Source organism: Rhodopseudomonas sp. NSM, assembly GCF_052445935.1.
Classification (GTDB): Bacteria; Pseudomonadota; Alphaproteobacteria; order Rhizobiales; family Xanthobacteraceae; genus Rhodopseudomonas.
The window spans coordinates 1-55,516 of the sequence record NZ_JBQTCH010000014.1 but is presented as its reverse complement, the minus strand read 5'-3'; the positions used below and the strand labels follow the sequence as shown (position 1 = coordinate 55,516).

Here is a 55,516-nt window from a genome sequence, read left to right as displayed (position 1 = left end):
CCCCCCCCCCCGGGGGGGGGGGGGGGGGGGGCGGCCCCCCACGCCGGCATTGAGTCCGCGTGCGCGGAGAGTCAGCTTCCCCCACCCGGATCGCTGCGCGATCCGACCTCCCCCGCAAGCGGGAGAGGTTGCGCCGTGCCGGTTGGGGCGCCTCGCGCGAACATGGACACTCCAGAAGAGCAACAAAAAAAAGCCGGCACGATTGCTCGCGCCGGCTTTTGAATTTGGAGTGAGAAGCGCGCTCAGTTGAGCTTGCTGCGGACTTCCTGGATGCCCTTGCCGAGCAGGTCGTCGGCGACCTGGCCCTTGACCGACTGCGACAGGATCGTCGCGGCGGCGGACACGGCGGCCTCGGCCGCTGCGGCCCGCACGTCGGCGACGGCCTGGGCCTCCGCCAGCGCGATCTTGTTCTCCGCGGTCTTGGTGCGGCGGACGACGAAGTCTTCCAGCTTGGCCTTGGATTCCGCCGCGATCCGTTCGGCGTCGGCCTTGGCGCTGGCGACGATCGCCTCGGCCTCGCGTTCCGCCTGCGCGCGCCGCGCGCGATAGTCGGCGAGCAGCTTGGCGGCCTCGTCCTTGAGCTTGCGGGCCTCGTCGAGCTCGGCCTTGATCCGGTCGCGACGATTGTCGAGGGCCTTCAGCACGGTGCGGTGGACACCGAGATAGGCGAAGATGCCCATCAGGATCACGAACGCGATCGCGACCCAGGTTTCTGCCTCAGCGAAGATTTCCATCGGCCTCAGCCCTTTATCGAAGCGTTGACCGCGCTTTCCAGCGCCTTGCTGTCCGGCTGCACGCCGGCCAACTGCTGAACGATCGCAGCGGCCGCCTCGGAGGCGATGCCGCGAACATTGCCCATGGCGGCGGTGCGGGTCGCTGCGATGGTTTTTTCGGCGTCGGCGAGCTTCGCCGACAGCCGCTCTTCCAGCGTCTTGCGCTCGGCTTCCGCCGCCGCATTCAGCTTCTCGCGGGTCTCGGCGCCGATCGCCTGGGCCCGGGTGCGGGCCGCAGCGAGCTCGGCCTCATAGGCCTTCAGCGCGTCGTCCGATTCGCCCTTCAGCTTCTGGGCCGCCGCCAGATCGCCGTCGATCGTCTTCTGGCGCTCCTCGAGCACGCCGCCGACGCGCGGCAGTGCGAACTTGGAAACGATCAGATAGAGCGCGACGAAGGCGATCGTCAGCGACACCAATTGCGAGGCAAAGGTTTCCTTCTGGAACGGCGGAAAAGGGGCCTTGTGGCCCCCGTCGGCCGCCGTGTGGGCGGTTGCGCCCTTCGCATCGCCTTGACCTACAGCCACGGGCTTCTCCTGTTCGGCCGGTCACGACCACAGCGTCGCGACCGGATTGGACCTTAGAGGGCGAACAGCAGCAGCAGCGCGATCAGCAGCGAGAAGATGCCGAGCGCTTCCGTCACCGCGAAGCCGAAAATCAGGTTGCCGAACTGGCCCTGAGCAGCCGAAGGATTGCGCACCGCGGCGGCAAGATAGTTGCCGAAGATGATGCCCACGCCGGCGCCCGCGCCGCCCATGCCAATGCAGGCAATACCAGCGCCAATGTACTTCGCGGCAATCGGATCCATGTAACGAACTCCTGTTGGGGTTTGGTTGAAGAGTGGTCGGTGACCGGGCCTCAGTGGCCCGGGTGAATCGCATCGTTGAGATAGATGCAAGTCAGGATGGCGAACACATAGGCCTGCAGGAACGCGACCAGCAGTTCGAGTGCGGTCAGGGCGACGGTCAGGCCGAGCGGCAGCACCGCGCCGAACCAGCCGACGACGCCGAGCGCGCCCAGCATCGCGATGAAGCTCGCAAACACTTTCAGCGCGATGTGGCCCGCCAGCATGTTGGCGAACAGACGCACCGAATGCGACACCGGCTTGAGGAAGAACGAGATCACCTCGATGAACACGACCAGCGGCAGGATGTAGATCGGCACGCCGGACGGCACGAACAGCTTGAAGAACTTCAGACCGTTCTTGGCCAGGCCGTAGATCAGCACGGTGAGGAACACCAGCATCGCCAGCGTGACCGTGACGATCAGGTGGCTCGACACCGTGAAGGTGTAGGGGATGATGCCGACCAGATTGGAGACCGCGATGAACATGAACAGCGAGAACACCAGCGGGAAGAACTTCAGCCCTTCCTTGCCGGCGGTCGATCGGATCATGTTCGCGACGAATTCGTAGGACAGCTCGGCGATCGACTGGAACCGGCCCGGCACCAGCTGGCGGCCCGGCGCCAGCATCAGCACCGCGATGATCGCCACCGAGGCGAACATGTAGGCCGACGAATTGGTGAAGGCGATTTCCTGTCCGCCAATGTGACCAAGGGAAAACAGCTTGGTGATCTGGAACTGATGAATTGGATCGGCGGCCATTGTTTCTCAGTCTACCGGTTTCGCGAGCTTGCGCTTGTGTCGATGGTCGATTGCACTTCGGAACCCGTCAGAGCCGCTCGGATTGTTTCGCCATCACACCCGCGGCCCTCATCACATTGATCACGCCGGCGGTAAAGCCCAGCAGCGCAAACACGATCAGGCCCCAGGGAGAAATCGACAGCAAACGATCGAGACCCCAGCCGAGCGCCGCTCCGCCAAGGACACCGGCCACCAGCTCCGAGGACATGCGAAGCCCCACAGCCATGGCGGATGCCTTGGCCTGGGCCTCGTCCTGCTGGTCTCCGGACCCGTCAGTCCCGATGTTTCGGCCGCCCCCAATTTTGGACAACCGGCGATCCAGACTTCCGAGCCTTGCGGAAAGCGCAGCTTCATCGGGCGTATTGCCGCGACTTCCATCAGCCTGTTTGCCGCCCTCGTGCGTGTCGTCCGCCATATCGTGGAGACCCGAAACGGTGCCGCAGATGATGAAAATAACGCCCCGTGACCCTCAAAAGCCGCGCGGACCATACTGACGGCATAGAGGCAAGTCAAGATTCGCTCGCAGCCCTTCAGGGCCTTGTTTTGGCTGGTTTTATTGAGGAATTGCGACTCGCTGCGGTAACTTGTCCGCAGTGCGATAGCAGCATCGCGCGCCGACGTTCGGCTTGCACCGGCTGATAGGCTCTGATCGGATGCGTCCGATTTCAGCGACTCGTTCGCATCGAGCGTTCCGATATTCCATCAGCCGGAGACCGCATGCCACGTCCGATCGACTACTATTTCTCGTTCCAGTCGCCTTGGGCCTATATCGGTCACAAGGCGTTCCGACAGCTCGTCGAAGCGCACGACCTCGCGGTCAACTACAAGCCGGTTCTGCTGGCCGGGCTGTTCTCGGAAACCGGCGGCCTGCCGCTGGCCAAGCGGCACCCGGCGCGGCAGCGCTATCGGCTGGTCGAACTGCAGCGCTGGCGCGACAAGCGCGGGCTCGATTTCAAATTGTGGCCGAAGCACTGGCCGTTCGACGCCCGTCTCGCCGACGGCGTGGTGCTCGCCGCGCTGGCGGCCGGGCTCGATCCGGAACCCTATCTGCAAAAGGCCTATCCGGCGGTGTGGGAGCAGGAGCTCGATCTCACGGATGTTGCTGTCCTGACGCGGCTCGCCAATGAGGCCGGCCTGCCGGGCGAAAAGCTGGTGGCGCAGGCCGCGTCGGATCAGATCCGCGCCGCCTATGAGCAGAACCGCCAGGACGCGATGGCCGCGGACGTGTTCGGTTCGCCGGCCTATGTGCTGGATGGCGAGGTGTTCTGGGGCCAGGACCGGATCGAACTGCTGGCCGACGCGTTGAAATCGGGCCGCGGCCCGTATCGTCCGCCGGCCTGACACCCCATATGGATCGGGGTCTTTCTCTGTCAGGCGGAGCGCTCCGATGACCCTACTCACGACTCTTGCCACGACCGAAGCCATCTCCATCCGCCCGGCGCCGCGCCGGATGCGGTCCGCTGCGCTGTCGGTGGTGTTCGCCCTGTGCGGCGGCGGCGCCGTCGCCCAGTCGCTGCCGGACAGCGAGAACGGCCGCTACACCTTCACCCCGAGCGCCGACGGCGTGGTGCGGCTCGATACCCGCACCGGCAAGGCCTCGACCTGCAGCGACAAGGGCAATGGCTGGGCCTGCTATGCGATCGCCGACGAGCGTTCGGCGTTCGATGCCGAGATCGGCCGGCTGCAGGGCGACAACGATCGCCTGAAAAAAGAGGTCGACGCGCTCAGGGTCGAGAACGACAGCCTCAAGGCGCAGCTCGCGCAGCGCGGGCCGACCGTCTCCGGCAAGATCGACGAGTCGATGCCGAAGAGCGACAAGATGGCGACGCCGGAAGTCACCACCAAGGACGGCCAGCGACGGCTGGAGATCCCGCTGCCGAGCGATCAGGACGTCGACCGGGTGATGGGATTCATCGAGCGCGCCTGGCGGCGGCTGATCGAGATGGCCAACCGGATCCAGCGGGAAACCATCGGCGACGGCAAGACGTGAGCGGTCTGTTCTCAACGAGGATCGCATGAATTCATCCCGCACGCTGAGCCGCGCCCCGATCGCGGCGGCCGCGATCACCCAGGTCGCCTCGTCGCTGCTCACCGTGCAGACCGGCGGCGCGGGCTTCGTCGATATCACCGGCGAGGCGGCGAAGTTCGTGGCGGAGGCGAACGCGCAGGACGGCGCGTTGACGCTGTTCGTGCGCCACACCTCGGCGTCGCTGACGATCCAGGAGAACGCCGACCCCACGGTGCTGATCGATCTCACCACGGTGCTGAACCGGCTCGCGCCGGAGAATGCCGGCTGGGCGCACGACACCGAGGGGCCCGACGACATGCCGGCGCATGTCAAGTCGATGCTGACCGCGACCTCGCTGCAGATCCCGGTGCTGCAGGGCCGGCTCGCGCTCGGCACCTGGCAGGGCATCTATCTGATCGAACACCGCCGCAGGCCGCATCGCCGCGACGTGGTGCTGCAGTTCCTGGGTTCGACGGGCTGATCCCATGCGCATTCGAGTCGCAGCGTCATCCTGAGGTGCTCGCCGCGCAGCGGCGAGCCTCGAAGGATGAGCAACGACACTGTGGCCCATCCTTCGAGGCACCTCCTGTCGCGCTGATGCGCGTCAGGAGGTGCACCTCAGGATGACGCTTTGCTTGTGAAGATGATCAATCAACCGCTGAGCACTCCCTCTCCCGCTTGCGAGAGAGGGTTGGGGTGAGGGCGACGCGGGCGCGACGCTTGCTTCAAACAAAACGGCCGCGGATTGCTCCGCGGCCGAAATGCTTTGTCGGATGGTCCGGCGCGAGGCGCCGGACCGATGACGATCAGTTTCTGCTGATATCGACGTTCTTGGTCTCGGGCAGGAAGATCAGGCCGATCACCACGGTGATCGACGCGAAGATGATCGGATACCAGAGGCCGGCGTAGATATCGCCGGTCGACGCCACGATCGCGAAGGCGGTCGCCGGCAGCAGGCCGCCGAACCAGCCGTTGCCGATGTGGTAGGGCAGCGACATCGAGGTGTAGCGGATGCGGGTCGGGAACAGTTCGACCAGCATCGCGGCGATCGGCCCGTAGACCATGGTGACGAACAGCACCAGCACGAACAGCAGTCCGATCACCGCCGCCGGCGCCGGCCTGAAGACGTCGAACGGATGCGCCATCTTCACGATCTCGGCGTCGCCGGCCTTCGGATAGCCCGCCGCCTGGATCGCCGCCAGCACCGCCGGGTTGGAGGTCTTGGCGTCGGTGTAGGGCACCTCGGTGTCGTTCACCATCACCTTGACGCCCGAGCCCGCCGGGCCCTTCGCGGTGGAGTACTTCACCGACGACTGCGACAGGAAGGCGCGCGCGGTGTCGCAAGGCTGCGTGAACACGCGGGTGCCGACCGGGTTGAACAGGTCGCCGCACAGCGCGGGATCCGACACCACCTCGACCTTGATGGTCTCGATGGCCCGCTCCAGCGCCGGGTTGGCGTTGGAGGTGATCGCCTTGAAGATCGGGAAGAACGACAGCGCCGCGATCGCGCAGCCGGTGAGGATGATCGGCTTGCGGCCGATCTTGTCGGACAGCCAGCCGAAGAAGATGAAGAAGAACGTGCCGAGCAGCAGCGACCAGGCGATCAGCAGGTTCGACGTGTAGCCGTCGACCTTGAGGATCGATTGCAGGAAGAACAGCGCGTAGAACTGGCCGGTGTACCAGACCACGCCCTGACCCATCACGCCGCCGAACAGCGCGATCAGCACGATCTTGGCGTTGCCCCAGTTGGCGAAGGCTTCGGTCAGGGGCGCTTTCGAGCTCTTGCCCTCCTCCTTCATTTTCTGGAACACGGGCGATTCGTTCAGCCGCAGCCGGATCCAGACCGAGACGCCGAGCAGCACGACCGATACCAGGAACGGAATCCGCCAGCCCCAATCCGCGAAGGCTGGTTCGCCCAGCACCGTGCGGGTGACCAGGATCACGATCAGCGACAGGAATAGTCCGAGCGTGGCGGTGGTCTGAATGAACGACGTGTAGTAGCCGCGTTTGCCGGGTGGCGCGTGTTCGGCCACATAGGTCGCCGCGCCGCCGTACTCGCCGCCGAGCGCGAGGCCCTGCAGCAGGCGCAGACAGATCAGGATGATCGGCGCCGCGATGCCGATCGTCGCCGCATTGGGCAGCAGGCCGACGATGAAGGTCGACAGGCCCATGATCAGAATGGTGACGAGGAAGGTGTATTTGCGGCCGACGATGTCGCCGATGCGGCCGAACACGATGGCGCCGAACGGGCGCACCAGGAAGCCGGCGGCGAACGCCAGAAGGGCGAAAATGTCGCGCGTCGCCGGCGGATAGGCGCTGAAGAACTGCGCGCCGATGATCGCGGCGAGCGACCCGTACAGATAAAAGTCGTACCATTCGAAAACGGTACCGAGCGACGATGCGACAATGACGAAACGTTCGTCCTTGGTCATCCCGCCGGACCGCCGCTGCGTTGCGGCATAACTGGACATAAGCGATTACCTCCCCTTGAAAAGCCGATGGAATTTTTTGCCGCGTCACGGAATTAAAGTCGGGCGCGGTGAGTTGCATGAAAGGTAACATCGCCGCGGGTGTGCGGCATTACGACTTTCGGCCTGCGTTCCTGTTGCGTTCTTGCGCTTGCTCAATGTTTTTCATGTTCGGAAGGCGCAAGGTGGTACGCCAAGGCAGCCGAACACGCCTTGCCAGCCGTCGACCTTAGGGCGACACTTCAATCCGACCTGCCAACCGCGGGCCTGAATGCGACCGTTCGGTTCCAGCTTGCGCACAAGGGACATCCATGAGCACGCCCGCCAGTACGCATTTGATCATTGCCGATGACCATCCGCTGTTCCGCGACGCCCTGCGGCTGGCGGTCTCCAGCGTCGTTCCCGGTGCGAAGATCGGCGAAGTCGGTTCGTTCGAGGACCTGACCGCGCTGCTCGAGCGGGACGGCGATGTCGATCTCGTTCTGCTCGACCTGAAGATGCCGGGCATCAGCGGATTTTCCGGTCTGATCTATCTGCGCGCGCAGTACCCGGCGATTCCGGTCGTCGTGGTCTCGGCCAGCGACGATGTCGAGACGATCCGCCGCTCGCTGGATTTCGGTGCGTCCGGCTTCGTGCCGAAGCGGTTCGGGGTCGAGAAGCTCGGCGAAGCGATCCTGCAGGTGCTGGACGGCGACGTCTGGGTGCCGCCGGATGTCGATTTGTCGGCCGCCGCCGATCCCGAGACCAGCAAGCTGCGCGACCGGCTGGTGACGCTGACGCCGCAGCAGGTGCGGGTGCTGATGATGCTGTCCGAAGGGCTGCTCAACAAGCAGATCGCCTACGAGCTCGGCGTCTCGGAAGCCACCATCAAGGCGCACGTCTCGGCGATCCTGCAGAAGCTCGGCGTCGAAAGCCGCACCCAGGCGGTGATCGCCGCGGCGAAGATCTCCGGCAACCAGTGGCGCCACGACGAGCCGGTGGCGTAGCCGCCGAATCCGTTCACTTCCCGAATACCGAATATTCGTCATGGCCGGGCTCGTCCCGGCCATCCACGCCTTTCTTGCGGCTTCCGCTGCAAGACGTGGATGCCCGGCACAAGGCCGGGCACGACGCGTTGAAACGAAAATGCCCGATCTTGATGGCCCCATTCCCGCCGGGCTCCTCGAGGAGGAGGGGCGTCCGGCGTGGTTGCGGTTCGCTACTCCGCCGCCGCGATCGATTGCTGCGCGTGCCATTGGCTGAGCAGCGCGCGCAGTGAGGCGGCTTTCACCGGCTTGTTCAGCACCGCGATCTCCTCCTGCCGCGCCGCGGCGCGGACGCCGGGGCTGCGGTCGGCGGTGATCAGGATCGCCGGGATGGTGACGCCGAAACGCTGGCGGATGTCGCGGATCGCCGCGATGCCGTTGCCGCGATCGAGGTGATAATCGACCAGCAGCCCGGTGATGCGGCGGCCGGCGGCCTCGATGGCCTTGATCGCCGCGTCCGGATCGGGCACCGCGATCACGCTGGCGTCCCAGGTCGTCAGCAGTGTCTTCATGCCGTCGAGGATCGCCGGATCGTTCTCGATGCACACCACCAGGCTGCCGCTCATCGAGGCGCGCGACAGCGGCGTCGCGCTGGTCACCGCGGTGGTGTGGTTGACGACGGCGGCGACCGGCACGGTGACGGCAAAGCACGAGCCGCCGCTGCGATTGGAATCCAGCGCGATGCCATGGTTCAGCACCCGCGCCAGCCGCTCCACGATCGACAGCCCGAGGCCGAGGCCGCGGGCGATCCGCGCGCCCTGCTCGAGCCGGTGGAATTCCTTGAAGATTTCGCCGCGCTTCAGGATCGGCACGCCGACGCCGGTGTCGTAGATGCCGATTCTCAGCGACGCGCCGTGGCGGCGGCAGCCGACCAGCACACGGCCCTGCGGGGTGTATTTGATCGCGTTGGAGATCAGGTTCTGCATCAGCCGGCGCAGCATCAGCCGGTCCGACTGCACCGGCAGCGAGCACGGCACGAAGGTGAGGCGCAGCCCCTTGGCGCGCGCGGTCGGCGAGAATTCGATCTCCAGCGACCGCATCAGGTCGCCGATCACGAAACTGGACAGCGACGGCGTCATCGCGCCGGCGTCGAGCCGTGAGATATCGAGCAGCGCGCCGATGATCTCCTCGATCGCCTCGAGCGATTCGTCGATGTTCTCCACCAGCCGCGAATCCTCGCCGCCGTTCTGGCGTTCGACCAGGCTGGTGGCGTAGAGCCGCGCCGCGTTGAGCGGCTGCAGAATGTCGTGGCTCGCCGCCGCGAGGAAGCGGGTCTTGGAGATGTTGGCTTCCTCGGCGGTGCTCTTGGCCAAAGCGAGCTGCGAATTCAGCCGCGTCAGTTCCTCGGTGCGTTCGCGCACCCGCCGCTCCAGCGTGGCGTTGGCGCGCTCCAGCGCCTCGGCCGCCTCGAAGCTCGGGGTGACGTCCGAGAAGGTGATCACCAGCCCGCCGTCGGGCATCCGGTTGGCGCGCACCTCAATCACCAGATGGCGGTCGTGCAGCCGTTCCAGAAACGGCTCGCCCTCGGTGGTGTAGGAGGCGAGCCGCATCTGGGTCTGCGCCTCGGCGTCAGCCGGGCCGGCGCTGGCGCTCGACAGGAATTCGAGGATCTCGATCAGCGGGATGCCGATCTGGATGATGTGCGGCGGCAGTCCGAGGATCTCGCCGAACTGCCGGTTGGAGCAGATCAGTTGAAGCTCGGGGTTGAACACCGCGATGCCCTGGCGGACGTGGTTGAGCGCGGTCTGCAGGATCTCGCGGTTGAAATGCAGCGCGGCGTGCGAATCGTCGAGCAGCTTCAGCGCGGCTTCCGCCGACACCGTGCGCTTGCGCAGCAGCAGCGACAGCACCAGCCGCGACGACGCCGCCCCGATCGAGGACGCGATCAGGTGCTCGGCGTGTTTCAGCAGCTCGAAATCCGCCGGCGCCGCCGGGTCGAGCGTCAGCCGGCGGCTGACCGCGAACGACCGAAACGATTCCCGCGCCCGATCCGGGCCGAGATATTGCCCGACGGCGCCGAGGATATCCTGCACGGTGACGGTGGTGCGCCAGCGCCGGAACGCCGGCGTCATCGGCGTCAGCGCGTCGGGCACGAACACTTCGGCCTGCAGCCGCTCGATCGACGACGGCCGGCTCAGCAGCGACAGCGCGATGTAGGCGAACAGATTGAGCGACAGGCTCCACACCACGCCGTGTACCAGCGGCGGCAGGTCGGCGCCGAACAGCGCCTGCGGCCGCAACGACTCGATCCCCCACGGGCCGTGCTGCAACAGCATCAGTCCGGCGGTGCTGTTCTCCATGAAGCTCGGGATGAACAGCGTATAGGCCCAGGCCGCGAAGCCGATCACCATGCCGCCGATCGCGCCCTGCGCGGTGGCGCGGCGCCAGGCCAGGCCGCCGAAAAACGCCGGCGCAAATTGCGCGATCGCGGCGAACGACAACAGGCCGATGGCGGCGAGCTGGGTGTTGCCGAGCGCGCGGTAGTACAGATAGGCCAGGATCAGGATGGCGAAGATCGCGACCCGCCGCACCGTCAGCAGAAAGCCGCCGAAGCTGCGCTGATCATTGCGCGGCGCGCCGTGCCGCTTCAGCACCAGCGGCATCACCAGATCGTTCGACACCATCACGGCCAGCGCCACGCATTCGACGATCACCATCGCGGTCGCCGCCGACAGGCCGCCGATGAACACCATGAAGCTGAGCAGCGGCGCATTGGCCTCGATCGGCAGCGCCAGCACGAACATGTCGCTGTCGACCGCGCCGAACGGGAATTTCACCAGCCCCGCCAGCGCGATCGGGATCACGAACAGATTGATCGCGATCAGATACAGCGGGAACATCCAGCGGGCGCGGCTGACCTCGGCGTCGTTGGTGTTCTCGACGACGCCGACATAGAACTGCCGCGGCAGCATCAGGAAGGCGCAGAACGACAGCACCGTCATGGTCAGGAAGGTGGTCGGCGACGGTGTCGCCTCGAGCGCCCGCACCGCTTCCGGCATCTTCATGGCGCGCTCGATCAGGTCGGACGGGCTGAACATCCAGAACGTGACGAAGATTCCGGCGGCGAGGAACGCCACCAGCTTGACGATCGATTCGGTCGCGATCGCCAGCATCAGGCCGTGCTGATGCTCGGTGGCGCTGGCCTGGCGGGCGCCGAACAGCACCGCGAACAGCGCCATCAGCATCGCCACGACCAGCGCCATGTCGCCGACGATCGGGATCTCGGCGATGTTGTGGTCGTCGCCGAGGATGGTCTGCAGCGACGACGCCACCGCCTTGAGCTGCAGCGCGATATAGGGCACCGAGCCGATGATGGCGATGATCGCCACCGTGGCGGCGACCTTCTGGCTCTTGCCGTAGCGGGCGGCGATGAAGTCGGCGATGGAGGTGATGTTCTGCGATTTCGCCAGCCGGATGACGCGGCGCAGCAGCGGCGTGAACACCGCGATCAGCAGGATCGGGCCGACATAGATCGCGAGGAAGTCTGTGCTGGTCCGGCTGGCGAAGCCGACCGAGCCGAAGAACGTCCAGGAGGTGCAGTAGATCGCCAGGGATAGCGGGTAGATCAGCCCGCCGGCCCGCTCGCGCTGACGCTGCGACAGCCGGTCGCCGTAGCTCGCGACGCCGAACAGCAGGCCGATATAGGCGAGCGCGGCTGCGATCACGCCCCAATCGTGCAGCATCGCGGTGGTGCTCCTCGCGCGTCATGCGCCGACCGGATTTTTAGCGGGTGAGACCGCCACACGCGACAGGGATTTTCCCTGCCGCGCGGCCGCCTCCGCCGAAAATCGTTAGCCGGCCGCGGCGCGCGGGCTATTCCGCTGCGATCGCCTTGGCGCCGAGCGGCAGGTCGAGCTGGCCCCAGACCTGGACCAGCGCCTCGGCCAGCGCGTCGATCAGCTTGTCGTCGTGATACGGCGACGGCGTGATCCGCAGCCGCTCGAGGCCGCGGGCGACGGTCGGATAGTTGATCGGCTGGATGTAGATGCCGTGCTGCTCGAGCAGCAGATCGGACGCCTTCTTGCATTTTTCGGCATCGCCGACGAACACCGGCACGATGTGGGTGTCGGTCGGCATCACCGGAATGCCGGCATTGTTGAGCACGGCCTTGACCCGCGCGGCACGGTCCTGGTGGCGCTCACGCTCCCATGACGATGTCTTGAGATGGCGGATCGCGGCGGTCGCGGCGGCGCAGATCGGCGGCGGCAGCGACGTGGTGAAGATGAAGCCCGGCGCGTAGGAGCGCACCGCGTCGATCACATCGGCCTTGCCGGCGATGTAGCCGCCGAGGCAGCCGAACGCCTTGGCCAGCGTCGCTTCGATGATGTCGATGCGCGCCATCACGCCGTCGCGCTCGGCGACGCCGGCGCCGCGCGGCCCGTACATGCCGACCGCGTGGACCTCGTCGCAATAGGTCATCGCGTTGTACTTCTCGGCGAGATCGCAGATCTTCGCCAGCGGCGCGGTGTCGCCGTCCATCGAATACAGGCTCTCGAACGCGATCAGCTTCGGCCGGTCGGGGCCGGCGGCGATCAGCAGCTCTTCGAGATGGGCGGTGTCGTTGTGGCGCCAGACCACGCGCTCGCAGCCGGACTGCCGGATGCCTTCGATCATCGAATTATGGTTGAGCGCGTCCGACAGGATCAGGCAGTTCGGAATCAGCTTGCCGAGCGTCGACAGGCCGGTCTGGTTCGACACGTAGCCCGAGGTGAACAGCAATGCTGCTTCCTTGCCGTGCAGGTCGGCGATTTCTCGCTCGAGCTGCACCAGCGGATGATGCGTGCCGGCGATGTTGCGGGTGCCGCCGGCGCCGGTGCCGATCCGGGTCGTGGTCTCGACCATCGCGCCGATCACCTTCGGGTGCTGACCCATGCCGAGGTAATCGTTCGAACACCAGATCACGACATCGCGAGGACCTGTCGGCGAATGCCACACGGCCTGCGGAAACCTGCCGGCGATCCGCTCGAGATCGGCGAACACGCGATAGCGGCGCTCGTCGTGCAGGCGGGTGAGAGCGTCCTCGAAGAATTTGCTGTACTGCATTGCGATGACCTGGAAGGGACGGAAAACATCGAACAGCCGCAACAGGCGACCTCGGTATTAGAACCCTTCCAGCCCGGATGTCGAGGCGCAATTGGTCCTATTGGCTGCGTCGCAAGCGTAGCTCGCTGCTCCCCTACGCAGGTCAAAGCTTGATAAAGATCAATGCATTGGCCGAGGCGACCGTCTTGCCGACGGCAGCGATCAGGCGGCCCTGAAGCGCAGGATGCCGTCGGCCTCGTCGACGATCGTCAGGCGGTTCTGCGCCAGCATGTAGTTCACATGCGCGATCAGTTCGCCGGCGGCGAAACCGGTCTGGTGCGCGTCCAGCACGTGTTTGTGGAACACCACCGGCACGAGCTCGGCGGAACTCATCGCCCGGTCGCGGCAGGCCTCGGCGATCACGCCGCAGCGCTCCTCGTGGTGATCGGCGAGCTGCTTGATGCGGGTGTGGACGCCGTAGAACGGCAGGCCGTGGCCGGGCAGCACCAGCACATCCTCGGGCAGCAGCGTGGTCAGCTCCGCGAGCGATTTCAGATAGGAGCCGAGCGCGTCCTCGTCCGGCTCGTGCGCCCAGACGCTGACATTGGGCGAGATCTTGCTCAGCACCTGATCGGCCGACAGAAACAGCTTGTCGGCGGCGCAGTACAACATCACCTGATCGGGCGAGTGACCGGCGCCGGTGATGATGCGAAACGTCCGCGCGCCGATCCGGATGTCGTCGCCCTTGGTCAGCCGGCGATACGCCGCCGGCAGCGGCACCGCGCGCTTCAGATAGTCCTGACCGCGGCCGAGCAATTGCGCGGTGATGGAGTTGTCCATGCCGTGGCGGTGGAAGAACTCGCGCGAATTGACGAGACGCTCTTCGCTGCGGCGGTTCTGGTGATAGACGCCTTGCAGATATTCGATCTGCGACATGTAGAACGGGCAGCGGAAACGCTGCACGATCCAGCCGGCCTGGCCGAAATGGTCGGGGTGGGCGTGGGTCACGATCACGCGGCTGATGGCGAAGCCTTTGAGCGCGCCGTCGAACAGCGTTTCCCATGCGGCGATCGTGGTGTCGTTGCCGAAGCCGGTGTCGATCATCGCCCATCCGTCGCCGTCGGCGAGCAGATAGATGTTCACATGGTTGAGTCGGAACGGCAGCTTCAGCCGCAGCCACAGCACGCCCGGCGCGATCTCGACCACTTGGTCCGGTCCGGGATGGCTCTCCAGCGGAAACCGCAGATCGTCATGGGGGGTGTCGAGGGCGTCGGTTTTCTTATGCATTTTGCGCAGGCTCCCGCCATCGACTTAGCGGGACCGGGCCGGCTGCGCCAGCCGAAAAACCACGCGAGCCGCCTCCGCGGGGGGCAGGCGAGGCATCGGGCCCTGCAGAAAACGCAGGGCAGGGCATCAAAAAGCCGGCGGCGCGGACGCCGCCGGCTGAAATCGCGGATTGAGATCAGGCCGCGCGGATATTCGACAGGAACTCGTCGATTTCGCTGCGCAGCAGGTCGGCCTCCTGGCGCAGCGCGCCGGACGCCGCCAGCACCTCGGATGCCGCCGAACCCGCCTGGGTCGAGGCGGCGCTGACGCCGACGATATTGCCCGACACTTCGGTGGTGCCGCCGGCGGCCTGCTGAATGTTGCGGGCAATCTCCCGGGTGGCGGCGCCCTGTTCCTCCACCGCGGCGGTGATCGCAGTGGTCACTTCGTTGATCGAGGTGATCGTCTGGCTGATGTTGCGGATCGCGCCGACTGCCGAGCTGGTGACGCCCTGCATCGCGACGATCTGGGCGCGGATGTCCTCGGTTGCCTTGGCGGTCTGGCTGGCGAGGCTCTTGACCTCGGAGGCGACCACGGCGAAGCCGCGGCCTGCGTCGCCGGCGCGAGCCGCCTCGATGGTGGCGTTGAGCGCCAGCAGGTTGGTCTGCGAGGCGATGCTCTGGATCAGGTCGATCACCGCGCTGATGCGCTCGGCGTTGTCGGCCAGGCCCTGCATCGTGGAATCGGTGGCGCCGGCTTCCTGCACCGCCTTGTTGGCGATCTCGGCCGACGCCGTCACCTGCCGGCTGATCTCGTTGATCGACGATGCGAGCTGATCCGTGCCCGACGCCACCGTCTGCACGTTCACCGAGGTCTCTTCCGCGGCGGAGGCGACGGCGGTGACCAGCGAGCTCGAACGCTCGGCCGTCGTCGCCATGCTCTGCGCCGTCTCCTGCATTGTATTCGTCGACGCCTGCAGCTTCTCCATCGCGGCGCGCACCGTCGCCTCGAAATCGGCGATCCGGGCCTCGATCCGTCTCGTCCGATCGGCCTTGGCGGCGCGATCCTTGTCCTGCTCCTCGGTCAGCGCGCGGGTCTGGATCATGTTGTCGCGGAACACTTCGAGCGATTCGGCCATCACGGCGATCTCGTCGCGGCGGCTGCCGCGATCGATCTCGGTGTCGAGGTTGCCGGCGGACAGCGACTGCATCGAGCGCTGCAGTCCGCCGATCCGGCGCAGGATGCTGCGGCCGACATAGAGCCAGACGAACAGCGCCGAGCCGACCAGCGTCAGCGCGCCGAGGCCGATCATCACCTGGGTTGCGAGCGAAATCTGCTGCTGCGCCTCCGTCGCCGCTGCGGCGGTCTCACTGCGGACGCTGTCGACGAGCTGCTTGACGCTGATGCCGAGTCCGACATTGAGCTTGCGGGTCTCGTCCAGGATCAGGTCGCTGTAGTCGCTGGCGTCGAGTTCCTTCTGGCGCATCTTGAAGATGCCGGTCTTGCCTTCGCCGAGCGCAAGCAGCTTCTGCGCCGCCGCCCTGATCGCCGCGGTGGTTTCGCCCTCGGGCATGCCGTCGAGGTTGGAGGCGACCTGCTGGCGCGCTTCCTTGAACGATGTTTCGACCGGCTCCAGCGCGTCCGAACTGCTCGCGGACAGCGCCGCCATCAGATTCGAAGCGGCCAGATTGCTGAGCGCGATCACGTTGCCCAGCTGTTCGATCCGTCGTCCTGCCTCGATCGCGTCGTCCTGCGAGAGGTTCGCCGAGGCCAGCACCGCGTTCATCTGCGCTTGAGCGTTCAGCATCGCCGGGTTCGCAACCGCGATGAAGGCCTCATGCGAACTGCGCAGCTCGTCATAGACCTTGTCGTGCTGGCGGGCGAGATCGAGCCGCTCCTGCGCCGCGGCGCCGAGGCTGCGAATCGTGTCCTCGATATTCCGCAGCGTTTCGGACATCGCCGCGATCACGGATTTGTCGGCGCCGTACCGGGTGATATCGGCCAATTGCTGGGTCGCAAGCGTCTGCGCCTGCTTCATCCGCGCGGAGCGCTCGCTGAGCTGGTCGGGCGTGGCCGAGACCAGAAGCATCGGCGCCAGGCTGGCCAGGCGCTCGCTTTCGGTGGCCAATTGCAGGCTGGCGGCGAGTTTGGGGATATCGCGACCGCTCAATCCCGTCATCGTCGTGCCGAGTTCGCGCAGGCTGACGCCCGCCCCGGCACTGATCAGAATGGCCATGCCGGCAATGACGGCAAACGCCGCGAACAGGCTGCCACGGATTCCGAATTGCGGCATGCGTATGCGCGGCCGCGCGACTTTCAGTCGTCCAAACATTCCCGCCCCCAGAGTGCTTCCTCTGCCCTGTCCTGATGATGACCGGACAGTGTGCACTATTGGGCTAGGGGGTTAACATTTGTGCGATTTTCGGCCTGTCTTTTTGAACAATTGCGTCGCGCGGATGCGACGGGAGGCCTTTTGGTAAACGAATTTCGCAGCCGTCCGTTTGGAGGCTGGTCTCAGAGTCTGGTTCAGGTGGAGCGCTTCGGGCAGAACCACAACAAAAAAGGGCCGGCATGAAGCCGGCCCTTCTCAGCCCCCGAAGGGAATTTGTCAGTACAGATCAGTACTTGGCGACAACCGGGCCACCCCAGTTGAAGCGGTAGTTCAGGCCGGCCTTGACGACGTGCTGGTCGTTCTTGGCGGTGAAGCCAGCGCCCAGATCGACGTTGCCGAAGTCGTAGTACTGATATTCGATCTTGCCCGACCAGTTCTGGGCGAACAGATACTCGAGACCGCCGCCGACGGTGTAACCGTCCATGCTGCTGGTGTTCGAGACGCCAACGCTGGCGCCGCCGGGGGCAGTGAAGGTCAGGCTGGTCTTGTAGTCGGCGTAGGCCCAACCACCCTTGACGTAGAGCAGCGCCGGACCCCAGGTGTAGCCGAGACGGCCGGTGACCGAAGCGAGACCACGCTGGTTGTCGGCGAAGGAGTAGGTGCCGGCGACACCGTTGAGGGCGCCCGGGAAGAACACGGCGTCGTTGCTGCCGCTCAGCCAGGAGTACTGACCTTCAACGCCGAGCACCCAGCTCGGAGCGAACTGCCAGTCGTAACCGGCCTGCACACCGCCGAGGAACTTGCCGTCGTTGCTGGCGGTGACGCCAGTGCCGATCGAGTTGTCGCCGGCGAAGGCGCCGCCGATGTGACCACCGATGTAGAAGCCGGTCCAGTTGTAGATCGGGGCCGGGGGAGCGTAGACCGGGGCCTTGTTGTAGGGGCGGGCCGCGAGGTCGGCGGCGAGGGCCGGAGCCGCGCCGAGGGCAACCAGAGCAACGGTTGCGAGAAGGATCTTCTTCATTGTGGTTCTCCAGGAGTCGTCTTCAACAGAGGGACGTTTGTCGTCGCCATCTGCCCCAAGATTTAGCGCGGTCCTGCATAAAAAGCTGTCACCTCTCGGCAACACTGGATGTGGAACTAAACGTATGAGTTTCAACAATTTTTCTTGCTTAATGGAACCTAAAAGAAACCTTAAAATCGCCTTAATCCGGTTCCCGTACACTGCGTAATTCTTGTGCATTTTCAGGGGTCTCGACAGGTGATGTCTCTCATCCGGGCAGGCAAATACCCCTGGATGTGTCGGATTGGCCATCGAAACCGACGTTCGAGTGATCGACGCCGGGATTTTTCTGTTATAGTATAACAATTCCTCCCCCGAGGCCTCCATTCACGCGGTCTGAGATGGTCGTCCCTCATCCCGATTCGCATCATTCCGCCGCACCGAAGCCGGTCCACATGCACATTCACGGCGCCGATTCGCCGCATCCGGTGCAGCCGCCGCCCTGGTCGATCCTGCGCATGACGTTGGCGGCCCGGCTGGCGGCCGCCATGGCGGTCAGCGCTGTGCTGTGGGCGATCGTGCTGCTGGCGATGAGGTGACCATGGCGGCCCAACTGCACTTTAATAATGTGACACTCGGCTACGACCGTCACCCGGCGGTGCATCACCTCAGCGGCGAGATCGCGACCGGCGCGCTGATGGCCGTGGTCGGCCCCAACGGCGCCGGCAAGTCCACTCTATTCCGGGGCATCGTCGGCATTCTCAAGCCGCTGGCGGGTGCGATCAACCGCGGCGGCATCGATATCCGCGACATCGCCTATCTGCCGCAGACCGCCGATATCGACCGGACCTTTCCGATTTCGGTGTTCGATTTCGTCGCCACCGGGCTGTGGCGCAGCTGCGGCCCGTTCGGTGGAATCGGCCGGGCCGCGCGGCCGAAGATCGCGCAGGCGCTCGCCGCGGTCGGCCTCTCGGGCTTCGAGAACCGCACCATCGGTACGCTGTCCGGCGGCCAGACCCAGCGGATGCTGTTCGCCCGCGTGCTGCTGCAGGACGCCCGCGTCATCGTGCTCGACGAGCCGTTCAACGCCGTCGACGCGCGCACCACCGCCGATCTGGTGACGCTGATCGGCCACTGGCACGAAGAAGGCCGCACCGTGATCGCCGCGCTGCACGACATCGAACTGGTCCGCGCCAGTTTCCCGGAGACGTTGCTGCTGGCGCGCACCGCGGTGGCGTGGGGGCCGACCGCCGAGGTGCTGACGGCGGCCAACCAGGCCGAGGCGCGGCGGATGTGCGAGGCGTTCGACGACAGCGCCCCGGCCTGCGTCGCCGACGCGCCGCCGTCGCGGGCGGCATAGTGATGTTTCTCTACGAGGCGCTGATCGCGCCCTTCACCGAGTTCGAATTCATGCGGCGGGCGCTCGCCGGCATCGTCGCGCTGTCGCTCGGCGGCGCGCCGATCGGCGTGTTCCTGATGCTGCGGCGGATGAGCCTCGTGGGCGACGCGATGGCGCATGCCATCCTGCCCGGCGCCGCGATCGGCTTCCTGCTGTCGGGGCTGAACCTGTTCGCAATGTCATTCGGCGGGCTGATCGCCGGCTTCACCGTGGCGATCCTGGCCGGCGTGGTGTCGCGCGTCACCGAGCTGAAGGAGGACGCCTCGCTGGCGGCGTTCTATCTGGTGTCGCTCGCGGTCGGCGTCACCATTGTTTCAATGAAGGGCACCAATATCGACCTGCTGCACGTGCTGTTCGGCAACATCCTGGCGATGGACGACCAGACGCTGCTGGTGATCGCTTTCAACGCCACGCTGACGCTGTTGGCGCTGGCGGTGATCTGGCGGCCGCTGGTGATCGAATGCGTCGACCCGCTGTTTCTGCGCACCGTCAGCCGCGCCGGCGCGCCGGCGCATCTGATCTTCATGGCGCTGGTGGTGATCAATCTGGTCAACGGCTTTCATGCGCTCGGCACGCTGCTTGCGGTCGGGCTGATGATCCTGCCGGCCGGCATCGCCAAATTCTGGGCGCGCGACATCACCGGCATGATGCTGGTGGCGGTCGGCGCGGCGCTGCTGTCCGGCTATGCCGGGCTGGTGCTGTCGTTCCAGACCCGCGTGCCTTCTGGGCCCGCGATCATTCTGGTCGCGGCCATTCTCTATATCGCGTCGCTGCTGTTCGGCCGCGCCGGCGGCGTGGTGCGTAAGCTATTTCCCGGCCGTCACCTCGAGGCTTGAAGTCATGATCCGGATCGTCATCGCCATTGTAGTTTCATTGCTGGTCGCGGCGTCGCCAGCGCGTGCGCAGGAGCGCATCGGCGTGGTCGCCAGCTTTTCGATTCTCGGCGATTTCGTCCGCAATATCGGCGGCGATCGCGTCGCGGTGACCACGCTGGTCGGGCCGACGGGGGACGTCCATGTCTACACGCCGTCGCCGCGCGACGCCAAGCTGGTCGCCGACGCCAGGCTGGTGGTCGTCAACGGGCTCGGGCTCGAAGGCTGGCTGCCGCGGCTGGTGCAGTCGTCCGGCGGCAAGGCGACGATCATCACCGCGACCAAGGGTATCAAAACTCGCGACGCCGACGACGGCGATTCGCACGGCCACAGCCACGGCAAGGAGGGCGGCAAACACGATCACGGCGACGAGCACGCCGATCCGCATGCCTGGCAGTCGGTGGCGAACGCCAGAATATACGTGTCGAACATCCGCGACGCGCTGATCGCGGCCGATCCGGCCGGCGAGGCGATCTATCGCGCCAATGCCGCGGCCTATCTGGACAAGCTGGACGGGCTCGACCGCGAGATCCGGGAAGAGGCCGCGAAAATTCCGGCGGCGGCCCGCAAGGTGATCTCGAGCCACGACGCCTTCGGCTATTTCGCCGACGCCTATGGCATCACCTTCATCGCCCCGCAGGGCGTCTCCACCGAATCCGAAGTCAGCGCACGCGATGTCGCCCGTATCATCAAGCAGATCCGCGCGTCGAAGATCCCCGCGGTGTTCCTGGAGAACATCAGCGACCCGCGGCTGATCCAGCGGATCGCCGCCGAGACCGGCGCGAAGATCGGCGGGACGCTGTATTCCGACAGCCTGACGGCCGAAAACGGCGACGCCCCCACTTACATTGACATGGTCAGGCACAATATAAAGACGCTGACGAGCGCCCTGGCCCACTAGGCGGGCTCGTTCCGCCCGATCCCGCGAGCCTGCCGTCCGGCGGGCTACGCGCGATGGCGGCCCTCATTTCCGGTCCCGGTGTTGCAGATGCGCGCAGCCGAACGCGCCTCGGGCCGGGACGTCGTGCTGGAGCACCTGACTGATGACGAATTCCGCCGCCTCGAAAATCCCCGTCACCGTGCTCACCGGCTATCTCGGCGCCGGCAAGACGACGCTGCTGAACCGCATCCTGTCGGAGAACCACGGCAAGAAGTACGCGGTGATCGTCAACGAGTTCGGCGAGATCGGAATCGACAACGACCTGATCATCGGCGCCGACGAGGAAGTGTTCGAGATGAACAATGGCTGCGTCTGCTGCACCGTGCGCGGCGACCTCGTCCGGATCCTCGGCGGGCTGATGAAGCGCAAGGGCAAGTTCGACGCGATCATCGTCGAGACCACCGGGCTCGCCGATCCGGCGCCGGTGGCGCAGACCTTCTTCGTCGACGAGGACGTGATGGCGAGCGCGCGGCTCGACGCGGTGGTGACGGTGGCGGACGCCAAATGGCTGAGCGACCGCCTCAAGGATGCGCCCGAGGCCAAGAACCAGATCGCCTTCGCGGACGTCATCGTGCTCAACAAGACCGACCTCGTCACCAAGGCCGAACTCGCCGAAGTCGAGGCGCGGATCCGCGCGATCAATCCCTATGCGCGGCTGCATCACACCGAGCGCTGCCAGATCCCGATCGCCGATGTGCTCGATCGCGGCGCGTTCGATCTCGACCGCATTCTGGAGATCGAGCCGGAATTCCTCGAAGCCGGCGACGATCACGATCATCACCACGACCACGATCACGGTCACCATCATCACGACCACGGCCATGGTCTGAAGCACTATCACGACGAGGACATGCAATCCTTGTCGCTGAGGAGCGACAAGCCGATCGACCCTGCCAAGTTCATGCCCTGGCTGCAGCAGCTGGTGCAGACCGAGGGCGGCAAGATCCTGCGCTCCAAGGGGATTCTCGCGTTCTCAGGCGATGACGACCGCTACGTGTTTCAGGGCGTGCACATGATGCTCGAGGGCGATCACCAGCGCGCCTGGAAGGACGACGAGCCGCGCGAAAGCCGCGTCGTGTTCATCGGTCGCGAATTGCCCGAGCAGGCGATCCGCGACGGCTTTGCGAAGTGCGTCGCCCAATGAGCGCGTTCGACACGCCCGGCGAGGCGGCCTCGATCGTCTCGGTCACCGATCGTGTCCGCGAGGTCGCGATCGGCGCGCCGGTCGATGCGGTGCATTTCCTCGGCGACACCGCGGTGTTCATCGGCACCGAAGACAACGCCACCTTCGCCGCGCCCGGCGGCGAGACCTCGACGGTCGCGCTGCACGGCGGCGCGATTCTCGGCTCGGTCGCGGACGGCAAGCGCATCGTCACCGGCGGCGACGACGGCAAGGTGATGCTGCTCGACGCAAGCGGCAAGGCCGAACTGTTCGCCACCGACGCCAAGCGGCGCTGGATCGACAATGTCGCGCTGCATCCGGACGGCGCGGTGGCGTGGTCGGCGGGCAAGATCGCTTACGTCCGCGCGCCGAAGGCCGAGGAGAAATTCTTCGAGGTGCCGTCCACGGTCGGCGGCCTCGCCTTCGCGCCGAAGGGGATGCGGCTGGCGATCGCGCACTACAACGGCGTGACGCTGTGGTTTCCCAACATGGCGGCGAACGCCGAAATGCTCGAATGGGCCGGCTCGCATCTCGGCGTGATGTTCAGCCCGGACAACCGCTTCCTGGTCACCTCGATGCACGAGCCGGCGCTGCACGGCTGGCGGCTCGCCGACGCCAAGCACATGCGGATGACGGGCTATCCCGGGCGGGTGCGGTCGATGGCCTGGACCGCCGGCGGCAAGAGCCTCGCCACATCGGGGGCCGACGCCGTGATCATCTGGCCGTTCGCCAGCAAGGACGGGCCGATGGGCAAGCAGCCGGCGATGCTGGCGCCGCTGCAGGCACGCGTCAGCATGGTGGCGTGCCACCCCAAGCAGGACATCCTCGCTGCCGGCTACAGCGACGGCACCGTGCTGATGGTGCGGCTCACCGACGGCGCCGAAATCCTGGTCCGGCGCAACGGCACGCCGCCGGTCACGGCGCTGGCGTGGAATGCCGGCGGCACGCTGCTGGCGTTCGCCGACGAGGAGGGTGCGGCGGGGCTGCTGACGCTGTAAGAGGAAGCCGGTTCCCGACCGGGCGGTTCTCATGCGCTTCCTCGCCACCTTCCAGACCTTCGACTTCCTCGACACGCTGATCAGCCTCTGCGCCGCCTTCGTGCTCGGCATGCTGATCGGCGCCGAGCGGCAATACCGGACCCGTGCGGCCGGGCTGCGCACCAACGTGCTGGTGGCGGTGGGCGCCGCCGCCTTCGTCGATCTCGCCATGCACCTCAAGGGCGTCGACGGCGCGGTGCATGTGATCGCCTATGTGGTCTCCGGCATCGGCTTTCTCGGCGCCGGCGTGATCATGAAAGAGGGCATGAATGTTCGCGGCCTCAACACCGCGGCGACGCTGTGGAGTTCGGCCGCGGTCGGCTGCTGCGCCGGCGCCGACATGGTGGCGCAGGCGGTGGCGCTGACCGTGTTCGTGATCGCCGGCAACACGCTGCTGCGGCCGCTGGTCAATGCCATCAACCGCATCCCGTTCGACGAGCGCTCGTCGGAGGCGACCTATTCGGTCCGCCTCACCGCGGCGAGCGCCGCCGCTGACAGCCTGCGCGATCACCTCGAGGAGCGGCTCGAGGCCGCCGACTATCCGGTCGCCGGGATCGAGGTCGAAACCTCCGACCTTGCCGACGACAAGGTCGAGATCGTCGCCACGCTGGTGTCGACCTCGGTCGAGCCGAAGGAACTCGACGTCGTCGTCGCCGACATGGGCCGGCGGCCCGGCGTCGATCACGCGACCTGGGAAACCAGCACTAAGGATTGATTCACCGCGTCGCTCAAATGCCACGGATCCGGAACCCGTTCAGCGTACGGACCGGGAACGTTGCCGTCCCGCGTCCGTTGGTTCGGCAGGCAAGGGATGAGGATCATCATGACGACGATCGATAAAGGACGGGGTTTGAAGCGGGATCTGGTGCTGGCGGGCCTACTGATCGCCGCGGGTGTGGCGATTTCGGGTCTTGCCCTCACGCAGGTCGATTCCGGCGGCCGGCTGCAAATCGCTCAGGCGACCCATCCGCTGCAGTCGACGCCAGGGGCCGAGACCAAACCGACCGCGCCGGACGCGCCGCGCGATTCCAGTGCGCGACCGCAAGACGTTGCGCCGCAACCCGCGCGCCCCGATTCGGACGCCGTCGATTCCGGAGCAAGGCCCGCCTTGCCCCCCGCCCCCGCGGAAAAGAAGGGCGAGCCGATCCAGCCGAAGGGTTGAGCTGAGAAAAGTAAGTCCTGCCTCGATCCGGGCCGCGCCTCGCGCGCGCCCGGATTTTGTTTGCGCCGTGGCGGCGCTGACCGGCGAGATTCCGGGTTCGCGCGATGCGCGCCCCGGAATGACCCGCGGATAGTTGAGTACCAATCTCTCAACCGTCATTCCGGGGCGCGAGCGCAGCTCGCGAACCCGGAATCTCGATGGCTGGCACGGCGCACCTCTCCCGCTTGCGGGAGAGGTCGGATCGCGCAGCGATCCGGGTGAGGGCACTCCTCTCCGAGCTTGCTGAGTCAGTGCCCGGCGCGCCCTCACCCCAACCCTCTCCCGCAAGCGGGAGAGGGAGCGCGCTGCGAATGGGGAGAGGCGCGTGTACTTATCTGAAGTTCAAATCGCCTGTTTGAGGCGACGTTTTCGCCTCAGCGCACCAGCACGTTGCGGAACTGCCACGGGTCCGAGGTGTCGATGTCCTCGGGGAACAGGCCGGGGCGGTCGGTCAGCGGGGTCCAGTCGGTGTAGTAGCCTTTGACCGGGCCGAGATACGGCATCTGCACTTCGAGGCAGCGCTTGTAGTCGAGCTCGTCGGCCTCGACGATGCCGGCTTCCGGATTTTCCAGCGCCCACACCATGCCGGCGAGCACCGCCGACGACACCTGCATGCCGGTGGCGTTCTGATACGGGCAGACGTCGCGGGTCTCTTCGATCGAAAGCTGCGAGCCGTACCAATAGGCGTTCCTGGCGTGGCCGTAGACCAGCACGCCGAGCTCGTCAATGCCGTCGACGATCTCGTTCTCGTCGAGGATGTGCCATTTCGGCTGCATCTTGCCGGTGGCGCCGAACATTTCGTGCAGCGACAGCACCGCGTCGTTGGCCGGGTGGTAGGCGTAGTGGCAGGTCGGGCGATACACCACGTTCTGGCCGTCGCGCACCGTGAAGTAATCGGCGATCGAGATCGATTCGTTGTGTGTCACCAGGAAGCCGTATTGCGCGCCGGGCGTCGGGCACCAGGAGCGGACGCGGGTGTTGGCGCCGGGCTGCAGCAGATAGATGGCCGCGCCGCAGCCTTCGGTGTGGGTGCGGCCGTTGTCCGGCATCCAGGTCTCGTGGGTGCCCCAGCCGAGTTCGGCCGGCTGCAGGCCCTCCGAGACGAAGCCTTCGACCGACCAGGTATTGACGAATACGTTCATCGGCTTCGGATTCTTGGCGCGCTGGGTGTCGCGCTCGGCGATGTGGATGCCCTTGACGCCGAGCTTCTGCGCGAGCTGCGCCCAGCCTTCGCGGCTCTTCGGCTCGTTGATCTCGGTGCCGGTGTCGCGGGCGATGTCGATCAGCGCCTGCTTGACGAACCACGACACCATGCCGGGATTGGCGCCGCAGGTGGACACCGCGGTGGTGGTGCCTTCGCCGGCCTTGGCCTTGGCGGCCAGCAGAGTCTCGCGCAGCGCGTAATTGGAGCGCTTCTCCGGGCCGGCGCTCTTGTCGAAATAGAAGCCGAGCCAGGGCTCGATCACGGTGTCGATATAGAGCGCGCCGATCTCCTGGCACATCGTCATGATGTCGACCGAGGAGGTGTCGACCGAGAGGTTGACGCAGAAACCCTGGCCGCCGCCTTCGGTCAGCAGCGGGACCAGCAGCTCGCGGTAGTTGTCCTTGGTGACGCCCTGCTTGATGAAGCGCACGCCATGCTTCTTCGCCAGTTCGCCGTCCTCGTGCGGATCGATGATGACGAAGCGCTTCTTGTCGTATTCGAAGTGCCGCTCGATCAAAGGCAGCGTGCCCTTGCCGATCGAGCCGAAGCCGATCATCACGATGGGGCCGGTGATCTTGGCGTGAATCTTCGAAGTGGACGACATCGGGGTTGAACTCCGGACAGGGGGACGGGACACCGCCGCTATGTGCGGTCAGGACGGTTCGGGAATACGACGGCGGGGTGAAATCGAGATGTCACCTCGGCGGCAATCAGGTCGGTCAGTTCGGTTCGGACACGCTGAGCACCGTCAGGGAGCGCCGCTCGCCCGACGGCGTTTCGAACGTGATCGACTGACCGACGGAGAGGCCGATAAGCGCCGCTCCGATCGGGGTCAATACCGAAATGCGGCCGGCCTCGACATCGGCATCGGGCGGATACACCAGCGCGACCTGCTTTTCCTTGCCGGTGCTCTCGTCCCGGAACGTCAGGGCGGAGTCCATGCAGACGATGCCCGGCAGCGCTGCGCCATCCGGCGCTACCTCGGCGCGCGCCACTTCGCCGGCGAGAAAATCGGCCGTCGCCGGGTGGCGCTGCGCAGCCACCTCGGCGAGCTGGCCCAGACGTTCGGCGTCGCGGCTGCGAAGAACGATCGGCGGGCGCTGAAGAACAATCGACTGATTCATCGCTTTACGGCTCCTGTCACGCCGGACGCGCTGTGCGCGCCGGCATCTCGGGATGGTGTCAGAACGAGAGGGGGAGATCGACGAAATCGTAAGCCCGGATCGCGCACGCGCGCGTCCGGGTCACCTTCCTGCGGGAAGGCGACCGGCGCGCAGCGTCAAACGGTTGCGAGGCAAATTCGTCATGGTTCAGGAAACCTGGGGGCTCCCCGCCGCAAAGTCAACGGGGGGCCGATTGTTGTGGAAGTAGCAAGACTTAGCTGCGGCGCTTGGCGGTGACTTCGATTTCGATCTTCATTTCCGGCTTGTACAGGCCCGCGACCGCGACGATCGTCGCCGCCGGGCGGATCTCGGCGAGGTTCTCGCCGCACACCGCGAACACTGCGTCGGCATCCTTCGGGTCGGTGATGTAGTAGGTCGCGCGCACGATGTCTTCCATCGCGAAGCCGGCTTCCGCGAGCGCCGCGCCGATCGTCTTGAAGCAGTTGCGGGTCTGCGCCGTGACGTCCTCGGGCAGCGTCATCGTGGTGTAGTCGTAGCCGGTGGTGCCCGAGACGAAGACGAAGTCGCCGTCGACCACGGCGCGGCTGTAGCCGGCGGTCTTTTCGAACGGCGATCCGGTGGAAATCAGGCGGCGCGACATCGAATATTCCTGCAACTGAGGGGAGATCGGCAGCCAATGCCGCGTCTGGTTGCGCAAATCAAGGCCGAGCAAATCAAGGCCGAAACTGTCTCAGCCCTGACACACGATTGGGCTAGGCTGCGGTTGTCTCGGCCCCACGGGTCCAGCGCCGACGCAAGGCGTCGACGGCGATCTTGAGCACGAACACGGTGAGTACCAGCGCCGTGACGCGCGGCCGCTTGGCCGGATCGCGCGGTGCGAAGACGCGATGGGTCGGGCGTGGAAAACGCAGAAAACGCATTGGACTCTCCTTACGCGGCGCGACGAAGACGCGCCCGTTCGATGCGCGCCGGCTTGGCGGCGGCACCGGTGGCGACGATCAGGCCGGCCGCGCCGTCGAGCGCGCCCTCCCGCAGTTCGAGGCCGAGCAGGCGGTCGCGCTCGAACGGACCCGGCAGCGCCAGCAGGCCCATCTTATCAGCCGTGAAGCCGAAACGCGCATAATACGGCGCGTCGCCGAGCAGGATCACTGCGGCATGGCCGCGCGCGGCGGCTTCCGCCAGCGCCGCCCGCATCAGTTCACCGCCGACGCCGAATTCGCGGCACGACGGATCGACGGCGAGGGGGCCGAGCACGAGTGCGGCCCGGCCCCCTGCGTCGACGTGCCAGAGACGCACGGTACCCACCAGCCGACCCTGACGGACCGCGGAGAAGGCCAAGCCTTCCGCGGGCGCGCGTCCATCACGCAAACGCTGGCAGGTGCGCGCATGCCGGCCTTCGCCGAAACACGCATCCAACAGGCGCTCACGCGCAGCAATATCGGAGCTCTTTTCCGCACGGATCGCGAACGGAAGAGCTGCGACGTTCAGGGCAGTCAGGGTGGTCCGAGCGTTCATCATGGCACGTCGATCCCCACGCTGTCCGGTGCGCGCACCGGCAGCGTGTTGTCAGCAAACTTGCATGTGACAGGGAGAGGCCGGCAAGCCGGCCTCGATTCTTCTGCTCCCTCTCCCGCCTGCGGGAGAGGGCCGGGGTGAGGGCGACACGAGTCGCCGCTTTCCCCCACCCGGATCGCTTCGCGATCCGACCTCCCCCGCAAGCGGGGGAGGTGAATAGCTCAGATGTGGTAGGTCCGCAGCGGCGGGAAGCCGTTGAAGGCCACCGCCGAGTAGGTCGACGTATACGCGCCGGTGCCTTCGATCAGCAGCTTGTCGCCGATCTCGAGCGTCACCGGCAGCGGGTACGGCAACTTCTCGTACATCACGTCGGCCGAATCGCAGGTCGGGCCGGCGAGCACACAGGGCGTCATCTCGGCGCCGTCATGGCGCGACTTGATCGCGTAGCGGATCGACTCGTCCATCGTCTCGGCGAGACCGCCGAACTTGCCGATGTCGAGATAGACCCAGCGCACATCGTCCTCGTCGCTCTTCTTCGAGATCAGAACGACTTCGGTCTCGATGATGCCGGCGTTGCCGACCATGCCGCGACCCGGCTCGATGATGGTCTCCGGGATCTGGTTGCCGAAGTGCTTGCGCAGCGCCCGGAAGATCGAGCGCCCGTACTGCACCACGGCCGGCACTTCCTTCAGATACTTGGTCGGGAAGCCGCCGCCCATGTTGACCATCGACAGGTTGATGCCGCGCTCGGCGCAGTCACGGAACACCGACGACGCCATCGCCAGCGCACGATCCCACGCCTTCACCTTGCGCTGCTGCGAGCCGACATGGAACGAGATTCCATAGGGCTCCAGGCCGAGACGCTTGGCGAGATCGAGCACGTCGACCGCCATCTCCGGATCGCAGCCGAACTTGCGCGACAGCGGCCACTCGGCGCCGGCGCAATCGTACAGGATGCGGCAGAACACGCGGGCGCCGGGGGCGACGCGGGCGATCTTCTCGACTTCGGCACTGCAATCGACCGAATAAAGGTTGATGCCGAGCGCGAAGGCGCGCGCGATGTCGCGTTCCTTCTTGATCGTGTTGCCGAACGAGATCCGGTCAGGAGTCGCACCTGCGTCGAGCGCCATCTGGATCTCCTGCACCGAGGCGCAGTCGAAGCACGAACCCATCGAGGCCAGCAGCGACAGCACTTCCGGCGCCGGGTTCGCCTTCACGGCATAGAACACGCGGCTGTCCGGCAACGCCTTGGCGAAGCTCTGGAAGTTGTCGCGCACGACCTCGAGGTCGACGACCAGGCACGGTTCGACGTCCTGACCTTCGTTGCGGCGGGCGCGGAGGAATTCCTGGATACGTTCGGTCATAGCACTCTCCCAGCCGCCCAGCGATGGACGGACTCAAAACGGATCACGGTCGAAGCGCTTCGGCCACGTCACGCGATGGAGGCGCAACGAAGCAAATCGCTCAGACCGAACTGTTCTGCCGTGGATTGGAAGGGAGTGATCCCGCCCGCACACCTGGCAATGAAGGACAAGCCTCTTCGGTATTCGCGCTGGCTGATGGAAAGCCAACAGAGACCAAAAAAGCCCGATCCGTCGTTGCTTTAAGTCGCGTCCCCCGTTGAGAGCGGGGTGCGCCGGTTCGCCTCCGGCTGCCGATCACGGTTGCAAGAGAAAAAGTCACCTTCAACGGCATCTCTTGAGAGAGATGCTGGCCACATGATCCTGAGACCACGAGACCCTCGGCTTCTTTATCCCTTGGCGGCTGTCCGGCCTCTTGTCCGGATACCTACCGATCGACACACGACCACAGGCACGTGCGAAATTGGGCAAGACCGGAGATAGGTGTTTCAGTCCGGGTCTGCAAGAGGTTTTTTGCCCCTGCGCGAGATTTCTCCAACGCGTGCGCGCAGCGTTGCTGATAAGTCACTCTGCGGCGTCTCAGCATGAACGCTTGTTCAAGATCACTAACAACTGCTGAAGGTCCCGGCGGCGCGAGCGACGCACGAGGTGCTCGGAAACCAGCGCGGGACAGGCTCGAAATGCCTGCCGGCTCATTTGAGACGATGTCCGCGCCGCATCCAGGTACTCGGCGCGATCGATTGTGACAGAGCGTGGAGGCAAGTGACTTACGAGCGCTCAGGCGCGGCTGAAGCGGAAGCGCTCGGGCGCGGTTGAAGCGGAAGCGCTCAGGCGCGTTTGAAGCGGAAGCGCTCAGGCGCGTTTGAAGCAGAAGCGCTCAGGCGCGTTTGAAGCAGAAGCGCTCAGGCGCGTTTGAAGAAAGGCTCGATCCGCTGCGCGTTGCGGATGAACGCCACCATCACGACGACGCCGAGCACGAACAGCACCGCCTGCAGAATCTGGGTGGCGCCGCCCTCGAGACCGAACAGGATCCCCAGCGCCCAGCCACCCGCGAAGGCGGCGCCGAACACCTCGGCGCCGATCAGGATCGCGGCGCTGATCACGGTGACGACGCTCGGCCAGGCAATCTGACGGGTCGCGTTCGGGTTCTGGAGCTTGCTCATCGGTCGGTGTCCTGTTGGGCGGCGCAATCTCTCTGAAAAAGTCCGCCGCGGCAAGCCAAAGCCGATGATCCCGCAAAGTGTCAGCATCTGGGCGGTCGGGCGTGAATAAACCGCGCGTTCGGGCGGGGGAAGGGCGCAAAAAAGCCCCACGAAGTGCTATATGTTCGCAATTCTCGACGCCCAAAGCAGGATCTCTTGATGTCTGAAAGCACTGGACCGATTGCCGCACCGACCAGCGCCGGCAATCCGTTGTTGCAGGCCTGGACCACGCCGTTCGAAACTCCGCCATTCACCGAGATCGCGCCCGAGCACTTTCTGCCGGCGTTCGAGCAGGCGTTCGCCGACCACGCCGCCGAGATCGCCGCGATCACCAACGATCCGACCGAGCCGGACTTCGCCAACACCGTCACGGCGCTGGAGCGCTCCGGCAAGCTGCTCAACCGGGTTGCGGCGGTGTTCTACGATCTGGTGTCGGCGCATTCCAATCCGGCGCTGCTGGAGATCGACAAGGACGTGTCGCTGCGGATGGCGCGACACTGGAATCCGATCATGATGAACGCGGTGCTGTTCGGCCGCATCGCCGCGCTGCACGACAAGCGTGCCGAGCTGACGCTGACATCCGAGGAGCGCCGTCTGCTGGAGCGCACCTACACCCGCTTCCACCGCTCCGGCGCCGGCCTCGACGACGCCGCGAAAAAGCGCATGGCGGAGATCAACGAGCGTCTCGCGCAACTGGGCACCGATTTCAGCCATCATCTGCTCGGCGACGAGCAGGACTGGTTCATGGAGATCGGCGAGGGCGATTATGACGGGCTGCCGGACAGTTTCGTCGCCGCAGCCAAGGCCGCCGCGGAGGAGCGCGGGCTGCCCGGCAGGGCGGTGGTGACGCTGTCGCGGTCCTCGGTCGAGCCGTTCCTGAAGATGTCCAGCCGCCGCGATCTGCGCGAGAAGGCCTACCGCGCCTTCATCGCCCGCGGCGACAATGGCAATGCCAACGACAACAATGCGCTGATCGGCGAGATCCTCGGTCTGCGCGAGGAGAGCGCCAAGCTGCTCGGCTATCCGACCTTCGCGGCCTACCGGCTGGAGGATTCGATGGCCAAGACGCCGGAGGCGGTGCGCGGCCTGCTGGAGCGGGTGTGGAAGCCGGCGCGCGCCCGCGCGATGGCCGACCGCGACGCGTTGCAGGAACTGGTCACGGAAGAAGGCGGCAACTTCAAGCTGGCGCCGTGGGACTGGCGCTTCTACGCCGAGAAGCTGCGCCAGCGCCGCGCCAATTTCGACGACGCCGCGATCAAGCCGTATCTGTCGCTCGACAACATGATCGCCGCCGCCTTCGACACCGCGACCCGGCTGTTCGGCGTGACGTTCGCCGAGCGCAAGGATGTGCCGGTGTGGCATCCCGACGTCCGGGTCTGGGAGGTCAAGGACGAAGGCGGCGCGCATCGCGGGCTGTTCTACGGCGACTATTACGCCCGGCCGTCGAAGCGCTCCGGCGCCTGGATGACCTCGCTGCGCGACCAGCAGAAGCTCGACGGCGCGGTCGCGCCGCTGATCATCAACGTCTGCAACTTCTCGAAAGGCGCCGACGGCGAACCGTCGCTGCTGTCGCCCGACGACGCCCGCACGCTGTTTCACGAATTCGGCCACGGCCTGCACGGCATGATGTCGGACGTGACCTATCCGTCGCTGTCCGGCACCAGCGTGTTCACCGATTTCGTCGAACTGCCGTCGCAGCTCTACGAGCACTGGCAGGAGCGGCCCGAGGTGCTGCAGCGCTTCGCCCGGCACTACCAGACCGGCGAGCCGCTGCCGGACGATCTGCTGCAGCGCTTCATCGCCGCGCGAAAATTCAACCAGGGCTTCGCCACGGTGGAGTTCGTGTCCTCGGCGCTGCTCGATCTCGAATTCCACACCCAGCCGGCCGCGAGCGTCGGCGACATCCGAGATTTCGAGCGCCGCGAGCTCGACAAGATCGGCATGCCGGAGGAGATCGCGCTGCGCCACCGGCCGACCCAGTTCGGCCACATCTTCTCCGGCGATCATTACGCCTCGGGCTATTACAGCTACATGTGGAGCGAGGTGATGGACGCCGACGCCTTCGGCGCGTTCGAGGAGGCCGGCGACATCTTCGATCCCAAGGTCGCGAAGCGTCTGCGCGACGACATCTACGCCTCGGGCGGCTCGCGCGATCCGGAGGAGGCCTATATCGCCTTCCGCGGCCGGCCGCCGGAGCCCGACGCGCTGCTGCGCCGGCGCGGCCTGCTCGAAACCCCGGAGGCCGCGTAGCGCCATGCTCGGCTTGCTTCGCCTCGCCGTCCTTCGAACCGCGCTCGCGGCCGCGCTGACGCTGTCGGCCGGCGTCGCCGCAGCCCACGCCCATCCGCATGTCTGGATCACCGCGACCAGCGAGCTGGTCTACGGGCCGGACGGCGCGCTGACCGGCGTGCGGCATTCCTGGGCGTTCGACGACATGTTCTCGACCTATGCGCTGCAGGGCATCGAGACCAAGCAGAAGGGCGTCTACACCCGCGAGGAACTTGCGCCGCTGGCCCAGACCAACGTCGAGTCGCTGAAGGAATTCGCGTTCTTCACCTTCGCCAAGGCCGAAGGCAAGAAGCAGAAGTTCAACGAGCCGGTCGATTACTATCTCGACGTCAACAACAGCGTGCTGACGCTGCACTTTTTCCTGCCGCTGAAGGCGCCGGTGAAGAGCAAGGAGATGGCGGTCGAAGTGTTCGACCCGAGTTACTTCATCGACTTCACCTTCGCCGACAAGGACCCGGTCAAGCTCGCCGGCGCGCCGGCCGGCTGCGCGCTGAAATTCGAGCGTCCCAATGACGGCACGGCGACCGCGCAGCGGATGTCGGAAGACAATTTCCTGAGCGGCGACAACTCCAATTACGGCGCGATGTTCGCCAACAAGATCGAGGTCAAGTGCCCGTGACGCGATCGAACGAAGCCGGCAGGCTCTTGAGTTCGCAGCGCTCCCCCGCCGTCATTGCGAGGAGCACCCGGATCGGCGCTCCGCGCCGTCCGGGTACAGGCTCCGCGACGAAGCAATCCAGCGCCGAGCACCGCGCTTCTGGATTGCTTCGCTTCGCTCGCAATGACGGGGAAGGAATGTCGTTCCGGACCCTGACGCTGCTCTGCGTCGCGCTGCTCGCCGCCTGCCTCTTGGCTGACGCCGCCCTGCACGGCGCTTTCGCCCAGAATCCGTTCGGCGCGCCGAAGGCCGCCGCCGAGCCGCAGGCCGGCGGGATCATCGGCTGGCTGCTGGCGCAGCAATCGGCGTTCTACAAGCAGATGTCGGCGACGATTCGCGCCGCGAAGGCGGACGGCAGCGCGGTCTGGACGCTGCTCGGCATTTCGTTCGCCTACGGCATCTTCCATGCCGCGGGCCCCGGCCACGGCAAGGCTGTGATCTCGTCCTACATGATCGCCAATGAAGAGACCGCGCGGCGCGGCATCGTGCTGTCGTTCGTCTCGGCGCTGATGCAGGCGCTGGTCGCGGTGCTGATCGTCGGCATCTGCGCCTGGCTGCTCAACGCCACCGCGAAGACGATGTGCAGCGCCGAACGGGCGATCGAGATCGGCAGCTACGCCCTGATCGCGCTGTTCGGCGCGCGGCTGGTGTGGAGCAAGGGCGGCGGGTTCTTTCGCGCGCTGCAGAGCAGCATGCGCAAGCCGGGCCTGGCGCTGGCCGGCGTCCCGGCGATGGCCCATGCGGGCGCTCCCGCGCACGGCCATGCCCACGATCACGCCCATGACCACGGCCATTCGCATGCGCTGCAGGCCCATGCCGGCCACGACCATCACGATCACGCGCACCACGATCATGCGCACCACGATCATGCTCACGCGCACGATCATCATGGCCATGATCACGCCCACGCCCATGCCCATGCCCACGACGAATCCTGCGATCATTGCGGGCATTCGCATGGACCTTCCCCGGCGGAACTGGCCGGCCCGGGCGGCTGGCGGCGCGGCCTGGGCGCGGTGCTGACGGTCGGCATTCGGCCCTGTTCCGGGGCCATCCTGGTGCTGGTGTTCGCGCTGGCTCAGGGGATGTTCTGGGCCGGGATCGCCGCGACCTTCGTGATGGGGCTCGGAACCGCCATCACGGTGGCGACCATCGCCACCATCGCGGTGTCCGCCAAGGGCGTGGCGCGGCGGCTATCGGCGGGTCACGCCGGCGGCGGCGTCCTGTTCATGCGCGGCGTCGAATTCGGCGCGGCAGGGCTGGTGCTGCTGTTCGGCATCGGGCTTCTACTAGGTTATGTCGCCGCCGAGCGCGTGACCTGTCTTTAACCAGGCGCTCTAAATTCGAGCAATCGTGCGATTGCAGCAAACCGGATCGGTTGTCGTTCGTAGATCGTTTCATAGCTACGGGAGGATGCGATCCGGCGCGGCGTCTGGCCACCCCGCGGTCATCGCGTCGTCTTGACAACAATAGGCCAAAGCGCGAAGCCAATCAGCATCATGACGGTGATTGTTCCCATTCACGGCCCTGCGCCCGCCCTGGCACCTGCGCCGGAGCGCGTCGGGGTATTGCTGGTCAATCTCGGCACCCCGGACAGTTGCGACACCAAGGGCGTGCGGGTTTATCTGCGCGAGTTCCTGTCGGATCCGCGGGTGATCGAGAATCAGGGGATTTTCTGGAAACTGGCGCTGAACGGCATCATCCTGAACACCCGTCCGGCCCGCAAGGCCAAGGACTACCAGAAGATCTGGAACCAGGAAAAGAACGAATCCCCGCTGAAGACCATCACCCGCGCGCAGGCCGAAAAGCTCGCCGTGTCGCTGAACGATCGCAGCCATCTGGTGGTGGACTGGGCGATGCGCTACGGCAATCCCTCGATGCGGGACCGGATCGAGGCGCTGCTGGCGCAAGGCTGCTCGCGGCTGCTCGTGGTGCCGCTTTATCCCCAGTATTCGGCGGCGACCTCGGCGACGGTGTGCGACCAGGCGTTTCGCGTGCTGCGCGAATTGCGCGCCCAGCCGACGCTGCGGGTGACGCCGCCTTATTATCGCGACGAGGCCTATATCGAGGCGCTGGCGAATTCGATCAATGCGCATCTTTCGACGCTGCCGTTCGAGCCCGAGATGATCGTGGCGTCGTTTCACGGCATGCCGCAATCCTATATCGACAAAGGGGATCCGTATCAGACGCAATGCGTCGCCACCGTCGACGCTCTGCGCGAGCGGATGGGGCTGGACGACAAGAAGCTGCTGCTGACATTCCAGTCACGCTTCGGCTTCAATGAGTGGCTGCAGCCCTACACCGACAAGACCATCGAGAAACTCGCCAAGGACGGCGTACGCAAGCTCGCGGTGGTGATGCCCGGCTTCGCCGCGGATTGCCTCGAGACGCTGGAAGAAATCGCGCAGGAGAACGCCGAGATCTTCATGCACAATGGCGGCCAGGAATTCTCCGCGATCCCCTGCCTCAACGACAGCGATGACGGCATTCAGGTGATCCGGCAACTGGTGATGCGCGAACTGCAGGGTTGGTTGTAGGCGGCCGGCTCCGAGGGCCGGCCTTCACGGCCGCGGCTGCGCACGATACCGCCGCCTCGCCTCGCGATCACGCTCGCTTTCCGCGCGCTCGAACCTTACATCACAATCAGGCGACCCATGACCGGTTGCGCCGGTCCGGCGTGCGCATTGCCATGGCCGCCAGGGTGGCCCGATGCGGACACAAGCCGCCGGAGGAGACTTTGCATGTACGACCTGTCTGGCTTCGATATCTTTTCCATCGTGCTCGTGCTGCTGGTGATCCTGACGCTGTTCGCCGGCGTCAAGACGGTGCCGCAGGGCTACAACTGGACCATCGAGCGGTTCGGCAAATTCACCCGGACGCTGGCGCCGGGCCTCAACCTGATCATTCCGTATTTCGATCGCGTCGGCCGCAAGATGAACGTGATGGAGCAGGTGATCGAGATTCCGCAGCAGGAAGTCATCACCAAGGACAACGCCACCGTCACGGTGGACGGGGTCGCATTCTTCCAGGTGTTCGACGCCGCCAAGGCGAGCTACGAGGTCTCCAATCTCGATCAGGGGATCATCGTGCTGACCATGACCAACATCCGCTCGGTGATGGGCTCGATGGATCTCGACCAGGTGCTGTCGCATCGCGACGAGATCAACGAGCGGCTGCTACGCGTCGTCGACGCCGCGGTGTCGCCGTGGGGCATCAAGGTCAACCGCATCGAGATCAAGGACATCGTGCCGCCGGCCGATCTGGTCGAGGCGATGGGGCGGCAGATGAAGGCCGAGCGCGTCAAGCGCGCCGACATTCTGCAGGCCGAGGGCGCGCGGCAATCGGAAATTCTGCGCGCCGAGGGCGCTAAGCAGGGCCAGATCCTGCAGGCCGAGGGCCGCCGCGAGGCCGCGTTCCGCGACGCCGAGGCGCGCGAACGCTCCGCCGAGGCCGAAGCGCGCGCGACCCAGATGGTCAGCGACGCGATTTCCAAGGGCGACGTCGCGGCGCTGAACTACTTCATCGCCGACAAATACATCAAGGCGTTCGGCCAGCTCGCCGAATCGCCGAACCAGAAGGTCATCATGCTGCCGGTCGAGGCGATGAGCATGCTCGGCTCGCTGGCCGGCATCGGCGAGATCGCCAAGGCGACGTTCGGCGAGGCCGCGACCTCGCAGGCCGCCGCCCGCCGCGGCTCGGTGCCGCCGGCCGGGCCGACGAAGACGACTTGAGAGACGCGCAGATCGCCGCGCCCCGTCATTGCGAGGAGCGCAGCGACGAAGCAATCCAGAGGCTCAGCGCAAGGCGCTGGATTGCTTCGCTTCGCTCGCAATGACCGGTTACACTGATTGCGTCTGCAAGGTGCGACGATGATCGACGTTCTGATATCCCTCGGCTCCTGGAACTGGCTGATCGTCGGCTTCGTGCTGATGGCGCTGGAGCTGCTCGCGCCGGGTGTCTTTCTGTTCTGGCTCGGCCTCGCCGCGCTGCTGACCGGCGTCGCGACTTTCGCGCTGGCTTCGGTGCTGGCGCTGTCATGGCAGGCGCAGGCGCTGCTGTTCGCCGCGCTGGCGGTCGCCGCGGTGCCGCTGTGGCGGCGGATGGCGCGCGGCGGCACGGCGGAATCCGGCACGACCAACCCGTTCCTCAACCGCCGTTCCGATGCGCTGGTCGGTCGCGTCTTCACCCTGGAAAAACCGATCGAGGGTGGCGTCGGTACGGTGCGGATCGACGACACCTTCTGGCGCGTCACCGGCCCCGACGCCCCCGCCGGCAGCCGCGTCAAGATCGTGCATGCGGACGGGGTGAATCTGATCGTGGCGGCGGTGTGAGCGCCCTAAGCGCTGCCACACCCGCCCCGTCATCCTGAGGCGCGCGATCCGGCGCGCGTGAGCGTGACGGATCAAGCCTCGAAGGATGAGCCGCAAGCGCGTGTCGCCGCATCCTTCGAGGCTCGCCCTGCGGGCGAGCGCCTCAGGATGACGATTCGGAGCAAAGGGCGATTCAAGAAAAGGACCGGGTGGCGAGCTCGGGCGCTGCAACGCGCACGCCGTCATCCTGAGGTGCCGCCGCGTCGCGGCGGCCTCGAAGGATGGGTTCGGGGTCGTGCCTACGCCACGCCCGCGCGCAGCAGATCGTGCAGATGGACGATGCCGACCGGCTTGTTGCCTTCGGTGACCAGCAGCGCGGTGATCTTCGAGGAGTTCAGCAATTCCAGCGTCTCGCCGGCGAGCAGGCCGGGGCTGATCGTCTTCGGCCGCTTGGTCATCACCTCGTCGACGGTGGCGGTCATCAGGTCCGGCCGCATGTGGCGGCGCAGATCGCCGTCGGTGACGATGCCGGCGACAGCGCCGCTGGCGTCGACGATGCCGACGCAGCCGAAGCCCTTGGCGGACATCTCGACCAGCGCGTCCGACATTTTGGTGCCGAGCGGCTTCAGCGGGATCGCGTCGCCGGTGTGCATCAGGTCGCGGGCGTATTTGAGCATCGCGCCCAGCTTGCCGCCGGGATGCAGCACGCTGAAATCGGTCGAGGTGAAGCCGCGGCCCTCCAGCAGCGCGATTGCGATCGCGTCGCCGAGCGCCAGCATCATCAGCGACGAGGTGGTCGGCGCCAGATTGTGCGGGCAGGCCTCGCGCGCCTTCGGCAGCGTCAGCGAGATGTCGGCGGCCTTGGCCAGCGTCGAGCCGGAGTCCGAGGTCATCGCGATCAGCGCGATCCTGAACCGCTTGGCGTAAGAGATCAGGTTCTTCATTTCCGGCTGCTCGCCGGACCACGACATCGCAAGGATCACGTCATCGGCGGTGATCATGCCGAGGTCGCCATGGCTGGCTTCCGAGGCGTGGACGAAGAACGCCGGCGTGCCGGTCGAGGCGAAGGTCGCCGCGATCTTACGGCCGATATGGCCGGATTTGCCGAGCCCGGTGATGATCAGCCGCCCCTTGGCGCCGCGGATCATCTCGATCGCGGCAGCAAAGGCGCCGCCGAGGTCGGACTGCAGCGCTGCGGCGAGCGCGGTGACGCCGTCGGCTTCCGCCTCCAGCGTGCGCAGGGCCGAAGGGATCGCGGCGGCAGCGAGGTCGGTCATCGCGGATTTCGTGGTGCGGGGTTTGGAAAGAGCCATGCAGGGTCCCGAAGCGTGAGCCGAGGTGTGGCCGGGGCCCTTCCTAGCATGCCGTCGCACGGGATGCGACGCGCCCGGCCGCGGTCCGGAGAGGTTCTCAACCGATCGTTGGCCGCAGGTCTCAACTCCTCCTTAACCATAAACGTTTTTACTCCATTAACGATGACCGCCGCCGCTCGCCGTCCGGGCGTCGCGGTCGTTACGTCAAGCAATTGTTTTCGTTGAGGTTTTGTGAACGTGACCCCGGCGCCAGCAACCGGCCGCCTCCGTCGTGCAGTGTTGCTGCGGGCGGTAGCCGCATGCCTGTTGACGGGCGCGGCCGGGCACGCCGCGGCGCAGAGCCTGACGAGGGACCTGTTCCGGCCGGAGCGCGGCGCGTTCGTCTCCCCGCAGGATCTGCCGCTGCAGCGGACGCCGCGGCTGGCGACCGCAGCCGATCCATATGCGACGGACGATGAACCCCGCCGGGACCGAACCACCCCGTCGCGACTCGGCGGGTCACCGAATTTCGGACTGCAGCCCAGCCTCGGAACCGCCGGGACAGGCTACGATTCGCTCGGCCGCAAGCGACAGAAGCCGAAGATCTTCCCCGGCGCGCCGCAGCCCAGGGCGGTCGGCCCCGGCTCGCGGCCGGTGATCGCCGCGCGGCCGCCGGCCCGCCCGGTGCCGCCGTCGCAGAATGCCGCCAAGCTGCCGGTCGCGGCGGCCTTCGCCGGGACGCTGCCTGGCCAGCCGCTTCGCCGCCGGCTCAGGCCAGATCTCGATCCGTTCGGTCCGGTCGGCGACTATGCCGGCAGCTTCCTGTTCAAGGGCGCGCTCGAACTGAACGGCGGCTACGACACCAATCCCGGCCGCACCAACAATCCGCGGGCCTCCGGATTTTACAAGATCTCGCCGGAGCTGATGGTGACGTCGGACTGGGAACGCCACGCGCTGGTCGCCGATCTGCGCGGCTCCTTCACCGGCTACGGCCACGACTTCAACAACCCGGCCGGCGGGTTTTCGTCGGCGCCGCGCAATCTCGATCGGCCGGACTTCGACGGCCACATCGACGGCCGGCTCGACGTCACCCGCGATACCAGGCTGCTCGGGCAGGGCCGCCTGATCGTCGGCACCGACAATCCCGGCAGCCCGAACATCGAGGTCGGCCTGCAGAAATATCCGATCTACACCCAGACCGGCGTGTCCGGCGGCATCGACCAGAGCTTCAACCGGCTGCAGCTCACCGGGATCGCCAGTGTCGATCGTCGCGCCTACCAGCAGTCGGTGTTCACCGACGGCAGCACCGACACCAACAACGACCGCAACTACAACAGATATGCCGGCACCGGCCGCGTCAGCTACGAGATTCTGCCGGGCCTCAAGCCGTTCGTCGAGGGCCAGGCCGATACGCGCACGCACGACACCGCCACCGATCGTTACGGGTTTCGGCGCAACAGCAATGGCGGCTACGTCAAGGGCGGCACCAGCTTCGAGCTGACGCGCCTGCTCACCGGCGAGGCGTCGATCGGCTGGGCGTCGCGAACCTACAGCGATCCGCGGCTGCTCAAGCTCGAGGGCCTGCTCACCACCGCCTCGCTGATCTGGACGATGACGCCGTTGACCACGGTGAAGCTCGGCGCCGACACCACGATCGACGAATCGCCGCTCTTCGGCGTCTCCGGCGTGCTGACCCGGACCTACACCGCCGAAGTCGACCACGATTTCCGCCGCTGGCTGACCGCGATCGGCAAGTTCACCTACGCGACCTACGACTATCAGGGCTCCGGCCGCAGTGACCGCTTCACCTCGCTCGAGGGCAATCTGGTCTACAAGCTCAATCGCTCGCTCTGGGTCAAAGGCACGCTGCGCCGCGATCAGCTCGATTCCAACATCGTCGGCGGCAGCTATAACGCCACCGTGGTGATGCTCGGCGTGCGCCTGCAGAATTGAGCGAGCCTGCGCGGTTCAGTACGGCCTGCGCTGGCGCTCGGTCTTGATGCGGCGGAAGCGGACGCCCTTGCCGTCCGGCAGACGGGTCGCGACATAGCCGGCCTCGAGGCAGGCCACGCGCTGCGGCATCTTTTCTTCCGGCGCCCGGGTCGAGTCCCACCACGACGCGCGCTGCGCCGCGCGCGGCAGTGCGAAACCGATGAGATCCTCGATCTGCTCATTGCTCAGGACCAGTTCGGTCGCGGTCTGGCTTTTCAGATAGTCCCGGAGCTGTTCAAATTTGCTCACATAAGATCCTTGTCGGAGAGAAAATCAGCGATGCAACGCGCGACGATGTGTTTTTGCGGGGCAGTTCACGGCCGATATTGACATTCGCCGGTGAAATCAGGCGTTAACCGAGGGTTACGTCAATATCGCAACTTAAGCGCTCCGCAAGTTTTGGATGGCTATTTTCTGGCATGAACGGCGGCGGCATTTTTGAACGGATCAGGGATGAGATCGGGCGGCGGCGACGGATGTCGCCCCGCCTCCTGATTTTTTCGTCGGTCATCACGGTGCTGGGATTCTCGGCGGTCTGCGGCAGCATCATGCTGGAGATGCGGCGCAATGCCCAGGAACTGGCGCGCCAGACCCAGGAAAACCTCGCTTCCACGATCAGCGCCGACATCAATCGCACCGTCGAGCTGTACGACCTGTCGCTGCGTTCTGCGGTCATCAGCCTGGCGCTGCCGCAGCTCTCGCAGGTCGACGACACCATCCGCCGCCTGATCCTGTTCGACCATGCGGCCACCGCCCCGCATTTCGGCGCGATCCAGGTGTTCGACGCCGAGGGAAATCTGACCATCGATTCGGCGTCGCGGACGCCCGAAAGGATCAATCGCGCCACCGAGCCGTATTTCACCGTGCAACGGGATGATCCGGATCTCGGCCTCTACATCAGCAGCCCGATGCAGCACCGTGGCGCCTATTCGGTCGTGCTGAGCCGCCGGGTCTCCGGGCCGGACGGGCAATTTCTCGGGATCGTCGCCGGCTCGATTCGCTTCAGCTATTTCCAGGAACTGTTCAGCCGCCTGCGGCTCGCCCCACACGACGTGATCGCGGTGATCGCGCGCGATGGCACGATGATCATGCGGACGCCGTTCAGGCCGGACATCATCGGCGCCAACATGATGGCGACCCCGGGCGTCCGCGGCATCTTCAGCCAGAGGCGCGGCTGGTACAGCGGCGATGGCGCCTTCGACAGAATTCCGCGGATGATGGTATGGGCCGACAGCACCCGGCCGCTGGTGGTGCTGGTCGGCAAATCCTGGGACGACGTCTTTCTGATGTGGCGCGTGGAGGCGATCCGGATCGGCGCGATCCTGCTCGGGCTCGCGGTCATCGTCGCCGGCTTCACCGTCTTCTTCATTCGCGAGATCGATCGCCGCGCCGAGGCCGAACGCCGGCTGGAGGAACTCGCCACCACCGATGCGCTGACCGGCCTGACCAACCGCCGCAAGTTCGACATCGCGATCGACCGCGAATGGCGGCGGGCGGCGCGGGCGAACGCGCCGATCGCCCTGATGATCATCGACGCCGATCACTTCAAGGCCTTCAACGACAGCTTTGGTCACCAGGCGGGGGACCAGGTGCTGGTCGGCATCGCGCTCTGCATCGGCGATACCGTGCAGCGCGCCGGCGATTGCGCCGCGCGCTTCGGCGGCGAGGAGTTCGCCGTCCTGCTGCCGGGCCTGAACGCGACGGCGGCGCAGGCGATGGCCGAGACGATCCGCGAGAAGGTCGAGCTCTGGTCGGAAGGTCAGGCCGGCGTCACCGTCAGTATCGGCGTGGCCAGCATGACGCCGAACCCGGCGCAACACTGGTCGGTGCTGTTCGAAGCCGCCGACAAGGCGCTGTACGCCGCCAAGGATCTCGGCCGCAACCGCTGCGTGGTCGCCGCGAGCCGCAGCGACCTGACGCTGGTCGCCTGAGCGGCGCGATCAGTTCCCGAGGTAACGCTGCATGTCGGCGATCAGGCCGTCGCGCAGATCGTCGCGCCGCATCGCGAAGGCGATGTTGGCGCGCAGGAAGCCCGCCTTCGAGCCGCAATCGTGGCGCTCGCCCTCGAACTCGACGCCGTAGAATTTCTGCGTCTTCGACAGCCCGATCATCGCGTCGGTGAGCTGGATTTCGCCGCCGGCGCCGCGCTCCTGGGTCTCGAGTATCTTGAAGATCTCCGGCTGCAGGATGTAGCGGCCCGAAATCGAAAGGTTCGACGGCGCGGTGCCGGGCTTCGGCTTCTCGACCATTCCGTCGATCTCGAACGCCTTGCCGTCGCGCTTGCCGACGCCGCAGATGCCGTATTGATGCGTCCGATCGGCCGGCACTTCCTCGACCGCCACGACGTTGGCCTTGTCGCCGAGCTTTTCCGCGGCCTGGATCATCTGCTTGAGGCAACCCGGCGAGTTCAGCACCAGTTCGTCCGGCAGCACCACCGCGAACGGCTCGTTGCCGACGATGTCGCGCGCGCACCACACCGCGTGGCCGAGCCCGTGCGGCGCCTGCTGGCGGGTGAAGCTCATCGCGCCGGCTTCCGGCTGGTCGCGCGCCAGCAGTTCCATTTCCGCCGTCTTGTTGCGGCCCTTCAGCGTCATGTCCAGTTCGAACTGGCGATCGAAATGGTCCTCGATCATGCCCTTGTTGCGGCCGGTGACGAAGATGAAGTGCTCGATGCCGGCTTCCTTGGCCTCGTCGACGACGTACTGGATCAGTGGCTTGTCGACGATCGTCAGCATCTCCTTCGGCATCGCCTTGGTGGCGGGAAGCACGCGGGTGCCGAGGCCGGCGACCGGGAAGACGGCTTTGCGGATTTTCATGGAGCGCGATCTCTCAAAGGATACTTGCGGGAGCCTGCAAAGGCCGGCGGATGTTGCAGCCTGCAACCAAGGCGGATGTGTGGAGTTCCATGATAGCAGTCGAAAGTCGTGGGCGGCCTCGCTGGCGGATGACACGCTCGAGCAATGGGATCGGTCAGAACAGCGGCGTACCCGGCACGAAGGCGTCGAATGCCGCCCAGAATTGCTGACGGTAGCGATCCTGCTCCTGCAGGATCTCGTGCCTGGCGCCGGCGATCACCAGATGCGAGCCCGCGCGCAGATGATAGGCGAACTCCTCGATCGCGGCTGTCGAGACGATGGTATCATGGCTCGCGGCGAGCATCAGGATCGGCTGCCGGATCCGCGACGGATAGTCCGCCGCGCGGAAGCCGTGCATGGTGCTGAAGGCGGTATCCGCCCAGGCGACGGTCGGCGAGGCGAGGCCGAGCGTCGGGTCCTCGGCGATGATCGCCGCATTACGGGCGTAGCGCACCGGGTCCGACGTCAATCGATTGCCGGCGAACGGTTCGGTGTTGGCGAGCACGTCGTTGCCGCCGGGCACGTAGCGGCCGCCCTGGCCGGCGAGCCGCATTGCCCGCAGCAGCAGCCGCACCGGCAGCGAGGTGGCGCGGCCCGGCAGGTCGATCATCGGCGCCGACAGCACCATGCGGTCGAACCAGCGCTTGCCCGAATAGGCGATCCGCAGCATCACCGCGCCGCCCATCGAATGCGCCAGCGCGAAATGCGGCGGCGGGCAGTCCGGCAGCACCACCTCGCGTACGAAGGTCTCGACGTCGATCTCGAAGTCGGAGAAGGCGCGGACATAGCCCTTGCGGACATCCTTGAGCCTCCGCGACGAATGGCCCTGGCCGCGCCAGTCGATCATCGCCACCGCGAAGCCGCGGTCCTGCAGGTCGCGCACCGTCTCGAAATACTTCTCGATCTGTTCGGTGCGGCCGGCGAAGACGCACACCGTGCCCTTGCGGCCGGCCGGCGGCGGCCACCGCGCGAACCGCAGTTCGGCACCGTCGGGGGTCTTGATGGTGCCGGAGACGGCGCCGTCGGGGACCGGATTGGCGGGAATCGAGACGAGCGTCATGCACCGGGTCCGGTCATTCTAAATGACTGAAGGGAAGAAAGAAAAATCGACGTCGGCGAAGATTCTCCGGACCTCTTGAAGACCGGATCGACCCTCCCATATCATTTTCGTGCAGGCCACACCAAGGGGTCAGGAACCGGCTCCGGCTGCACAGACAATGCCCGGCCCGATGGCGGGCGGGTATCGCAACAGTCGCTTCCAGGAGGACTACACCATGCGTACTTTCGATCTCACCCCGTTCTATCGCTCCACCGTCGGCTTCGACCGGCTGTTCAACCTGCTGGACCAGACCTCCGCGGAGGCAGCGCCCGGCTATCCGCCCTACAACATCGAGCGGACCGGCGAAAACGCCTATCGCATCAGCGTCGCGGTCTCCGGCTTCTCGCCGGCTGAACTCTCGATCGTGACCAAGGAAAATCAGCTCACCATCAAGGGCGAGAAGACCGCGAACGAGAACGGCGGCAAGGCCGAAGTGCTGTATCGCGGCATCGCGGCGCGCGCCTTCGAGCGGGCGTTCCAGCTCGCCGACTACGTCACGGTGAAGAACGCCAGCCTCGAGAACGGCCTGCTCCACGTCGATCTCGTGCGCGAGATTCCCGAGGCGAAGAAGCCGCGCAGCATTCCGATCAGCACCACCGCCGTCTCCGCGCCGCAGGTGGTCGATCAGGCCAGCGACAAGGCGGCCGCATAAGCGCGCGCTGCAACTCTCAACCATCCGCATCGTCGAACGCCCCGGGAAACCGGGGCGTTTTGTTTTGCCGCCCAGGCTTGCTGCGGCAGTCACTCTGCTGTGAAGGCGGTAACATTGCGACCCGCGCCTCCGAACAATCGACGTCACGCCATTCCGGCGCATGTCTCATCACGGAGAGCAACGATGTCGAGAAACCGTTTACGGGCGCGAGTCACAGGCCGGCTGCTGGCGGCAGCGCTGATGATTGTCTTCGGCCCGACGGCCGCGATGGCGTCCCCGGCCCCGGTCAAGGCGCACAACGTGGTGCTGGTTCATGGCGCCTGGGCGGACGGCTCCAGTTGGGCCGGCGTCATCGAGCGGCTGCAGGCCGCCGGTCTGCACGTGACCGCTGTTCAGAATCCGTTGTCGTCGCTCGAGGATTCGCTCGCCGAGACCCGTCGCGCGCTGGCGCTGCAGGACGGGCCGACCGTGCTGGTCGGACATTCATGGGGCGGCACGGTGGTCAGCCAACTCGGCGTCGACCCCAAGGTCTCGGCGCTGGTCTATGTCGCGGCGCGGGCGCCAGACGCCGGCGAGGATTTCGTGGCGCTGTCGGGCCAGTTTCCCACCGGCCCGGTGCGCGCCGGCATCCAGACCCATGACGGCTACACCCGTCTGTCGAAGGATGCGTTCCTGAACGACTTCGCCAACGGCGTCGATCGCGACAAGGCGCAGGTGCTGTATGCGGAGCAGGGCGCGACCGCCGCTTCGCTGTTCGCCGGTCGCACCACCGAGGCGGCATGGCGCAGCAAGCCGAGCTGGTACGCGGTGTCGAAGCAGGATCGGACGATCGATCCCGGTCTCGAGCGCTTCCTGGCCAAGCGTATGAATGCGACCACCGTCGAACTCGATGCCGGGCACCTGTCGCTGGTGTCGCATCCGAAGCAGGTGGCCGACCTGATCCTGGAGGCGGCCGGTCAGCCTTCCGCAGCCACCGCGGCGAGATAGGCCGGACCGGGCGTCCGGCGTCCGGGTTCACTCCGGTCCCTGCACCGCGCCGTAGCTGGCGCTCGGCGTGAGCCCCCGCCAAAGTCCATATTGGTCGGGGGGGCCCTCGGTTGATACGATCACACAACCCCACGGCCTGCCGTCAGCAGATCGTGCATCCAACCGTCACGACGGATCGCGGGTATCAGATCTCCCACGAAGGTGCCGTCATGTCGGAAGTCGTCGAATCGCAGCCGCGCTCCAAACCATTGGCGTTCGGCACGGGTGCATTGATCGGAACGCTGGGCGGGCTGATCGGCCTCGGCGGGGCCGAGTTCAGGTTGCCCGTCCTGATCGGCCTGTTCAGATTTCGCGGCCTGGACGCGGTGATCATCAACAAGGCCGTCAGCCTTGTCGTGGTGGCCACGGCCTTGCCGTTTCGCGCCAGCGCCGTTCCGTTCGCCGCTGTGGCGGCGAACTGGCCGATCATCGTCAACCTGCTCGCCGGCAGCCTCGCGGGCGCGTGGATCGGTGCGTCCTGGGCGACGCGGCTGAAGTCGGAAACGCTCTACCGAATCATCGCCACGCTGCTGGTCGTGATCGCGGGCGTCCTGGTGTTCGCGCATGATGTGGTCGCCGGGGCCCCGCTGTTCAGCGGCGCGGCGCTGCTCGCCGCCGGCGTGATTGCGGGCTTCGTCATCGGAGTCATCGCGTCGTTGCTTGGTGTCGCCGGCGGCGAATTTCTGATTCCGACCCTGGTGCTGCTGTTCGGGGCCGACATCAAGCTGGCGGGGAGCCTGTCGCTGGCTGTGAGCCTGCCGACCATGCTGGTGGGATTCACCCGCTACAGCATGGATGACAGCTTCTCGGTGATCGGCCGGAACAAGGTCTTTCTGCTGGTGATGGCGGCCGGCTCGATCGTGGGAACGTTGATTGGCGGCCTATTGCTCGGGCTGGTTCCGAACGCAATCCTGCTCCCGCTGTTGGCCGCCGTGCTGCTGATATCCGCCGTCAAGGTGTGGCGACACGCTTGATCGCCTCGCCTTGACCATCCAACCGCGGCTTCGCGCCGAAGCTATTCCAGCCCTTGCACCGGCGGCATCGGCTCGGTGGGCTGGATGGCGGGCGCCGAGGTCGACGGCTTGGCCTCGGGCTTGGCCTCGGTGGGCGCCGGGGTGGGGTTGGGGGACGCGGCCGGCTTGTCCTCGGCTTTGGCGGTCTCCTGCTTCGGCGCGGCGTCGGTGGCGGGCTTGGAAGCGTCCTTCGCCGGCGCGACAGCGGTCGCGGCTTTTGCGGCAGCGGCCGGCGATGGGCCCTTGGTGGATTGCTGCGGCGACGGCCGCGGCAGCGGCGTGGCCGGGGTGCGGCTGGCGAGATGCGGCGCGGGTTTCGCCGGCCGCTGCGCGCGGCGCTCGGGCAGCGGCGGCAGGCCCTGCACCGGGCCGTAGCTAGCGACGGTCTCGTCTTCCATCGCGGCGCCCATCCGCCACGCCGGCATGAACCGCACCAGCCGGCCGCTGCGGCCGTCGATCACCAGGCGGCCGTCGTCGCCGTCCGGGTTGATCGCGGCCAGCGTATAGAACATCCCGCGCTGGCGCGGGATGCCGAGCGGCTCGAAACCCTGGTCGCGGGCGATCGCGGCGATCTCGCGCGGCGGCAGCACGTCCGGCGCAAAGTTCGCCTCGGGCACGTAGCGGCCTTCGGGCAGGTAGCGCCGAATCCGCGGCGGAGGCGGAGGCGGCAGTGCCGCATAGGGGCCCTCGATGTCCGAGATCACGGTGATCGCCGGCCGCCCGATGTCGCGTGGCGCCGGCTGCGCCATCGCTGCGGTCGCGGTCGCCATCAGTCCGGCCGACATCACGCACCCGATGAAATTCATGTCCTGCTCCTGCTACGTCCCGCTTTTGGCCCGATCCGGGCGGGGCGGAGACTCGTTGCGGAATTGGGCGTGGCTTGGGCCGGATAGCGGCGGTTTCAGCTTGAATCCGGGGCAGTTGTCGCCGATTTGCACGTTCGGAAACAGGACTCACGCACGCTTGTGTGCTAGACAAAAATTTGCCAAGGTTGTGCTAGGACAGCATCGCTGTCTCAATTGCGGTGGTAGCCCAGCACGGGATTACAACGTGAATCGCGGCGTCTGACGCCGCGCGAGGCTCCTGGATTGTCCTATGGACGATCTGGACACAGGGGTCTGAATACGGAAATCGTGGCTCGCGGCGGCGAGCGGTGGCCCGGAGGGTGCCGCGGACGCCCGAAGTGCGCCGCTGCTGGAAAATATCCTTGCCGGATAGATGAGGACGAAAATGAGCGGGTCTGAGGTTGAGCGCGAGAACATGGTTGCCAATGCGCTGACGGCGGACCCGGCCGTGAAAACGACTGCGCCTGCTCGCGAGCACGACTGGCGTCCGCCGGCCGAGGGGCTGTACGACCTGTCGCGCGAGAAGGACGCCTGCGGCGTCGGCTTCATCGCCAACATCAAGGGCGTCAAGTCGCATCAGATCGTCGCCGACGCGATCCGGATTCTGTGCAACCTCGAGCACCGCGGCGCGGTCGGCGCCGACCCGCGCGCCGGCGACGGCGCCGGCATTCTGGTGCAAATTCCGCACGCCTTCTTCAGCCGCAAGGCCTCCGAGCTCGGCTTCACGCTGCCGGCGCCGGGCGAATACGCCGTCGGCGCCTTGTTCATGCCGCGCGACACCTCGTGGCGGAAGGTGATCCAGAGCATCGTCGCCGACCAGATCAAGGCCGAGGGCCTGACGCTGCTGGGCTGGCGCGACGTGCCGACCGACAACTCCTCGCTGGGCGAGACCGTCAAGCCGACCGAACCCGCCAACATGCAGGTGTTCATCGGACGCGGCAGCACGATCAAGTCCGAGGACGAGTTCGAGCGCCATCTCTACATCATGCGCAAGTCGATCTCGAACGCGGTGTATCAGCGTCGCGAGCGCGGCTTCGCCGGCTATTACCCGGTGTCGCTGTCGTGCCGCACCGTGATCTACAAGGGCATGTTCCTGGCCGACCAGCTCGGCAAGTACTATCCCGATCTGGCCGAGCCGGATTTCGAGAGCGCGCTGGCGCTGGTGCATCAGCGGTTCTCGACCAACACCTTCCCGACCTGGTCGCTGGCGCATCCCTATCGCATGGTGGCGCATAACGGCGAGATCAACACGCTGCGCGGCAACGTCAACTGGATGGCGGCGCGGCAGGCCTCGGTGCACTCCAAGCTGTACGGCAAGGACATCAGCCGGCTGTGGCCGATTTCCTATGAGGGCCAGTCCGACACCGCCTGTTTCGACAACGCGCTCGAATTCCTGGTGCGCGGCGGCTATTCGCTGCCGCACGCGGTGATGATGATGATCCCGGAGGCGTGGGCCGGCAATCCGCTGATGGACGAGCAGCGCCGCTCCTTCTACGAATATCACGCCGCGCTGATGGAGCCGTGGGACGGCCCGGCCGCGCTGGCCTTCACCGACGGCCGCCAGATCGGCGCCACGCTAGACCGCAACGGCCTGCGCCCGGCGCGCTATCTGGTCACCCGCGACGACCGCATCGTGATGGCGTCCGAAATGGGCGTGCTGAAGATTCCGGAGGACCAGATCGTCACCAAGTGGCGGCTGCAGCCCGGCAAGATGCTGCTGGTCGACCTGGTCGAGGGCCGCCTCATTCCCGACGACGAGATCAAGGCGCAGCTCGCTGCCAGCCAGCCCTATCGCGAATGGCTCGGCCGCACCCAGATCGTGCTCGAGGAACTGCCGGACGCGCCGGTCAAGGGCCAGCGCTCCAATCTGCCGCTGCTCGATCGGCAGCAGGCGTTCGGCTACACTCAGGAGGACATCTCGATCCTGATGACGCCGATGGCGTCGACCGGCGAGGAAGCCTCGGGCTCGATGGGCAACGACACGCCGCTGTCGGCGCTGTCCGACAAGCCGAAGCCGCTGTTCACCTATTTCAAGCAGAACTTCGCCCAGGTCACCAACCCGCCGATCGATCCGATCCGCGAGGAGCTGGTGATGAGCCTAGTGTCGATCATCGGGCCGCGGCCGAACCTGTTCGACACCCAGGGCATCGCCGGGACCAAGCGGCTCGAAGTCCGCCAGCCGATCCTGACCGACGGCGACCTCGAGAAGATCCGTTCGATCTCCGAGATCGGCGATCCGCATTTCAAGTCGCGCACGCTCGACACCACCTTCCACACCGCGCTCGGCGCCGCCGGCCTCGAGCAGGTGCTGGAGGATCTGTCGGCGCGCGCCGAAGCCGCGGTGCGCGACGGCGTCAACATCATCATCCTCAGCGACCGCGCCGCCGGCGCCGACCGGATTCCGATCCCGTCGCTGCTGGCCTGCGCCGCCGTGCATCATCATCTGATCCGCGTCGGGCTGCGAACCTCGGTCGGCCTCGTCATCGAATCGGGCGAGCCGCGCGAGGTGCATCACTTCGCCTGTCTGGCCGGCTACGGCGCCGAGGCGATCAACCCGTATCTCGCCTTCGAAACCATCATCGCGCTCAAGGACAAGCTGCCGGCCAAGCTCGACGACTACGAGATCGTCAAGCGCTACATCAAGTCGATCGGCAAGGGCCTGCTGAAGGTGATGTCCAAGATGGGCATCTCGACCTATCAGTCGTATTGCGGCGCGCAGATCTTCGACGCGGTCGGGCTGCGTAACGATTTCATCGCCAAGTACTTCGCCGGCACGCATTCGCAGATCGAGGGCGTCGGCCTGGCGCAGATCGCCGAGGAAACCGTGCGCCGCCATCACGACGCGTTCGGCGACGCGCTGGTCTACAAGACCGCGCTCGATGTCGGCGGCGAATACGCCTATCGCTCGCGCGGCGAGGACCACGCCTGGACGGCGGATTCGGTGGCGACGCTGCAGCACGCCGTGCGCGGCAATTCGGTCGAGCGCTACCGCGCCTTCGCCCGTATCCTCAACGAGCAGCAGGAGCGTCTGCTGACGCTGCGCGGCCTGTTCAGGATCAAGGGCGCCGAGGCCGAGGGCCGCAAGCCGGTGCCGATCGAGGAGGTCGAGCCCGCCGCCGAGATCGTCAAGCGCTTCGCCACCGGCGCGATGAGCTTCGGCTCGATCTCGCGCGAGGCGCACAGCACGCTGGCGATCGCGATGAACCGGATCGGCGGCAAGTCGAACACCGGCGAGGGCGGCGAGGAAGCCGACCGCTTCAAGCCGATGGCCAACGGCGATTCGATGCGCTCGGCGATCAAGCAGATCGCCTCGGGCCGGTTCGGCGTCACCACGGAATATCTCGCCAATTCCGACATGATGCAGATCAAGATGGCGCAGGGCGCCAAGCCCGGCGAGGGTGGCCAGTTGCCCGGCCACAAGGTCGACGCGACCATCGCGGCGGTGCGGCACTCGACGCCCGGCGTCGGCCTGATCTCGCCGCCGCCGCATCACGACATTTATTCGATCGAGGATCTGGCGCAGCTGATCTACGATCTCAAGAACGTCAATCCGGCGAGCGCGGTCTCGGTCAAGCTGGTGTCGGAAATCGGCGTCGGTACCGTCGCGGCCGGCGTTGCGAAAGCGCGCGCCGACCACGTCACCATCGCGGGCTTCGAAGGCGGCACCGGCGCCTCGCCGCTGACCTCGATCAAGCACGCCGGCTCGCCGTGGGAAATCGGCCTCGCCGAGACGCACCAGACGCTGGTGCGCGAGCGGTTGCGCTCGCGCATCGTCGTGCAGGTCGACGGCGGCTTCCGCACCGGCCGCGACGTGGTGATCGGCGCGCTGCTGGGCGCCGACGAGTTCGGCTTCGCAACCGCGCCGCTGATTGCGGCCGGCTGCATCATGATGCGCAAGTGCCATCTCAACACCTGCCCGGTCGGCGTCGCGACCCAGGACCCGGTGCTGCGCAAGCGCTTCACCGGCCAGCCCGAGCACGTCATCAACTACTTCTTCTTCGTCGCCGAAGAAGTCCGCGAGTTGATGGCGGCGCTGGGCTATCGCAGCTTCAACGAGATGGTCGGTCAGTCGCAGATGCTCGACCAGCAGGCGCTGGTGGCGCACTGGAAGGCCAAGGGGCTCGACTTCTCCAAGCTGTTCCACAAGCAGAAGGCGGAAGCCGGCCAGACCATCTATCACTCCGAGACCCAGGACCATCACCTCGACAAGGTGCTCGACCGCACTTTGATTGCCAACGCGCAGGCGGCGATTGACCGCGGCGCGCCGGTGAAGTTCGAGGTCGAGATCAACAACACCAACCGCTCCGCCGGCGCGATGCTGTCCGGCGTGGTCGCCAAGCATTACGGCCATGCCGGCCTGCCGCACGACACCATCCAGGTGCACCTCAAGGGCACCGCCGGTCAGGCGTTCGGCGCCTGGCTGGCGCGCGGCGTCACCTTCGATCTCGAAGGCGAAGGCAACGACTATGTCGGCAAGGGCCTGTCGGGCGGCAAGATCATCGTCCGGCCGCCGGCGAATTCCGGCATCGTGCCGGAGGAGTCGATCATCGTCGGCAACACCGTGATGTACGGCGCGATCGAGGGCGAGTGCTACTTCCGCGGCATCGCCGGCGAGCGCTTCGCGGTGCGCAACTCCGGCGCGGTCGCGGTGGTCGAGGGCGCGGGCGATCATTGCTGCGAATACATGACCGGCGGCATCGTCGTCGTGCTCGGCAAGACCGGTCGCAACTTCGCCGCCGGCATGTCGGGCGGCGTCGCCTATGTGCTGGACGAGGACGGCGCGTTCGGCAAGCTGTGCAACATGGCGATGGTCGAGCTCGAACCGGTGCTGTCGGAAGAGATGGTCAACGCCAACGCGTACCATCAGTCCGGCGATCTCGAAGCGCACGGCCGGGTCGACGTGTTCGCCGATCTGCTCGGCTCGGATATCGAGCGGCTGCACGTCCTGATCTCGCGCCATGCCCGCTACACCGGCTCGAAGCGCGCCGTCGAGATCCTCGTCAACTGGAAAGAGTGGCTGCCGAAGTTCCGCAAGGTGATGCCGGTCGAGTACCGCCGCGCTTTGCGCGAGCTGAAAGCGCGCCAGGCCGAGGAGCCCAAGATCGCGATCGGGGCTTAAGGCAACAAGCACAGCCGTCACCCTGAGGTGCCCGCGCGCAGCGCGGGCCTCGAAGGGCGACAGCGACGGAGACAGCAGCAGAACAGTCATCCTTCGAGGCTCGCCCAAGCGGGCGAGCGCCTCAGGATGACGGCTCAGGATGAATTCGAAGGTTCGGGGGCGTTGGTAGTCTGATGGGCAAGATCACGGGATTTCTGGAAATCGAACGGCACGATCGCGTCTATGCGCCGGTCGCCGAGCGGGTGAAGGGCTACAGCGAGTTCGTCGTTCCGCTGAGCGAGAAGGACACCCGCGACCAGGCCGCGCGCTGCATGAATTGCGGCATTCCGTATTGCCACGGCACCGGCTCGGCGCAGCCGGGCGCGCCGGGCTGCCCGGTCAACAACCAGATCCCCGACTGGAACGATCTGGTGTACCAGGGCAACTGGCAGGAGGCCTCGCGCAACCTGCACTCCACCAACAACTTCCCGGAATTCACCGGCCGGATCTGCCCGGCGCCGTGCGAAGCCTCGTGCACGCTGAACATCGACGACAACCCGGTCACGATCAAAACCATCGAATGCGCCATCGTCGACCGCGCCTGGGAGAACGGCTGGCTCGTGCCCGAACTCGCCTCGGTCAAGACCGGCCAGAGCGTCGCGGTGATCGGCGCCGGCCCGGCGGGTCTCGCCTGCGCGCAGCAGCTGGCGCGCGCCGGCCACGACGTCCACGTCTATGAGAAGCTCGCCAAGGCCGGCGGCCTGCTGCGCTACGGCATTCCCGACTTCAAGATGGAGAAGCATCTGATCGACCGCCGCGTCGCGCAGATGGAAGCCGAAGGCGTCACCTTCCACTACAATGCGCCGGTCGGCGGCAATGCGGCCGGCGCGGTCGATCCCGCCGAGCTGCTGAAGCAGTACGACGCCGTGGCGCTGACCGGCGGTGCGGAATATCCGCGCGACCTGCCGATTCCGGGCCGCGAACTCTCCGGCATTCATTTCGCGATGGATTTCCTGACGCAGCAGAATCGCCGCGTCTCCGGCGAAGCAGTGAATGGCGAAGACATCCTGGCGACCGGCAAGCACGTCGTGGTGATCGGCGGCGGCGACACCGGCTCGGACTGCATCGGCACCTCGATCCGTCAGGGCGCCGCCTCGGTGACCCAGATCGAGATCATGGCGGCGCCGCCGGAGAAGGAAGACAAGGGGCTGACCTGGCCGAACTGGCCGATGAAGATGCGCACCTCGTCGAGCCAGGCCGAAGGCGCGGTCCGCGAATTCGCGGTGCTGACGCAGAGCTTCACCGGCGACAACGGCGCGGTGAAGCAGCTGAACTGCGTCCGCGTCGACGCCAAGTTCCAGCCGATCCCCGGCACCGAATTCACGCTGCAGGCCGACCTCGTGCTGCTGGCGATGGGCTTCGTGTCGCCGGTCAAGCAAGGCCTGCTCGAACAGCTCGGCGTCGCGCTCGACCCGCGCGGCAACGTCGCCGCCGACCTGTCGCACTTCACCACCTCGGTCGACAAGGTCTTCGCCGCCGGCGACATGCGCCGCGGCCAGTCGCTGGTGGTGTGGGCAATTCGGGAAGGTCGCCTCTGCGCGCGGGCGATCGATCAGTTCTTGATGGGTAGCACGACGCTGCCGAAGTAAGCGGGCGGCGCGTTCGCCCGCGAGCGAGTGCACTACGCTCGCCACGTCCTCTGCCGTCATGCGCGGGCTTGACCCGCCTGCGGGGCCGTAGCCCCTCCGGCGCGGCGAAGGCCCGCGCATCCATCGCGCGCGTCAGCGCGCTAACTAATCCAGCTTGATACGAAGAGGATGGATTGCCGGGTCGAG

General features: G+C 66.1%; 48 protein-coding genes. 25 read left to right on the top strand and 23 right to left on the bottom strand.

Going from position 1 to position 55,516, the window contains the following annotated elements; genetic code table 11:
- Nucleotides 1-242: 242 nt before the first annotated feature.
- The 5 genes from ACTZWT_RS24320 to ACTZWT_RS24300 form a co-directional block, all read right to left on the bottom strand.
- Complete coding sequence (locus ACTZWT_RS24320; protein WP_444772254.1) at nt 243-734, bottom strand: F0F1 ATP synthase subunit B family protein; 492 nt, start codon at nt 732-734, stop codon at nt 243-245.
- Nucleotides 735-739: 5 nt separating this feature from the next.
- Nucleotides 740-1,297, bottom strand: a complete 558-nt coding sequence (locus tag ACTZWT_RS24315) for a F0F1 ATP synthase subunit B family protein (RefSeq protein WP_444772253.1) — start codon at nt 1,295-1,297, stop codon at nt 740-742.
- A 53-nt stretch (nt 1,298-1,350) separates the two neighbouring features.
- Complete coding sequence (locus ACTZWT_RS24310; protein ID WP_009796340.1) at nt 1,351-1,578, bottom strand: F0F1 ATP synthase subunit C; 228 nt, start codon at nt 1,576-1,578, stop codon at nt 1,351-1,353.
- A 50-nt stretch (nt 1,579-1,628) separates the two neighbouring features.
- Nucleotides 1,629-2,375: a F0F1 ATP synthase subunit A gene (locus ACTZWT_RS24305; protein ID WP_444772252.1), complete on the bottom strand. Its 747-nt coding sequence runs from the start codon at nt 2,373-2,375 to the stop codon at nt 1,629-1,631.
- Nucleotides 2,376-2,442: 67 nt separating this feature from the next.
- Complete coding sequence (locus ACTZWT_RS24300; protein WP_444772251.1) at nt 2,443-2,829, bottom strand: AtpZ/AtpI family protein; 387 nt, start codon at nt 2,827-2,829, stop codon at nt 2,443-2,445.
- 302 nt (nt 2,830-3,131) lie between these two features.
- On the opposite strand from ACTZWT_RS24300, the gene ACTZWT_RS24295 reads away from it, so the two are divergent.
- Genes ACTZWT_RS24295 through ACTZWT_RS24285 form a run of 3 tightly spaced genes read left to right on the top strand, consistent with a single transcriptional unit; the run spans nt 3,132 to nt 4,903 of the window.
- Nucleotides 3,132-3,755 (top strand): 2-hydroxychromene-2-carboxylate isomerase, encoded by a 624-nt coding sequence (locus tag ACTZWT_RS24295; protein WP_444772250.1) that lies wholly within the window; start codon nt 3,132-3,134, stop codon nt 3,753-3,755.
- Nucleotides 3,756-3,801: 46 nt separating this feature from the next.
- On the top strand, nt 3,802-4,404 hold the full coding sequence (locus tag ACTZWT_RS24290) for a hypothetical protein (RefSeq protein WP_444772249.1): 603 nt from the start codon (nt 3,802-3,804) through the stop codon (nt 4,402-4,404).
- 25 nt (nt 4,405-4,429) lie between these two features.
- A complete protein-coding gene (locus ACTZWT_RS24285; protein ID WP_444772248.1) occupies nt 4,430-4,903 on the top strand; it encodes a secondary thiamine-phosphate synthase enzyme YjbQ in 474 nt (157 codons plus the stop codon).
- Nucleotides 4,904-5,228: 325 nt separating this feature from the next.
- On the opposite strand, the gene ACTZWT_RS24280 is transcribed toward ACTZWT_RS24285, so the two are convergent.
- Nucleotides 5,229-6,893, bottom strand: a complete 1,665-nt coding sequence (locus tag ACTZWT_RS24280; protein ID WP_444772247.1) for an MFS transporter — start codon at nt 6,891-6,893, stop codon at nt 5,229-5,231.
- Between the two features lie 308 nt (nt 6,894-7,201).
- Between ACTZWT_RS24280 and ACTZWT_RS24275 the strand changes: the two genes are divergently transcribed.
- On the top strand, nt 7,202-7,876 hold the full coding sequence (locus ACTZWT_RS24275) for a response regulator transcription factor (protein ID WP_444772246.1): 675 nt from the start codon (nt 7,202-7,204) through the stop codon (nt 7,874-7,876).
- A 212-nt stretch (nt 7,877-8,088) separates the two neighbouring features.
- Here ACTZWT_RS24275 and ACTZWT_RS24270 read toward each other — a convergent pair whose 3' ends face one another.
- The 5 genes from ACTZWT_RS24270 to ACTZWT_RS24250 all read right to left on the bottom strand — a co-directional run bounded on the left by ACTZWT_RS24270 (nt 8,089) and on the right by ACTZWT_RS24250 (nt 17,556).
- A complete protein-coding gene (locus tag ACTZWT_RS24270) occupies nt 8,089-11,598 on the bottom strand; it encodes a hybrid sensor histidine kinase/response regulator (RefSeq protein ID WP_444772245.1) in 3,510 nt (1,169 codons plus the stop codon).
- 130 nt (nt 11,599-11,728) lie between these two features.
- Complete coding sequence (hemA, locus tag ACTZWT_RS24265) at nt 11,729-12,958, bottom strand: 5-aminolevulinate synthase (protein ID WP_444772244.1); 1,230 nt, start codon at nt 12,956-12,958, stop codon at nt 11,729-11,731.
- A 201-nt stretch (nt 12,959-13,159) separates the two neighbouring features.
- Nucleotides 13,160-14,224: an MBL fold metallo-hydrolase gene (locus tag ACTZWT_RS24260; protein WP_444772243.1), complete on the bottom strand. Its 1,065-nt coding sequence runs from the start codon at nt 14,222-14,224 to the stop codon at nt 13,160-13,162.
- Between the two features lie 175 nt (nt 14,225-14,399).
- Nucleotides 14,400-16,535, bottom strand: coding sequence for a methyl-accepting chemotaxis protein (locus ACTZWT_RS24255; protein ID WP_444772242.1), 2,136 nt, complete (start codon nt 16,533-16,535; stop codon nt 14,400-14,402).
- Between the two features lie 286 nt (nt 16,536-16,821).
- Complete coding sequence (locus ACTZWT_RS24250; protein ID WP_444772241.1) at nt 16,822-17,556, bottom strand: outer membrane protein; 735 nt, start codon at nt 17,554-17,556, stop codon at nt 16,822-16,824.
- Between the two features lie 434 nt (nt 17,557-17,990).
- Here ACTZWT_RS24250 and ACTZWT_RS24245 point away from each other — a divergent pair, with 434 nt between their 5' ends.
- The 8 genes from ACTZWT_RS24245 (at nt 17,991) to ACTZWT_RS24210 (ending at nt 24,107) form a co-directional block, all read left to right on the top strand.
- A complete protein-coding gene (locus tag ACTZWT_RS24245; protein WP_444772240.1) occupies nt 17,991-18,134 on the top strand; it encodes a hypothetical protein in 144 nt (47 codons plus the stop codon).
- Between the two features lie 2 nt (nt 18,135-18,136).
- On the top strand, nt 18,137-18,895 hold the full coding sequence (locus ACTZWT_RS24240) for a metal ABC transporter ATP-binding protein (RefSeq protein WP_444772239.1): 759 nt from the start codon (nt 18,137-18,139) through the stop codon (nt 18,893-18,895).
- 2 nt (nt 18,896-18,897) lie between these two features.
- A complete protein-coding gene (locus tag ACTZWT_RS24235) occupies nt 18,898-19,770 on the top strand; it encodes a metal ABC transporter permease (protein ID WP_444772238.1) in 873 nt (290 codons plus the stop codon).
- Nucleotides 19,771-19,774: 4 nt separating this feature from the next.
- Complete coding sequence (locus tag ACTZWT_RS24230; RefSeq protein ID WP_444772237.1) at nt 19,775-20,707, top strand: metal ABC transporter substrate-binding protein; 933 nt, start codon at nt 19,775-19,777, stop codon at nt 20,705-20,707.
- A 142-nt stretch (nt 20,708-20,849) separates the two neighbouring features.
- The gene (locus tag ACTZWT_RS24225; protein ID WP_444772236.1) at nt 20,850-21,890 is read left to right on the top strand and encodes a CobW family GTP-binding protein; all 1,041 of its coding nucleotides are present in this window, start codon (nt 20,850-20,852) and stop codon (nt 21,888-21,890) included.
- Entirely contained in the window at nt 21,887-22,906 is a 1,020-nt protein-coding gene (locus ACTZWT_RS24220; RefSeq protein WP_444772235.1) for a WD40 repeat domain-containing protein, read from the top strand. Before ACTZWT_RS24225 ends, ACTZWT_RS24220 begins: the two co-directional genes overlap by 4 nt.
- 31 nt (nt 22,907-22,937) lie before the next feature.
- Nucleotides 22,938-23,660: an MgtC/SapB family protein gene (locus tag ACTZWT_RS24215; protein ID WP_444772234.1), complete on the top strand. Its 723-nt coding sequence runs from the start codon at nt 22,938-22,940 to the stop codon at nt 23,658-23,660.
- 108 nt (nt 23,661-23,768) lie between these two features.
- On the top strand, nt 23,769-24,107 hold the full coding sequence (locus ACTZWT_RS24210; protein ID WP_444772233.1) for a hypothetical protein: 339 nt from the start codon (nt 23,769-23,771) through the stop codon (nt 24,105-24,107).
- 413 nt (nt 24,108-24,520) lie between these two features.
- Here the strand turns inward: ACTZWT_RS24210 and ACTZWT_RS24205 are convergent, their stop codons facing one another.
- From ACTZWT_RS24205 to ACTZWT_RS24175, 7 genes are all read right to left on the bottom strand, one after another.
- On the bottom strand, nt 24,521-25,954 hold the full coding sequence (locus tag ACTZWT_RS24205; RefSeq protein WP_444772232.1) for a homospermidine synthase: 1,434 nt from the start codon (nt 25,952-25,954) through the stop codon (nt 24,521-24,523).
- A gap of 115 nt (nt 25,955-26,069) precedes the next feature.
- Nucleotides 26,070-26,474: a nucleoside diphosphate kinase regulator gene (gene rnk / locus ACTZWT_RS24200; RefSeq protein ID WP_444772231.1), complete on the bottom strand. Its 405-nt coding sequence runs from the start codon at nt 26,472-26,474 to the stop codon at nt 26,070-26,072.
- A 253-nt stretch (nt 26,475-26,727) separates the two neighbouring features.
- A complete protein-coding gene (locus ACTZWT_RS24195; protein WP_322515498.1) occupies nt 26,728-27,114 on the bottom strand; it encodes a RidA family protein in 387 nt (128 codons plus the stop codon).
- Between the two features lie 112 nt (nt 27,115-27,226).
- On the bottom strand, nt 27,227-27,394 hold the full coding sequence (locus ACTZWT_RS24190) for a hypothetical protein (protein ID WP_444772230.1): 168 nt from the start codon (nt 27,392-27,394) through the stop codon (nt 27,227-27,229).
- Nucleotides 27,395-27,404: 10 nt separating this feature from the next.
- Nucleotides 27,405-27,992 (bottom strand): GNAT family N-acetyltransferase, encoded by a 588-nt coding sequence (locus ACTZWT_RS24185; RefSeq protein WP_444772229.1) that lies wholly within the window; start codon nt 27,990-27,992, stop codon nt 27,405-27,407.
- Nucleotides 27,993-28,210: 218 nt separating this feature from the next.
- Nucleotides 28,211-29,353 (bottom strand): type III PLP-dependent enzyme, encoded by a 1,143-nt coding sequence (locus ACTZWT_RS24180; RefSeq protein WP_322515501.1) that lies wholly within the window; start codon nt 29,351-29,353, stop codon nt 28,211-28,213.
- An 899-nt stretch (nt 29,354-30,252) separates the two neighbouring features.
- Complete coding sequence (locus ACTZWT_RS24175; RefSeq protein ID WP_444772228.1) at nt 30,253-30,513, bottom strand: hypothetical protein; 261 nt, start codon at nt 30,511-30,513, stop codon at nt 30,253-30,255.
- Between the two features lie 198 nt (nt 30,514-30,711).
- Between ACTZWT_RS24175 and ACTZWT_RS24170 the strand changes: the two genes are divergently transcribed.
- From ACTZWT_RS24170 to ACTZWT_RS24145, 6 genes are all read left to right on the top strand, one after another.
- A complete protein-coding gene (locus tag ACTZWT_RS24170; RefSeq protein WP_444772227.1) occupies nt 30,712-32,802 on the top strand; it encodes a M3 family metallopeptidase in 2,091 nt (696 codons plus the stop codon).
- Nucleotides 32,803-32,806: 4 nt separating this feature from the next.
- Complete coding sequence (locus ACTZWT_RS24165; protein ID WP_444772226.1) at nt 32,807-33,460, top strand: DUF1007 family protein; 654 nt, start codon at nt 32,807-32,809, stop codon at nt 33,458-33,460.
- Nucleotides 33,461-33,636: 176 nt separating this feature from the next.
- Nucleotides 33,637-34,827, top strand: coding sequence for a nickel/cobalt transporter (locus ACTZWT_RS24160; protein WP_444772225.1), 1,191 nt, complete (start codon nt 33,637-33,639; stop codon nt 34,825-34,827).
- Nucleotides 34,828-34,998: 171 nt separating this feature from the next.
- On the top strand, nt 34,999-36,036 hold the full coding sequence (gene hemH / locus ACTZWT_RS24155) for a ferrochelatase (protein ID WP_444772224.1): 1,038 nt from the start codon (nt 34,999-35,001) through the stop codon (nt 36,034-36,036).
- Nucleotides 36,037-36,249: 213 nt separating this feature from the next.
- Entirely contained in the window at nt 36,250-37,230 is a 981-nt protein-coding gene (locus ACTZWT_RS24150; RefSeq protein WP_444772255.1) for an SPFH domain-containing protein, read from the top strand.
- A 138-nt stretch (nt 37,231-37,368) separates the two neighbouring features.
- Complete coding sequence (locus ACTZWT_RS24145) at nt 37,369-37,830, top strand: NfeD family protein (protein WP_444772223.1); 462 nt, start codon at nt 37,369-37,371, stop codon at nt 37,828-37,830.
- A gap of 278 nt (nt 37,831-38,108) precedes the next feature.
- Here the strand turns inward: ACTZWT_RS24145 and ACTZWT_RS24140 are convergent, their stop codons facing one another.
- Complete coding sequence (locus ACTZWT_RS24140; protein WP_444772222.1) at nt 38,109-39,122, bottom strand: KpsF/GutQ family sugar-phosphate isomerase; 1,014 nt, start codon at nt 39,120-39,122, stop codon at nt 38,109-38,111.
- 237 nt (nt 39,123-39,359) lie between these two features.
- Between ACTZWT_RS24140 and ACTZWT_RS24135 the strand changes: the two genes are divergently transcribed.
- Nucleotides 39,360-41,054 (top strand): outer membrane beta-barrel protein, encoded by a 1,695-nt coding sequence (locus ACTZWT_RS24135; protein WP_444772221.1) that lies wholly within the window; start codon nt 39,360-39,362, stop codon nt 41,052-41,054.
- Nucleotides 41,055-41,069: 15 nt separating this feature from the next.
- On the opposite strand, the gene ACTZWT_RS24130 is transcribed toward ACTZWT_RS24135, so the two are convergent.
- Nucleotides 41,070-41,342 (bottom strand): DUF7662 domain-containing protein, encoded by a 273-nt coding sequence (locus tag ACTZWT_RS24130; RefSeq protein ID WP_444772220.1) that lies wholly within the window; start codon nt 41,340-41,342, stop codon nt 41,070-41,072.
- 170 nt (nt 41,343-41,512) lie between these two features.
- Here ACTZWT_RS24130 and ACTZWT_RS24125 point away from each other — a divergent pair, with 170 nt between their 5' ends.
- Nucleotides 41,513-43,024 (top strand): sensor domain-containing diguanylate cyclase, encoded by a 1,512-nt coding sequence (locus ACTZWT_RS24125; RefSeq protein ID WP_444772219.1) that lies wholly within the window; start codon nt 41,513-41,515, stop codon nt 43,022-43,024.
- A gap of 9 nt (nt 43,025-43,033) precedes the next feature.
- On the opposite strand, the gene galU is transcribed toward ACTZWT_RS24125, so the two are convergent.
- On the bottom strand, nt 43,034-43,909 hold the full coding sequence (gene galU, locus ACTZWT_RS24120) for a UTP--glucose-1-phosphate uridylyltransferase GalU (protein ID WP_444772218.1): 876 nt from the start codon (nt 43,907-43,909) through the stop codon (nt 43,034-43,036).
- Nucleotides 43,910-44,063: 154 nt separating this feature from the next.
- Nucleotides 44,064-45,008: an alpha/beta hydrolase gene (locus tag ACTZWT_RS24115; RefSeq protein WP_444772217.1), complete on the bottom strand. Its 945-nt coding sequence runs from the start codon at nt 45,006-45,008 to the stop codon at nt 44,064-44,066.
- Nucleotides 45,009-45,222: 214 nt separating this feature from the next.
- On the opposite strand from ACTZWT_RS24115, the gene ACTZWT_RS24110 reads away from it, so the two are divergent.
- The 3 genes from ACTZWT_RS24110 (at nt 45,223) to ACTZWT_RS24100 (ending at nt 47,699) form a co-directional block, all read left to right on the top strand.
- Nucleotides 45,223-45,699: an Hsp20 family protein gene (locus ACTZWT_RS24110; RefSeq protein ID WP_444772216.1), complete on the top strand. Its 477-nt coding sequence runs from the start codon at nt 45,223-45,225 to the stop codon at nt 45,697-45,699.
- Between the two features lie 183 nt (nt 45,700-45,882).
- Nucleotides 45,883-46,686 (top strand): alpha/beta fold hydrolase, encoded by an 804-nt coding sequence (locus ACTZWT_RS24105; protein ID WP_444772215.1) that lies wholly within the window; start codon nt 45,883-45,885, stop codon nt 46,684-46,686.
- Nucleotides 46,687-46,895: 209 nt separating this feature from the next.
- Nucleotides 46,896-47,699 (top strand): sulfite exporter TauE/SafE family protein, encoded by an 804-nt coding sequence (locus ACTZWT_RS24100; protein WP_444772214.1) that lies wholly within the window; start codon nt 46,896-46,898, stop codon nt 47,697-47,699.
- Between the two features lie 41 nt (nt 47,700-47,740).
- Here ACTZWT_RS24100 and ACTZWT_RS24095 read toward each other — a convergent pair whose 3' ends face one another.
- Nucleotides 47,741-48,544, bottom strand: coding sequence for a hypothetical protein (locus tag ACTZWT_RS24095; RefSeq protein WP_444772213.1), 804 nt, complete (start codon nt 48,542-48,544; stop codon nt 47,741-47,743).
- A gap of 424 nt (nt 48,545-48,968) precedes the next feature.
- On the opposite strand from ACTZWT_RS24095, the gene gltB reads away from it, so the two are divergent.
- Nucleotides 48,969-53,702 carry a glutamate synthase large subunit gene (gltB, locus tag ACTZWT_RS24090; RefSeq protein ID WP_444772212.1) on the top strand — a complete coding sequence of 1,578 codons (4,734 nt, stop codon included), beginning with the start codon at nt 48,969-48,971 and terminating at the stop codon, nt 53,700-53,702.
- Between the two features lie 173 nt (nt 53,703-53,875).
- Nucleotides 53,876-55,330: a glutamate synthase subunit beta gene (locus tag ACTZWT_RS24085; RefSeq protein ID WP_444772211.1), complete on the top strand. Its 1,455-nt coding sequence runs from the start codon at nt 53,876-53,878 to the stop codon at nt 55,328-55,330.
- The last annotated feature ends 186 nt before the right edge of the window (nt 55,331-55,516 follow it).

Excerpts from the sequence above, each read along its gene's own strand:
- ACTZWT_RS24320 (WP_444772254.1), bottom strand. The coding sequence starts at position 734 with ATGGAAATCTTCGCTGAGGCAGAAACCTGGGTCGCGATCGCGTTCGTG.
- ACTZWT_RS24310 (WP_009796340.1), bottom strand. The coding sequence starts at position 1,578 with ATGGATCCGATTGCCGCGAAGTACATTGGCGCTGGTATTGCCTGCATT.
- ACTZWT_RS24305 (WP_444772252.1), bottom strand. The coding sequence starts at position 2,375 with ATGGCCGCCGATCCAATTCATCAGTTCCAGATCACCAAGCTGTTTTCC.
- ACTZWT_RS24300 (WP_444772251.1), bottom strand. The coding sequence starts at position 2,829 with ATGGCGGACGACACGCACGAGGGCGGCAAACAGGCTGATGGAAGTCGC.
- ACTZWT_RS24295 (WP_444772250.1), top strand. The coding sequence starts at position 3,132 with ATGCCACGTCCGATCGACTACTATTTCTCGTTCCAGTCGCCTTGGGCC.
- ACTZWT_RS24290 (WP_444772249.1), top strand. The coding sequence starts at position 3,802 with ATGACCCTACTCACGACTCTTGCCACGACCGAAGCCATCTCCATCCGC.
- ACTZWT_RS24285 (WP_444772248.1), top strand. The coding sequence starts at position 4,430 with ATGAATTCATCCCGCACGCTGAGCCGCGCCCCGATCGCGGCGGCCGCG.
- ACTZWT_RS24280 (WP_444772247.1), bottom strand. The coding sequence starts at position 6,893 with ATGTCCAGTTATGCCGCAACGCAGCGGCGGTCCGGCGGGATGACCAAG.
- ACTZWT_RS24275 (WP_444772246.1), top strand. The coding sequence starts at position 7,202 with ATGAGCACGCCCGCCAGTACGCATTTGATCATTGCCGATGACCATCCG.
- ACTZWT_RS24270 (WP_444772245.1), bottom strand. The coding sequence starts at position 11,598 with ATGCTGCACGATTGGGGCGTGATCGCAGCCGCGCTCGCCTATATCGGC.
- hemA (WP_444772244.1), bottom strand. The coding sequence starts at position 12,958 with ATGCAGTACAGCAAATTCTTCGAGGACGCTCTCACCCGCCTGCACGAC.
- ACTZWT_RS24260 (WP_444772243.1), bottom strand. The coding sequence starts at position 14,224 with ATGCATAAGAAAACCGACGCCCTCGACACCCCCCATGACGATCTGCGG.
- ACTZWT_RS24255 (WP_444772242.1), bottom strand. The coding sequence starts at position 16,535 with ATGTTTGGACGACTGAAAGTCGCGCGGCCGCGCATACGCATGCCGCAA.
- ACTZWT_RS24250 (WP_444772241.1), bottom strand. The coding sequence starts at position 17,556 with ATGAAGAAGATCCTTCTCGCAACCGTTGCTCTGGTTGCCCTCGGCGCG.
- ACTZWT_RS24245 (WP_444772240.1), top strand. The coding sequence starts at position 17,991 with ATGCACATTCACGGCGCCGATTCGCCGCATCCGGTGCAGCCGCCGCCC.
- ACTZWT_RS24240 (WP_444772239.1), top strand. The coding sequence starts at position 18,137 with ATGGCGGCCCAACTGCACTTTAATAATGTGACACTCGGCTACGACCGT.
- ACTZWT_RS24235 (WP_444772238.1), top strand. The coding sequence starts at position 18,898 with ATGTTTCTCTACGAGGCGCTGATCGCGCCCTTCACCGAGTTCGAATTC.
- ACTZWT_RS24230 (WP_444772237.1), top strand. The coding sequence starts at position 19,775 with ATGATCCGGATCGTCATCGCCATTGTAGTTTCATTGCTGGTCGCGGCG.
- ACTZWT_RS24225 (WP_444772236.1), top strand. The coding sequence starts at position 20,850 with ATGACGAATTCCGCCGCCTCGAAAATCCCCGTCACCGTGCTCACCGGC.
- ACTZWT_RS24220 (WP_444772235.1), top strand. The coding sequence starts at position 21,887 with ATGAGCGCGTTCGACACGCCCGGCGAGGCGGCCTCGATCGTCTCGGTC.
- ACTZWT_RS24215 (WP_444772234.1), top strand. The coding sequence starts at position 22,938 with ATGCGCTTCCTCGCCACCTTCCAGACCTTCGACTTCCTCGACACGCTG.
- ACTZWT_RS24210 (WP_444772233.1), top strand. The coding sequence starts at position 23,769 with ATGACGACGATCGATAAAGGACGGGGTTTGAAGCGGGATCTGGTGCTG.
- ACTZWT_RS24205 (WP_444772232.1), bottom strand. The coding sequence starts at position 25,954 with ATGTCGTCCACTTCGAAGATTCACGCCAAGATCACCGGCCCCATCGTG.
- rnk (WP_444772231.1), bottom strand. The coding sequence starts at position 26,474 with ATGAATCAGTCGATTGTTCTTCAGCGCCCGCCGATCGTTCTTCGCAGC.
- ACTZWT_RS24195 (WP_322515498.1), bottom strand. The coding sequence starts at position 27,114 with ATGTCGCGCCGCCTGATTTCCACCGGATCGCCGTTCGAAAAGACCGCC.
- ACTZWT_RS24190 (WP_444772230.1), bottom strand. The coding sequence starts at position 27,394 with ATGCGTTTTCTGCGTTTTCCACGCCCGACCCATCGCGTCTTCGCACCG.
- ACTZWT_RS24185 (WP_444772229.1), bottom strand. The coding sequence starts at position 27,992 with ATGATGAACGCTCGGACCACCCTGACTGCCCTGAACGTCGCAGCTCTT.
- ACTZWT_RS24180 (WP_322515501.1), bottom strand. The coding sequence starts at position 29,353 with ATGACCGAACGTATCCAGGAATTCCTCCGCGCCCGCCGCAACGAAGGT.
- ACTZWT_RS24175 (WP_444772228.1), bottom strand. The coding sequence starts at position 30,513 with ATGAGCAAGCTCCAGAACCCGAACGCGACCCGTCAGATTGCCTGGCCG.
- ACTZWT_RS24170 (WP_444772227.1), top strand. The coding sequence starts at position 30,712 with ATGTCTGAAAGCACTGGACCGATTGCCGCACCGACCAGCGCCGGCAAT.
- ACTZWT_RS24165 (WP_444772226.1), top strand. The coding sequence starts at position 32,807 with ATGCTCGGCTTGCTTCGCCTCGCCGTCCTTCGAACCGCGCTCGCGGCC.
- ACTZWT_RS24160 (WP_444772225.1), top strand. The coding sequence starts at position 33,637 with ATGTCGTTCCGGACCCTGACGCTGCTCTGCGTCGCGCTGCTCGCCGCC.
- hemH (WP_444772224.1), top strand. The coding sequence starts at position 34,999 with ATGACGGTGATTGTTCCCATTCACGGCCCTGCGCCCGCCCTGGCACCT.
- ACTZWT_RS24145 (WP_444772223.1), top strand. The coding sequence starts at position 37,369 with ATGATCGACGTTCTGATATCCCTCGGCTCCTGGAACTGGCTGATCGTC.
- ACTZWT_RS24140 (WP_444772222.1), bottom strand. The coding sequence starts at position 39,122 with ATGGCTCTTTCCAAACCCCGCACCACGAAATCCGCGATGACCGACCTC.
- ACTZWT_RS24125 (WP_444772219.1), top strand. The coding sequence starts at position 41,513 with ATGAACGGCGGCGGCATTTTTGAACGGATCAGGGATGAGATCGGGCGG.
- galU (WP_444772218.1), bottom strand. The coding sequence starts at position 43,909 with ATGAAAATCCGCAAAGCCGTCTTCCCGGTCGCCGGCCTCGGCACCCGC.
- ACTZWT_RS24115 (WP_444772217.1), bottom strand. The coding sequence starts at position 45,008 with ATGACGCTCGTCTCGATTCCCGCCAATCCGGTCCCCGACGGCGCCGTC.
- ACTZWT_RS24110 (WP_444772216.1), top strand. The coding sequence starts at position 45,223 with ATGCGTACTTTCGATCTCACCCCGTTCTATCGCTCCACCGTCGGCTTC.
- ACTZWT_RS24105 (WP_444772215.1), top strand. The coding sequence starts at position 45,883 with ATGTCGAGAAACCGTTTACGGGCGCGAGTCACAGGCCGGCTGCTGGCG.
- ACTZWT_RS24100 (WP_444772214.1), top strand. The coding sequence starts at position 46,896 with ATGTCGGAAGTCGTCGAATCGCAGCCGCGCTCCAAACCATTGGCGTTC.
- ACTZWT_RS24095 (WP_444772213.1), bottom strand. The coding sequence starts at position 48,544 with ATGAATTTCATCGGGTGCGTGATGTCGGCCGGACTGATGGCGACCGCG.
- gltB (WP_444772212.1), top strand. The coding sequence starts at position 48,969 with ATGAGCGGGTCTGAGGTTGAGCGCGAGAACATGGTTGCCAATGCGCTG.
- ACTZWT_RS24085 (WP_444772211.1), top strand. The coding sequence starts at position 53,876 with ATGGGCAAGATCACGGGATTTCTGGAAATCGAACGGCACGATCGCGTC.